This is a genomic window from Bacillus thuringiensis (genome assembly GCF_001182785.1).
Lineage (GTDB): Bacteria > Bacillota > Bacilli > Bacillales > Bacillaceae_G > Bacillus_A > Bacillus_A thuringiensis_S.
Map to the genome: position 1 here is coordinate 4,373,609 of NZ_CP012099.1, position 57,671 is coordinate 4,431,279.

Here is a 57,671-nt window from a genome sequence, read left to right on the forward strand (position 1 = left end):
TCAAAATCAGCTTTTTCTAAAATATCTACAATGTTCACCATATGTGAGGAGAACGTACTTAAGCTTTGTTCAATCGACTGCTCATCACCAATATCAGCAAAGATATTTTTAAATACACAAATCTCTGACTCATCCATTACTGGAATGTGAAGGCCAGATTGCGCCATTAATACACAAATACCAACCGTTTTCAGCGTAACTGTTTTACCACCTGTATTCGGTCCTGTAATAACAATTGTTGTGAAATCTTTACCTAGCATAATGTTATTTGGCACAATAATTTCTGGATCGATTAGGGGGTGACGAGCTTGTCTTAAATCCATATAACGCTCGTTATTTACGATTGGTTTCGTTGCTTTAATTCGTTTCGCATAAAAAGCTTTCGCAAAGATGAAATCAAGATTTGCAACTACTTCTACGTTTGATAAAACGATATCGGCTTCTACTGCCACTTCTTCTGTTAACATTAATAAGATGCGTTCAATTTCTTGTTTTTCTTTCACTCGTGCTTCTTGTAGTGCATTATTTAATTCTACAATTACTTGTGGTTCAATAAATAATGTTTGTCCAGAAGCAGATTGGTCGTGAACAATACCGCCATATACGCCGCGGTATTCTTGCTTTACTGGGATTACGTAACGTTCGTTACGAATCGTTACAATCGAGTCAGACAGCATCTTTTGTGCGTTTGAAGAACGCGTCATATTTTCTAACTTTTCACGAATACGGCTTTCCGCAGTACGAATTTGAGTACGAATACCACGCAGTTTATCACTCGCGCTATCGACTACTTCACCGCCATCACCGATGCAATTTGTAATTTTCTTTTCTAAATCATATAAAGATACAATTTGAGCGACATGAGTTTCTAAAATCGGAAGCTCGACACCGTTATCAGCCATATCTTCAATGAAACGTTTCATATTACGACTACCATACATCGTATTCGCAATATCAAGTAGTTCATTCGGGCTTAACATACTTCCAATCTTTGCACGCTTCACATTTGAGCGAATATCCGTAATGCCACCTAATGGTGCACTACCTTTTAAACGAATGACTTTCGCTGCTTCATCCGTTGTATCTTGCATTTCTACAATTTCTTCAAAATCAGTGCTCGGCACTAAATTCTTCACTTTATCACGGCCAAGTGAAGAGGCTGTATGTTCAAGTAATTGTTCTTTTACTTTATTGTATTCTAATACACGCAACGTTCTTTCTAACATGTTGCAGGTCCCCCTTGTGTTACTTATTACGTTTAATATAGTCTAATAAACGTTCAATATCCCATGTGTTAATCACGTTATCTTTTTGAATCCAACCTTTACGTGCTGCAGCTACACCTGTTTCCATATCTTCTAACATTTCAAGTGTATGAGCATCCGTATTAATCGCTACTTTTACACCAGCATCTTGTGCTTGTTTTAATAATTTCGCGCTTAAATCTAGACGGTTCGGATTCGCATTTAATTCTAAAACTGTATTTGTCTCTTTTGCGAGTTCAATTAATAAATCTGTATCTACATCATAACCCTCACGGCGCCCGAGAAGACGTCCTGTCGGATGGGCAATCATTGTGACATGTTTATTCTCAAGTGCAGTACGCAGACGCTTCATAATCGTTTCACGGTCTTGTGAGAAGCTAGAGTGAATCGCTCCAATGACATAGTCTAATTCTTCTAATACTTCATCATCAAAATCAAGAGAGGCATCTGGTAAAATGTCCATTTCAATTCCGCGTAAAATTGTAATGTCTGGATACTTTTCATTCATACGTTCAATTTCTTTCGCTTGCTCACGAAGACGCTCTTTCGTTAAACCATTCGCTACTTTCAAATATTGCGAGTGATCAGTAATCGCCATAAACTTGTATCCACGAGCACGGCACGCTTGTACCATTTCTTCAATAGAAAAAGCACCGTCACTCCAAGTTGTATGCATATGTAAATCACCTTGTATATCGGAAAACTGAATTAAGTTCGGATACTCTTTAATTAATTCAATTTCTTTTCCATCTTCACGCACTTCTGGCGGAATAAATGGCAGACCGAAATGAGCGAAGAAGTCTTCTTCAGTCTCAAATGTTTTCACTTCACCTGTTTCCAAGTTCTCTACACCGTACTCACTAATTTTCTCGCCTTTATCTTTTGCGATTTGACGCATTTTTACGTTATGGTCCTTTGATCCTGTGAAATGGTGAAGAGTTGTAATAAACTCTTCTGGTTTTACTAAACGAAAATCGATTGAAATATCATATTCATATTGAAGACGGACAGAAACTTTTGTATCTCCACTTGCGATTACTTCAATCATATTATCGAATTGTAGTAAATGCTCACGTACCGCTTCTGGTTCTGTCGTTGCAATGATAAAATCTAAATCTTTCACTGTTTCACGAACACGGCGCAAGCTACCAGCGCGAGAGAAACGAATTACTTCAGCAATATTCGACAATTTCTCCTCTATTTCCCCGGCAATAGGCAATACCATCGCAATTGGTAAACGCTCTGGACGAGAGCCTACTTGATCGATTGCTTCTAATATTTTCTCTTCTGTCTTCTTACCGAAACCTGCTAAAGCCTGTACTTTATTTTCCTCACAAACAGCTTTTAGCGATTCCATATCAACAACACCAAGTTCTTTATATAACTTAGCCACCTTTTTACCACCAAGTCCTGGTAGTTTTAATAACGGCAATAAGCTACTTGGTACTTCTTTCTCAAGTTCTTGCAATACTTCAGATGTTCCCGATTCTATATATTCTTGAATAACGGCTGCTGTTCCTTTTCCGATTCCTGGAATCTTTGTGAAATCTTCAATTTCAGAAAGACTACGATCGTCACTTTCTAATGCTGCTGCCGCTTTACGAAATGCAGATATTTTAAATGGATTCGCACCCTTTAGTTCCATAAAAAGCCCGATTGTCTCTAATAATTTGATAACTTGTTTTTTATTTACTTTCATCATTGCCCCGCCTTTCTTTCATAGAAAAAAACTTCTCTTTCCGAAAAAAGAGAAGTTATACTCTGCTACCTGTCTGCCATAGTTCCTTCACCTTTTCAGATAGAATCGGTGTATCGTCTACAATTATTTTGCTAATTGATGATTTTTGTAATGGTGTTTGTACTTGTTCAATCGGAAGTATGTTTCCAATGATAATTAAGACAAACAAAATAATATATACTTCTAAAAACCCGAGGATTGCCCCCGCAAACGCATTTACTTGCTTTAAAACCGGTATTTCTGCAAACATATTTAACAAATTACCAAGTAATGAAAGTGCAATTTTTGTGATAATAAACAATATGATAAACGCAAGCGCTTGATAAAATACTGTCTCAATATTATTTGCATCAATCCATTCTGGAACAGATACGTTTTTATCAAATGGATACGGAATAAATTTCGCAAGTGCTGGCGCTAAATCTTTACAGTACCAGTATGCAACAAGGTATGCGATAATAAAGCTTGTTAACTTTACAAGTTGCAGAATAAACCCTCTGCGTAAGCCGAGGAAAAATCCCATAACAAGCAGTAAAATGATAATAATATCAATCATGTTATTCCATTCCTTTTTTTGTCATACTTTCTTTCAATTTCTCATGTTCTTCTTTTAATTTTATGTAATCGTGTATGACGTTTACCGCCGTCAATACCGCTAGTCTACTCGTGTCAAGCGAAGGATTCTTGGCATTGAGTTCGCGCATTTTATCATCCACAATCGCTGCTACCATGCGGATATGACTTGTACTTTCATCGCCAACAACTGAATATTGTTGACCATAGATTTCTACATTAATTCGACTTTTCTTTCCCTTTTGTTGTGACAACTCACCGGCCTCCAATCACGTACAGAATCCTAAAGTTTATCATACCATGAACCTTCATAATATGGAAACAGAAAGAACAATCCGATATGATAAAAATAACAATATAAAAAAAGGGGCGACCATTATGTCAAATTCTATCGTAATTCAAACAAATTCTACAGTAATTGAAGACATGAAACAACAATATAAACATTCGCTTAGCCCGAAAACTCCGCAAGGCGGGATCTTCATGGCAAAGGTACCATCTTGCACGATTACAGCGTATAAATCTGGAAAAGTAATGTTCCAAGGAGGCCGCGCTGAAGCAGAAGCTTCTCGTTGGCAAACTGTCTCTCAAACACCCAAAACAGCTGTAAAAAAATCTGTTGATTCCCACCGTTATGCACCGCCTGCTTCCATCAGTACAATGTCTATTGTAGGGTCTGATGAAGTTGGTACGGGAGATTTCTTTGGACCGATGACAGTCGTTGCTGTATATGTAGATGCAAAGCAAATTCCACTACTAAAAGAACTTGGTGTAAAAGACTCTAAGAACTTAAATGACGATCAAATTACTGCCATTGCGAAACAACTTCTACACGTTGTTCCTTACAGCTCCCTTGTCCTTCATAATGAAAAATATAACGAGCTATTTGATAAAGGAAACAACCAAGGTAAGTTAAAAGCTTTACTACACAATAAAGCTATTACAAACTTATTAGCTAAAATGGCACCTACAAAACCTGAAGGCGTCTTAATCGATCAATTCACACAACCTGATACATACTATAAATATTTAACAAAACAAAAACAGGTACAGCGTGAAAATGTTTATTTCGCTACGAAAGGTGAAAGCGTCCATTTAGCAGTAGCCGCTGCTTCTATTTTAGCTCGCTACTCATTCGTAAAACAGTTTGACGAACTAAGTAAAAAAGCTGGTATGCCACTTCCAAAAGGTGCTGGTAAACAAGTTGATATTGCTGCAGCTAAATTAATTCAAAAGCTTGGTAAAGAACGATTACCCGAGTTTGTGAAACTGCATTTCGCTAATACGGAGAAGGCGTTTCGCTTATTAAAATAGTATCGACAAAAACAGGAGCCTACAAACTCCTGTTTTTTGTTTCACCCTACTATTGTCCTTGTAATTATGTCACAACATAAATATACATATTATTAAAATTAAAGAAGATAATTCCTATTACTATTTCTATAAATGATTCTAAACATCTTACTAGGTGATCCCATGAAAGACAATTCAAAATTAGGGAGAATATCCAACTATTAAGTGAGCAACAGGAGTTCCAAAATTTAATCGAAAGATATGGTAGATCATTCCTATTAAATTTTCGGATTCGAAAATTTATCGTGAAACACGATGCACAACAAGCTACAACACTTCTGTGAGGAATTTGAATTCATGATTAGAAGAAAAGGATTGTTTACATAAGGAGGGAATTCATATGGACGCTGTGAAAGTTAAAAAATTATTATATGTTTTCATACACCTCGTAGGTCCACTTTCTTACTTCATTATTTCTACTGTTTGGGGCACTTTCTTCACTACTAAATCCACATTCGAAAACATATCTGATAGCCTTAGCGTTATGGCCATCTATTACGTGTTCATAAGTTTACTGTGGTTTTTCTATTTCGATCGATTAGACAAAGACATAAATAAGATTACAAAAGAAATTAACGATAATATGATGTAACACATAACAAAGGAGAGCCCTTAAGACTCTCCTTTGTTATGTTAGCTTCGTTTCTGCTTCTTATTTGATGAAGGTACTTTATGTGAACCTGTTTCATGTGTCGTCGTTCCTTGTCCTTCTACTTCTGGAGAACCAAGGCTTGACCTTGAATGATCTTTTTTCACTTTTTTACTCATTTATATTCACCCCTTCGCGTTACTTTTTGCTACGAGATAATAAACTATGCAAAATAAAAAGCGAGAGGAAACCCTCTCGCTTTTTCATATCTTAAAACTCAGAAGAACCTGGAGTTCTTGGGAATGGAATTACGTCACGGATGTTAGCCATACCAGTGATGTACATTAGGAAGCGCTCGAAACCTAGACCGAATCCAGCGTGTTTTGTACCGCCGTATTTTCTAAGTTCTAAGTACCACCAGTAGTCCTCTTCGTTCATACCTAATTCTTTAATTCTGTCTACTAAAACGTCCATTCTTTCTTCACGTTGACTTCCGCCGATTAATTCGCCGATGCCAGGAACTAGAAGGTCAGTAGCAGCTACTGTTTTTCCATCTTCATTCATACGCATGTAGAACGCTTTAATGTCTTTCGGGTAGTCAGTTACGAATACAGGGCGTTTGAAGATCTCTTCTGATAAGTATCTTTCATGCTCTGTTTGTAAGTCAATACCCCATTCTACTGGGTATTTGAAGTCAGCACCTGATTCTTGAAGTACTTTAATTGCTTCTGTATATGTGATGCGACCGAAGTCAGAGTTAATCACGTTGTTCATACGCTCTAGAACTGTTTTATCAACGAAGCTGTTGAAGAAGTCCATTTCTTCTGGTGCATGCTCTAATACATATTTCATTGCATATTTCAGCATATCTTCTGTAAGATCCATTACATCGCCTAACTCAGCGAATGCAATCTCAGGCTCAACCATCCAGAACTCAGCAGCGTGGCGAGTTGTGTTTGAGTTTTCCGCACGGAATGTAGGTCCGAATGTATATACATCACGGAATGCTAATGCATACGCTTCAGCGTTCAGCTGTCCACTTACTGTTAAGTTTGTTTCTTTACCGAAGAAGTCTTTTGATTCATCAACTTGTCCGTCTTCACCTTTTGGTACGTTGTTTAAATCTTGTGTTGTTACGCGGAACATTTCGCCAGCACCTTCTGTATCACTACCAGTGATGATTGGTGTGTGAACATGTACAAATCCACGCTCTTGGAAGAACTGGTGAATCGCAAATGCTGCGATAGAACGTACGCGGAACGTTGCAGAGAATGCATTTGTTCTTGGACGTAAGTGAGCGATTGTACGTAAGTATTCAAACGTATGACGCTTCTTTTGAAGTGGGTAATCAGAATCTGATAAGCCCTCGATATCAATTTTTTCTGCTTTAATTTCAAATGGTTGCTTCGCTCCAGGCGTTGCAATTACTTTACCTTCTACTTTCACTGAAGAGCTAAGTGGAAGCTTTGCAATTTCTTTAAAGTTCTCTAATTCTGTATCGAAAACGATTTGAACGCTTTTGAAGAAGCTACCGTCGTTTAATTCGATGAAACCAAATGCTTTTGAATCACGTAAGTTACGAATCCACCCTGATACTTGTACTGTTTGACCTGCATACTTTTCTGTATCTCTATACAGACTTTTTACTAATGTGTTTTCCATAGTGAAATTCTCCTTTGCTGATATATTTAAATACAAAAAAACCTTTCATCCATAAAGGGACGAAAGGTTAAACTTCGCGGTACCACCCAATTTGTCATAAAGACCAACTTTAACTCGTATGTAATACATACTTCCCGGTTTGTAACAGGCCGGATTCCCGTCTAAGTCTACTCTTGAATACAAGATTCAATTTCGGTTAGCAACTCCAAGGTGTTCTTCACATATACCGCCTCATCAGGCTCTCACCGCCCCTGACTCGCTTTGGATTATAGTATATACTACTTTTCCTTATCATCGTCTTTCATTTTGTTAAACTAAAATTAATGTACTACATTCGAGAGAAAGATGCAAGATGCCAGAAAATATATAAGCGATTTTTGTAATATATCGACTTACCGACATCTGTCGACGATTGTGCAATAAAAAAATTGCCGGAATGAATCCGGCAATTTTCTAATTACTTACGTAACTCCGCACCAAATTTCTCTTCTACCGTTGTTAATACACGGTTATGCGCTTCTGTTACTTCTTCATCTGTTAACGTACGTTCTGCATCGAAGTAAGTCATAGAGAATGCAAGTGATTTCTTGCCTTCTTCCATTTTTTCACCTTCGTATAAGTCGAATAGTGTTACGTCTTTCAGAAGTTCTCCGCCAGCTTCAGAAATGACTTGCTTCATTTCACCAGCTTTTGTTTCTTTTGTTACCACAACAGCCATGTCACGTGTCATAGATGGGAAACGCGGAATTGCTGAGTAGTAAGTTTCTTCAGCGTCTGCACCGAATACTTTTACAAGAGATAGTTCAAATACGAATGTATTTTTCACATCTAATTGTTTTTCTGCTTCTGGGTGCAATTGACCGATGAAACCAATTACTTCGCCATCTAATACGATATCAGCTGTACGGCCTGGATGCATACCTTCACGTTTTGCTGGTGCATATGTGATTTGGTTTGAAACGCCAAGTACGTCGAATAGTCCTTCTAGTACACCTTTCATAACGAAGAAGTCTACTACTTTCTTCTCACCTTGCCATGCATGGTGAAGAGCAAGACCTGTCATAACACCTGCAAGGTGTTGTTCTTCTTTCGGAAGTTCTCCTGCTTCTGTTGGTAAGAAGATAGAACCTACTTCGTATAAAGCAACGCTGTCGTTTTTACGAGCAACATTGTATGAAACTGCTTCTAGCAATTGTGGCACTAAGCTTAAACGAAGTTGGCTACGCTCTTCGCTCATTGGAAGCGCAAGGTTTACAGGTGCTTTTTCGTTTGGCTCAACCATGTATTGTTTCGCTTTGTCAGCGCTTGTTAATGAATACGTAATTGCTTCATATAAACCAGCACCCTCTAAGAAGCGACGTACTTTACGACGTTTCGTTTGTGCTGATGTTAATTTACCACGAGTCATCGTTCCAGAAGGTAATGTAACTGGAATGTGGTCATAACCGTATAGACGGCCCACTTCTTCTACTAAGTCTTCTGAAATTGTAATATCAGGACGACGTGCTGGTACATTTACATGGAATGTTCCTTCTACTTCTGTGAATGGGAATTTCAAGTTTGTGAACATTGTACCCATTTCACTCGCAGAAATGTTTGTACCTAATACACGGTTTACTTTTTCAGCAGTAACAGATACTGTACGCTCTTGTACTTGTAAGTTGTCAGATTCTACTACACCTTCAAGTGCTTCTCCGCCAGCGTATTTCGCCATTAAAGCAGCTGCGTGTTGAATTGCTTCAAATGTACGTGTTGGGTCGATTCCTTTTTCGAAACGTGCACTTGATTCACTACGAAGACCTAAGTCTTTTGATGTGCGACGCACTGTTTGACCTGCAAAGTATGCAGACTCAATTAGAACGTTTACTGTCTCATTTGTAACTTCAGAATCCGCTCCGCCCATTACACCAGCAACAGCTAAAGCTTTTGTTCCGTTTGTAATTACAAGGTGGTGGCTTTGTAATGTACGCTCTTGATCATCTAAAGTTTCAATTTTTTCGCCTTCTTTTGCAAGACGAACAACGATTTCTTTTGAACCTAATTTATCGTAATCGAATGCATGTAACGGTTGACCGTATTCCATTAAAATGTAGTTTGTAATATCAACTACGTTGCTAATTGGACGAATGCCAGCTGCCATAAGACGAGTTTGCATCCACATTGGTGATGGACCAATCTTTACGTTTTTAACCATTTTTGCAATGTATAATGGGTTTTCTTCTTTCGCTTCTACACTTACAGAAATATAATCAGAAGTTTTTTCTGCTGTTTCTTGTAATTCGATAGCTGGAAGTTTTACTTCGCGACCGTAAATAGCAGCCACTTCATATGCAACACCTAACATGTTTAAGCAATCTGCACGGTTTGGTGTTAAACCAAGCTCAAGTACTTCATCGTGTAAGTTTAAAATTTCAAGTGCATCCGCACCAACTTCAGCGTCACTTGGGAAGATGAAGATACCATCTGCATAGTCTTTTGAAACTAACTTTCCATCAATGCCAAGCTCTTGAAGAGCACAAACCATACCGTGAGAAGCTTCACCACGTAGTTTTGCTTTTTTAATTTTGAAGTTACCAGGAAGTACAGCACCAACTTTTGCAACTGGTACTTTTAAACCTTTTGCAATATTAGCAGCTCCACAAATAATTTGAACTGGTTCTTCTTCACCGATATCGATTAAGCATTTGCTTAATTTATCAGCTTCTGGGTGTTTTTCACATTCTAATACGTGACCAACTACAACACCTTTTACACCTTTATTTAATACTTCAACGCCTTCTACTTCAATACCACTTTTCGTGATTTTGTCTGCTAGTTCTTGTGCTGTTACATCTTTAATATCTACATACTCTTGTAACCAACGATATGATACGAACATATTTATCCTCTCCTTCCCTTACGCTCGTTTGAATTGTTGTAAGAAACGTACATCATTTGTATAGAAATGACGAATGTCATCTACGCCGTATTTCAACATTGCGATACGCTCTGCGCCCATACCGAATGCGAAACCTTGATATTCTTTTGAATCATAACCAGCCATTTCAAGTACGTTCGGGTGAACCATACCTGCGCCTAGAATTTCAATCCAGCCAGTTCCTTTACAAGTGCCGCAACCTTTACCGTGACACATCATACAAGAAATATCCATCTCTACAGATGGCTCTGTGAATGGGAAGAAACTTGGACGAAGACGGATTTCACGATCTTCACCGAACATCTTTTTCACGAATACTTGCAGTGTACCTTTTAAGTCACTCATACGAATGTTTTTATCAATTACAAGACCTTCAATTTGCATGAACTGATGTGAATGCGTCGCATCATCATCATCGCGGCGATACACTTTACCAGGACAGATAATTTTGATTGGGCCTTTTTCTTTATTATTTTCCATCGTACGTGCTTGCACAGAAGATGTATGTGTACGTAGTAACGTTTCTTCTGTAATGTAGAATGTATCTTGCATGTCACGTGCTGGGTGATCTTTCGGTAAGTTTAGTGCTTCGAAGTTGTAGTAGTCTTTTTCTACTTCTGTTCCTTCAGCTACTTCATAACCCATACCGATGAATACATCTTCAATTTGTTCAACAACAGCTGTTAACGGATGGTGACAACCTGTTTCAACAGGACGACCTGGTAGTGTAACATCAATTGTTTCCGTAGCTAATTTCGCTTCAATTACTGCTTTTTCTAAGTTACCAATTTTGTCTTCTAGACGCGTTTGAATTGCTTCACGTACTTCATTTACTAATGCTCCCATACGTGGACGCTCTTCTGCTGATAATTTTCCCATGCCGCGTAATACTTCTGTAATTGGACCTTTTTTTCCTAAATACGCTACGCGTACGTCGTTTAAGCCCTTTAGCTCTTTCGCTTCTTCAATAAGCTCTAACGCTTTTTGCTTTAGCTCTTTTAAACGTGCTTCCATTTTGGAACCCTCCTAATTTTAAAAATAAAAAAACCTCGCTCCCAAAAAGGGACGAGGTAAATTCGCGGTACCACCCTAAATTGACAGAACAAGTCTGCCCACTCATTAGTTATAACGATCAATTCTGACCGGAACGCCTTTACATATATATGGTCCTGGCGTCAACTCCAGAGGTGAATTCACTTCCGTCTACCATAAGAATGCTTTCAGTCTAAGGCATTCTCTCCCTATATGGCGATTTTGTAAGTTACTCTTCTCTATCAACGTTTTTCGTTATTTAACTTTTAATATAATATACTTCAACTTATTATAAGAAGTTTTTTATTTGTTCGCAACTGGGCTTTGCAAATAATACGTTAAAATCCCTGCTGCAACCGCAACATTTAATGATTCTGCCCCACCGTAAATCGGAATATACAAGTTTTGATCCGTTTTTGCAAGAATTTCTTGGCGTACGCCATTTCCTTCATTTCCAACAATTAATGCAAAACTTCCGGCCGGAGTTACTTCACCATACGGAACTCCATTTTCAAGAGCTGTTCCATATACAGGAACGTTATTTTCTTTTAACTTGTCTACCCATTCTTCTAAGTCCCCTTTTACAATTGGTAAGTGGAAAATAGAACCTTGTGTAGAGCGGAGTACTTTACTATTGTAAACATCAACACAACCTTCTCCAAGCACAACGGCGTGAATACCAGCTGCATCAGCTGTACGAATAATTGTTCCTAAATTACCTGGGTCTTGCAGGCCATCTAATAAAAGGAATTTCCCATCAGTAAGAGCTACTTTTTTCTCATGCTTCTCACAAACAGCAAATACACCTTGTGTCGTTTCTGTTTCACGAAGTACTTTTACAATCGCCTCAGGTACGATATACATTTCCACATCATTAACTGTCCAATCTTTCGGAAGGTCTGTCTGATCTGAAACGATAAGTTCTGTTACAATTCCTGCCTTCAAAGCTTCCTCGACTAAGTGGAATCCTTCTACAAAAAATAAACCTTTTTTATCGCGTTCTTTTTTCGTTTGCAGCTTTTTCCACTGCTTTACACGCGGATTTTGTACTGAATCAATGTTTTTCATAATATGTATTTCCCTCTCTTCTTGTCTTATCATTATAGCCTATTTTTCATACATATTTACATAAAAAAGAACAAAAACTAACGTCAGTTTCAATTCTGAAGAAGAGGTGAAAGCAATGAGTTTTAATTTACGCGGTGCCGTATTAGCGAATGTATCTGGTAATTCACAAGATCAATTACAAGAAACAATTGTCGATGCAATTCAAAGCGGTGAAGAAAAAATGCTTCCAGGTCTTGGCGTTTTATTTGAAGTTATTTGGAAAAACGCTGATGAAAATGAAAAGCACGAAATGTTAGAAACACTAGAGCAAGGATTAAAAAAATAAGCAATTTGAAAATCACCTTCGCATAAGCAAAGGTGATTTTTTTTACGGAAAAATTTTTCTTCTCCTAAACATTTCTACTTTACTAACGAACTATGATGGAGTACAATGTTCAAAATACATTTAAACCGATCGATTTTTCTTCGTATACATCATTAGATAAAAGGAGTGAATGTTTTATGCACCGTATTACGCTTGAACAAGTTTTTAAACATCACATTACACAAAAATACGTAAACCGTTCTGGAATGGTCCACGCGATCGCTGTCGCTTACCATGCGTTTCACCTAGCCAAAAAGCATCACGCCTCAGTCGATGCTGCGACAAAGGCCGGTTTCCTTCATGATATCGGACATCATACGTGGTACACAGGCGGCGAATGGGACTATGACTTATATAAAAAGAATGATATCCATGCAATTAAAGGCGCAGAAAGAGCACATAAATTGCTTATTAGATTGGGAGAGCATCCAAAACTAGCAAAAGAAATTTCTATCGCAATCCTTCTGCATACAGATTCTTTCTTAGTGGAACAAGAAATTGAAAGAACATCTCTTCAAAGCATTATTAAATGGGCAGACGAAGCAGATGAAGAACCAGGCGGAGCTCATCATTATAGAACGATTTCTTATGAAAAAGCACTTAAAGCTATTCAGCAATTAGATCGATTGGTAGAGCGTGAATTGCAAATAGAGCAAGCCAAATTGAATAACAAGGCAGAACATAGTTATCAATGAGAAAGAGGCATCACTACAGGGTGATACCTCTTTTATTATTTTATGGAAAATAAACCTTTATCCCGCATTAACGGGCAGTAAGACCCCCACCTCGAAATTCAGCAAAGACGAGGAAGTTAGGTGGGGAATCAACTGCCCGTAAAAGCCCGATTGGTGAGGGCTGATAATCAGTGGGGGATGAACCTCCCCAATGATTAAAGTTTCACTTTATATGTAATATTTAAATGTTACATTCAAAAACAAATTACTTTATAATTAAATATATAAATATAAAAGAGGTGATTTTACAAATGCAACCCGCTACACAGCTTTCTAATGAACAGAAATACTCTATGTCATGGGGACAATTTATTAGCTCCGTTTTATTCGCTTTTTTCGGAACCGGACTTATTACTGTGTTCCTCGCAATGCCATTAACAATTTATACAGCAGGTCTTACAGATAAAAAACAAGTTGCCCTATATGAATCTATTGCAAATACTGCAAGTACCGTATTACAACTAGCTGTATTGTTATTCTTCATTTTTAAATTCGAACCCGCAAAAAAATTACTACTAAAATCTTTTAACTTTAAAACACTGAAAGAATGGCGCACATACGTATACTTACTTCTTTTCTTCGTTATCAACATCATACTCAATTACATCTTGTTAAATTATGTGTTCCAAGACGCAACAAAGCAGCAATCTTCCGCACTAAGCTTAGACGTCTTTAAGCAATATCAAATATTATTACTTCTCAGCTTTGCAATACTCACACCCATTTTTGAAGAACTTATTTTCCGTGGTTTTATACTTCGCTTCTTCTCAGAACGCTTTCCATTTTGGATTGCAGCCATCGTAACAAGTTTCTTCTTCGGTATCGCTCATACATACTCACTTGGGGTAATGGTAATTACTTTCTTTATGGGATTATTAATGGCCATTTTATGTAAAAAAACAAAGTCCATTATTCCAGCTATGTTATTTCATATTATGAATAACATGTTGGCATTCTTGAGTTGAAAAGAGGTATCATCGCGATACCTCTTTTTACTCTTTTCTCATAACTTCAAACTCTTCTGCGGTTAGCGTTTTTGATAATCCATATCGTTATTACCCATTTCCTTCAATTTATATATATCCATTAATAATATCCAAAATAAACCTTACGTAGTAAAATATAGCTTATTACATAAAAGGAGATTATATATGTTTAGCTTCCTTTGGATTGTTTATATGCCCCTTCTTGTTTTATGCGGATTTTTCGGTGGTATTTTTTTAATTATTACTAGTATTAAACATCGGAAATTATTTATTGGTTTAATGGGGGTACTTAGCTTTTCCTTTGTAACGCTACCTTTTGTTTTTTGGAGCATGGGGGTGAATAGCGAGACAATCCTCCCTATTTCAACTACTTTATATTGGATATTGTTTTCTTTAACTGGATTATCGGCAGGAGTAAGTGGATTACAAGCAAAAATTAAAAGTATACGCAACATAGGATTTATTATTTTTATTGCGGGACTACTGGGGGTTATTTTCTGGGAACTCATGTCTGCAGGTGATTCATTCTACATCTAATTGAATCCTTTTATAGGAAAACAAAAAGCAGGGAAATTAATTCCCTGCTTTTCTATTTGGTTTATTGCCTGATTGTAAGAAGAACGATAACACCCAAGCAATACCTGCTAGTATCGTTGCAATTAAGAAGGCATCGTTAATACCGTTAATTGCAGATAGCTTTGAAATTTGTCCATATAATAGTTGTGTGCTCATCGCATCTCCTGCTTGAGCTGATCCAGCTAAAGCAGCTAAGCTTTGACCCATGCCGTGTACTTTATCAACTAATATTGGGTTTGAAGTTGTTAACATGTTGCCGTAATCTGCTACGTGAGCAGTTGTTTGTTGCGTCATAAGTGTGATTAAAATCGCTGTTCCGATTGAACCAGCTACTTGTCTTGACGTATTTTGCGTTGCTGTACCGTGAGAAATTAATTTCATCGGTAGCGCGTTCATACCAGCTGTCATAATTGGCATCATAATGAATGACATACCAATTGAACGTATAATATAATCCGTCATAATAACACTATACGGTGTATCCATCGATAATTTTGTAAATTCATATGTCGCATAGGTCGTAATTGCCAATCCAATTATCGCTAATGGACGAATGCCATATTTATCGAATAATTTACCCGCTACTGGTCCCATGATCCCCATAATTAATGATCCTGGAAGAAGTAGTAAACCTGATTCAATTGGCGTAAAGCCGCGAATATTTTGCAGATATACTGGAAGTAATAACATACCTCCGAATAATGCCATCGTAACGATTGCATTAATTACTAAAGTAAAAGTAAATACTGGGTATTTAAACACTTGTAAATCAAGCATTTTATTGTCCGTTGTTAACTCTCTCCAAATAAATAATGCTAAACCAATTACACCAATGATAAGTGAAATAACAACTTCTGCACTAGTCCAACTATTATTTCCAGCCTCACTAAATCCGTACAGTAAGCTACCTAGTCCAATACTTGAACTAATTACACCAAATACATCTAATTTCGTTTTAGACACTGGTTGAGCGAGTGTAAAGAATTTTAAAGATAGGAACGTAATAATTAAACCGATAATAAACATCGCATAGAACATTAAATTCCAGCTATAGTTTTCAATAACCCAGCCTGTTACAGTTGGTCCAATAGCTGGCGCTAAAATCATTGCAACACCTAGTAATCCCATCGCTGCTCCGCGCTTATGAGGCGGGAATAACGTCATAAAGATGTTCATACCAACTGGCATTAAAATACCTGCACCGACCGCTTGAATAATACGACCTGTCATCATCATTGTAAAGTTTCCTGATATAGCACAAATGATAGACCCTACAGTGAAGAATAACATTGCTGCTACAAATAATTTACGATACGTAAATCGTGAAACTAAAAAGGCACTAATCGGTACTAAAATACCATTTACAAGCATAAATCCTGTAATTAACCATTGCGCCGTTGAAGTTGATACGTTAAATTCATTCATTAACGGAGGCAATGCAACGTTAATGATTGTTTGGTTTAAAATAGAAACGAACATGCCGAGAATTAATACTGTTACAACTGCTTTTACATTCACATTCTCTATAGGCATAGACGTTTGTTTTTTCGGCATTTCTTTTTCTTGTTTTACTTCTTCTTGCTTGCCTGTTTCTAATTCAACTACATTAGAAATTTCTACTTCTTGCTTTTGTTCATTTTCTTTTTCTTCTGCTTCTAGCTTACTTACTTCTATTTTACTTACGGCTGGGACTTGTTCTTCTCCCACGTTCGTTTTTTTCTTTCGTAAAAGACGATTTACAAGGAAGAAGACGATTATACAAAATAGTGCATATCCTACAATTGTAATTGAGGACATCTCATCTCCCCCTTACTTATGAATACGAACTGACACATTCATTCCAGGAACAATATTTACTGATTTACTATGATCTAAAGAAATTTTAACTGGTACAACTTGCTTTACTTTCGTATAGTTCGCTGTTGCATTACTTGATGGTAACATTGAGAATGTATTTGCTGTTGTTAATCCAACTTGTTCTACTTTCCCTGTTAACGTTGTATCTGGGTATGCATCTACATATACATCTACTGTTTGACCTTTTTGAACATCATCAATCACTGTTTCTTCAATGTTTGCTGTTACCCATAAATTGTTCATATCGAATGCGTAAGCAATCGGGCTACCAGCTCCAACGAAAGCATTTGTTGTTGCGTTTGATTGTACAACCGTTGCATTTTGTGGAATTGTTACATCTACTGTTTGTTCTCCATTAGCTGCCGCTACAGTAACAGCACCTAATTTATCGTTCTCATTATAATTTTTTCCTACTTCAGCTTTCCAGTCAGTTAGTTTACCTGCTACTGGCGAAGCAACCGGAATTACCTTTCCATCAATCTTTGCATTGTCTGTTTTCAAGTAATTTTCCGTTTGGTTGTAATAGTAATAACCGCCAATACCGCCGCCAACTAGTACAATTAATGTGATAATGTTGATAATTACCATTCTTCGAAACTGATTCATTGCATTCCTCTCCTTATATCGCATATAATTTTTTTCTAAACTATTTATGTCCTTATTGTTTAGATTGTTTAATTGTTAATTATATTAACCTTTTAACAAAAAAATCACACCATCTGCAGCGTAAATCGAAACTTATCTACCTGCGAGCGGTGCTGATTTCTGAAGGACTATCGTTTATAATTATAAATAATTATTTTGAATCTACAACCGACAATTTACGTATGAAATGTTGCTTAAACAACAATATAATACCAATATGTTGTTTAAGTATAGAAAATTAAACGAGGAGAAGTAAAATGTCTATTAAAAATACAAATGATCCACGTGTAAAGCGAACGAGACAACTCATTCAGGATGCTTTTGTCGCTTTAGTAGGCGAAAAAGGCTTTGAAAATGTAACTGTGCAACATATCGCAGAACGCGCTCCAGTAAATCGTGCTACATTTTATAGCCATTACCATGATAAATATGACCTATTAGACAAAAGTATTGAAGAAATGTTAGAGAAGCTAGCAGAAGTAATTAAACCGAAAAATAGAAATAAAGAAGATTTTCAACTTACATTCGATTCACCTCATCCTACATTTTTGGCTTTATTCGAACATATCGCAGAAAACGCGAACTTCTATAACGTTATGCTTGGGGATAAGGCTGCCGGAAACTATTCTTATAAAATGATGAAAACGATACAAGTGCATTTAACATTAAGCTTGTCTATTTCACAACCAGATGACGAAGATCTTATGGTTCCTCGTGATATTTTGATTAGTTATGTGACAGGGGCTCACATCGGAATGATTATGTCATGGTTAAAAAGAGGAATGATATATACCCCGCATTTTATGGCGATGCAATTAACTCGTTTAATTATTTTAGGCGCTCATACTGCAGCGGGATTAGAGCGACCTTTTTAAAACACAAAAAAGCGAAGGAAAATCTCCTTCGCTTTTTCTATTAATTAAATGTAATGTTATGTACAGCATCCTTATCAAGACGTTTAATAACTTCTACAATTAACTTTACTGCATTTTCATAATCATCACGGTGTAACATTGCTGCATGTGAATGGATATAGCGTGTTGCAATTGTAATTGCCATAGAAGGAATACCGTTTACAGCAATGTGAATCGCACCCGCATCAGTTCCCCCGCCGGCTACTGAATCATATTGATACGGGATTTGTAATTCATCAGCAACATCAACTACGAAATCACGTAAACCTGTATGTCCAATAACAGAAGCATCATATAAAATGATTTGTGGTCCATCGCCCATTTTACTTTGCGCTTCTTTTGACGTTACACCCGGTGTATCTCCAGCGATACCAACATCTACTGCGAACGCGATATCTGGTTTAATATAATTCGCGGATGTTTTTGCGCCACGAAGACCAACTTCTTCTTGTACAGTTCCAACGCCGTATACAACGTTTGGATGCTTTTCATCTTTTAATTGTTTTAATACGTCAATTGCAATTGCACAACCGATTCGGTTATCCCATGCTTTTGCGAGCAACATTTTTTCATTTTTCATCACTTGGAATTCAAAATAAGGTACAACTTGATCTCCTGGTCGTACGCCCCACTCCATCGCTTCTTCTTGGCTAGAAGCACCAATATCGATGAACATGTCTTTAATTTCAACTGGCTTTTTACGTGCTTCTGGAGGTAAAATGTGCGGTGGTTTTGAACCAATTACACCTGTTACATCTCCTTTACGCGTTACAATCGTCACGCGCTGTGCAAGCATAACTTGTGACCACCAGCCACCAACCGTTTGGAAACGAAGGAAACCTTTGTCATCAATTTGCGTAATCATAAAGCCAACTTCATCTAAATGACCTGCAACCATAATTTTTGGGCCGTTTTCTTCCCCTACTTTTTTCGCAACTAAACTTCCTAAATTATCAGTAGAAAGTTCGTCCGCAAACGGCTCAATATATTTCTTCATTACTTCACGTGGCTCACGTTCATTACCAGCAATACCACGTGCATCCGTTAATTCTTTTAGCATTGTCAATGTCGCGTCTAATTTTGTCATTGCCAACACCCTCCTTTTTCTTCAGTCAATTCATTATACAATAATTAAATTGAAATATTCAAAAATTAAATTAGTATCCTTGTGTTTGACGCTGATGATTAACTTCATTTTTATCTAAATATGCTTTTTCAATCTCTTCTTGCTCAAATTCAAGTGCTTGTCCAAGTCGAAGATAGCTCGTAAATAATTCAATATAGTTTGTAATAGATGGTTGATCTGTAAAACGAATTACTTTCGCATATGTGTCTAAGAAAATTTCCACTTGTGTTTTATTCGTTTGTGCACATTTATAGAATAGGAAGTTTTTATCAATACCTAAATCAATTCCGATTGATAAAATAAAATGCAAACCATCTACGTATTCTTCTAATATTACTTCACGTTCCGAAGCTGGTTTGTTGCTCCAATATTTAAAACAACGTGTTTCATTTGCAAGTTCTCCAATTTCTACAAGAAGAGCTAACATTTTTTCTTTTAACAATTTTTTCGGTTGTAAGTCATGTTCTTTTGCAATACGGTCATCTAATTCTTTTTGTAATTTAAATAGTTGTAGTAAGTCCATTCTATTGTCCTCCTCCAACATCGCATGTTACGCAACAATGTTGTTTCATCTCAAAATTCATTATTATGTTTCAGTTCTTATGAATAAGTCAGCTATCTACCTCTTTATAAAATAGCTTGTCCTTAATTTGCAAATACGTTTCAGTCATCGCTCTTAAATTGTTCATCTGATGAAAGTTCCATATCATCTTTCCATTATAGCAGTGTCGTTTCGGCTAGGAAAGATACTCTTCTTTCCAAACGTGCATAATTAAAAAAAGCCAGGAGGATTCTCCTGACTTCATATATATATTCTTCTATATCACTATAGTTTTTATGTTGATTTTGTCATATCGATAACAACACATCCGTTAGTCTTTAGAACTTCAAACTTCTCTCTGAATACAAACAAAAAACCTTAGAAGAAAATTCTTCTAAGGTTTCAACTAATTAATTAGTTAATGTTGTTTTTTGCAACTGTTGCTAATTCAGCGAAAGCTTTTTCGTCATGAACAGCTAAGTCAGCAAGCATCTTGCGGTTAACTTCGATGCCAGCATTTTTTAAACCGTGCATTAAGCGGCTGTAAGAAAGACCATTCATACGAGCTGCTGCGTTGATACGTGTGATCCATAATTTACGGAAGTCACGTTTCTTTTGACGACGGTCACGGAATGCATACATTAGAGATTTCATAACCTGTTGGTTAGCAACCTTGAATAATGTATTTTTTGAACCGTAGTAACCTTTTGCTAATTTTATAACTTTTTTACGACGTTGACGAGTAACTGTACCACCTTTTACTCTTGGCATAATATTACCTCCTAATTGTTCTATATATCAGCCGAACTTATTTTAAGTTGTCAAGCATTTGACGAATGCGTTTGAAGTCACCAGCGCTTACTACACCAGCTTTACGTAGTTTACGTTTAGCTTTTGTAGATTTGTTAGCGAATAAATGGCTTGTGTAAGCGTGAGAACGTTTCAGTTTACCTGATCCAGTCTTTTTGAAACGCTTTGCAGCGCCGCGATGAGTTTTTTGTTTAGGCATAGGTATTTCCTCCTCTATCTATTACTTATCGTTTTTCGGTGCTAAAACTAAGAACATACTGCGTCCTTCCATTTTAGGCTTAGATTCAACTGTACTAACTTCAGCACAAGCTTCTGAGAAGCGATCTAAAACACGTTGACCGATTTCTTTATGAGTAATGGCACGTCCTTTAAAGCGAATTGACGCTTTAACCTTGTCGCCTTTCTCTAAAAACTTGATAGCATTACGAAGTTTTGTGTTAAAGTCGTGTTCATCAATTGTTGGACTTAAACGAACTTCTTTCATGCTAATTACTTTTTGATTTTTGCGCTGCTCTTTTTCTTTCTTCTGTTGCTCAAAGCGGAATTTACCGTAGTCCATAATGCGGCATACTGGCGGTTTCGCATTTGGAGCAACTAATACTAAATCAAGATTAAGATTTGCAGCTAAGTCTAAAGCGTCATTACGAGACTTGATTCCAAGTTGATCGCCATTTGCGCCAACTAAACGTACTTCACGTGCACGAATTTGCTCGTTAATCATCATATCCTTGCTAATAGTAAGCCACCTCCAAGGTTTTCTCAGAACATATTTTGTAGTCATAGAACCCGACAAAAAAAGTGCGGGCATACGACACCCACACTTGTAAAATCTTAAGTAAGAAATACATTTACCTGCTAACTGCGAATGCGTCCATCAGGTGAGAAGCGGGTGCTTCTACTTGTTCCACAAAACAATATTCTATTATCCTTGATGAGTTTATCATAGGACATGACGTCTGTCAAGAAGACGCGATGTGTTTTACTAACAACAAGAAATATTGTAACAAACAACTAACATACTTGCAATACTTTTTTATGATAAGTGGTACATGGTTATTTTTTCTAATTCTCCTCAAGTATATTACATAAAAAAGCCGCGGTATACCGCGGCTTTTTCTTATCGTTTTCCTTCTACTTTAATCATGTCAACAAAAGCATCTAATGCGATTGTTTCTGATTTTTGTTCACCATATTTACGTACGTTTACGCCGTTTTCAGTTACTTCATTGTCACCTACTACAAGCATGTACGGAATTTTTTGCATTTGTGCTTCACGGATTTTGTAACCGATCTTCTCTTCACGAGTGTCTAATTCAACACGGATACCCGCACGACGCAATTCGTCTTGTACTTTCTTCGCATAGTCTAAATGTACTTGCGGAGAAACTGGAATTACTTGTACTTGAACTGGAGCTAACCAAGTTGGGAATGCACCTTTGTATTCTTCAATTAAGAAGGCTACGAAGCGTTCCATAGTTGATACAACACCACGGTGAATTACAACTGGACGATGTTGCTTACCGTCTTCGCCAACATAAGTTAATTCAAAGCGTTCTGGAAGTAAGAAGTCTAATTGTACAGTTGAAAGTGTTTCGTCTTTTCCAAGAGCAGTACGGACTTGAACATCAAGTTTTGGACCGTAGAATGCCGCTTCACCTTCAGCTTCATAGTAATCAAGACCCATTTCATCCATAGCTTCTTTTAACATACCTTGTGCTTTTTCCCACATCTCATCATCCGCATAATACTTTTTAGTATCTGCTGGGTCGCGATAAGATAGACGGAATGAGTAGTTCTCTAAACCGAAATCTTTGTACACTTCTAGCGTTAAGTTTACAACACGTTTTAACTCTTCTTTAATTTGATCTGGACGAACGAAAATGTGCGCATCGTTTAAAGTCATTCCGCGTACACGTTGTAATCCAGATAACGCACCTGACATTTCATAACGGTGCATTGTTCCAAGTTCCGCAATACGGATTGGTAATTCACGGTAGCTGTGAATATCATTTTTATAAACCATCATATGGTGAGGACAGTTCATTGGACGAAGAACTAATTCTTCATTATCCATTTCCATTGATGGGAACATGCCATCACGGTAGTGATTCCAGTGACCAGAAGTTTCATATAACTCTCTACTTCCTAATACTGGAGTGTATACGTGATCATAGCCTAAGCTTGCTTCTTTATCAACGATGTAACGCTCGATAATACGACGAATTGTTGCACCCTTTGGTAACCAAAGTGGTAAACCTTGTCCTACTTTTTGGCTATTAGTAAATAGTTTTAATTCTTTACCTAATTTACGGTGATCGCGCTCTTTCGCTTCTTCAAGCATACGTAAGTGCTCATCTAATTCTGCTTTCTTAACGAATGCAGTACCGTAAATACGTTGTAACATTTTATTATTGCTATCGCCGCGCCAGTAAGCACCTGCAACGCTTAATAATTTAAACACTTTAATTTTCCCTGTAGATGGAAGGTGAACACCACGGCAAAGGTCGAAGAATTCGCCTTGCTCATAGATTGAAATAACTGCATCCTCTGGAAGATCGTTAATTAAATCTAATTTTAACTCATCACCAATTTCTTCAAAGCGACGAAGTGCTTCTGCACGTGGTACTTCGTGACGAACGATTTCTAAGTTCTCGTTCACGATTTTTTGCATTTCTTTTTCGATTTTCTTGAAGTCTTCAACTGTAATTGCTTCTTCCATATCAATATCGTAGTAGAAGCCATTTTCGATTACTGGACCAATACCAAGTTCAAGCTTAACATCTTTATATAAACGTTTTAACGCTTGTGCTAATAGGTGGGCTGTTGAATGGCGTAAAATGTATAAGCCATCTTCAGAATCTAATGTAATAATAGAAACTGCTCCATCTTCTTCGATTGGTGTAACAAGATCAATCATCTCATCGTTTAATTTTCCAGCCACAGCTTTTTTCTTTAAGCCTGGGCTAATAGAAGCTGCGATTTCTTCAGTTGTTACGCCTTTTGGAAACTCCTTCACAGCTCCATCAGGGAAAGTAATTTTAACTACATCTGCCATCACTGGTCACTCCTCTTTTTCTCAAAATAAAAAACACTCATCCCGTAAAAAGGGACGAGTGTTGAATTCGTGGTTCCACCCTTGTTCCAATTAACATAATCGTTAATTGCTCAAGTTCAACATAACGGTGTTGTCCGTTAGCAATTACTAAAAGAATCGTTCACTGCTAAAGTTTAGAGGTGGTAAGTAATAATCCCGTAATAGGAAGCTCACACCCTAAGGCTTCCCTCTCTGAAAATCGTAGAAAACTACTCATGTCCTCATCATGACATTTCAATATATTTCATTTATGTAGGTAATTATATGCTCAAAAACTTAGAAAATCAAGGGCGTTACCTTTATTTTTTAAATTTTTCACATTGCGCTCAAAATCATGTAATCCATGTAATTGGACCCGTTCTTGAAACACATTTCGCAAAGTAATAATCATATTATGGTCTTGTTCTTTCGTATATAAATAAATCTTTTTTGGCGAAATAGAAAGAAGCGGCGCAATTACTTTCGTATCAATATATACATCATTTTGTTTTAATAATTCCTCATCTATATATTGGACCAACTTCTCCTGTTTTAAACGTCTACCTTTATCATCATAAAAGATAAAGCTTTCATCAAAAACAAGATGCACACAGGACAATCGTGATTTACGGCTACTCACTTGTTGCCGAAGCGTCTCAATAAACATTTGGTATTCTTGTTCCATCTTATACTCATCAATTGCCACTTCCGCAAGTTTAGCCACCATTTCCCTATATGTACGAAGACGAAAACGGATATATGATGAAAACGAGAATGAGAGCGGATCACAAAGCCAATTATTTAAAGAAGACTTAATATATGACTCAAATGCGTTACGCGTTAAATCCTGAGCTACCCCTTTTCTTCTTCCCTTTAAAATCTCATGTGCCATGTGCAATATTTGATGACACTCTTCTTGTTCTTCATAAAAAAACTTTTCTTTTAAGATCGTATAAATCCACTCATTTTGTTTCACATTCACAATGAAATACACCATTACTGGCAATAAGATCTTTTCAATATAATTCGATTCACGTACTGGTATGTGAATCACCACTTTTTGTTCCTGTAAATACACACTCGTTTCCTTATATAATACTTCCGCTCTTTTCAGCAATTGTCTATATACGTGCATAGCATCATTTTTTTCTTCGAAGCAAATTTCAATCACTTTTGTCCCCCCTTTTATCCCTGCTCTAAAGGACTGTATCTATACGTTACAAATCCTATAAGAGTCCGTCCCGCGTGAAGTTCACTCTTAGTAGAATTACATTTCCTATCGTTAGAAAATCCACTCAATATGGCTTGCTAATTTTATATATATTAAGGGAGGGAGAAAAAAATGATACAAGCTACTATGAATTTTTTTATTGTATACTTTACTCATTACTAAAGGGAGGTATCTGAATGTTTGAATATAAATTCGTAAAAGTCGAATTTCATTGGGGGCTCACTCGCTCAAAACTAGCTGAAGACTACCAAGAAATTATTCAAGAACATGCTAGAGATGACTGGAGGTTCGTACAGATTGTTGCCCCTACGATTGGCAGTTCTAGACAACCTGAATATTTCGATCTCATATTTGAAAAGAAAATATCACTATAATACAAAAGAGCAAGCTTCTCAGCTTGCTCTTTTACTTATGACGACGGTTTTTCCCACCAATTGGAATTGGTTTCGCTAAATATTTAATTCGTTCCATAATACGTGCTGCCTTCATTTCTTCAGCCTCACCACGCTGTGTATACGTTAAATGATGTTCCAGTTGTTTAAAATCAAAATTAGACGTAAAGAACGTCGGTAAGTTTTCTAACATACGGAATTGCAAGATTGCACCAAGCACATCGTCACGCACAAAGCTCGACATCGCTTCTGCCCCGATATCATCTAACATTAGAACTTGTACGCGTTTAACCGCATCAATTTTTTCGCCAATCGAATTATCTTGAATCGAACTTTTAATTTCACGTAAAAATTCCGGGAAGTATACGAGCATCGAACTTATTTTCTTTCGAGCAAGCTCGTTCGCAATTGCTCCTAAAAGGTAAGTTTTCCCTACACCAAATTTACCGTACAAATATAAACCTTGTGCTTTTTTTCCTGGTTCATATGTACTTAAAAATTCATTCGCTGCACCAATCGCATCGATACGTGCATTTAAATCAGAAGGGTCTAAGTTTTCCATAGTTGCCTGTAAAATATCCGTTGGCATATATACACTTTGAACGAGTTTTTCATATTTCTTTCTCTCGTCATATGCTACTTTTCTAACGCAGCGATCGTATTGAATATCAATCATTTTCCCTTGAATAACAAGCTTTGGCTCATACCCTTGCAGCATATTTTTACATGCACCCAAATCCGGACAATCTACGCAACCTACACTTTGTCCAATATATTCATATAACTTCACAAGACTGCGCTCAATCATAGAAGTCGTTACTTCACCTTTATGTTCGTCTATAAATTCTTTCACACGCGGATGCGCCATTACTTCTGCCTTTAATACTTCATATCTATTTTTAAAGTTTTCATTTTCCATTAATTTTGTAAATGAATTTTGAATATGCTCCATTTTCTCACCTCAAAGAGCGTTCATTCTCTTCTATTAATCACGCTTATATTTTTTTAACACTTCTTCTAATCGTTTTCGTTCATCTTCTAGCGTACTTGCATCTTTTTCTACACTTACATCTTTCTTCGCTGTTTCTTTCTCTTGTTCTTTCGGCTCTTCTTCCTTAAGCCAATCTGGCACCATTTCTTTTCGTACCGTTTTCTTCGCCGTACGGCCTTTTTTCTTCGTCTCAGCCCACTCTTGATATTGACGATTCTCTTCTTTCGCTAACGCCATCGCTTCCGCTACTGTGCCGACCTTTTTACGTGCCCAATGCCCAGCAATCTTCTCAACATACGTTTTCGCAAGTTTCATATCTGAGCGTAGCATAACGTAATAAATAAGTACATTCACAACTCCTGGTGTCAATTTTTGATTAATCATGACATCTTCAACAATTTGCAAGTCCGCTTTCGTTGCCTCTGCACCACCAGAAATCTCTTTCAATAGTTGTTTTGGCGAGATTTCCTCTAGCTGCTTTATTAGCATCTCCTCTTGTGATGAAGGCTCTTTCTCTTTCATCGTACGTGCAGCATGAGGCTGTACTCTTTCACTTAGTACCGGTAATGCTTGACCATTTTCAAATTGATACCAATCGCGCGCTCCTTTTCTAAGCCTTTCCATATCAATTGTTTGCATCTCTGTCACCGCACCAAGAACGATATTTTGCATCGATAACACATCTACACCATACACGTAAGCAAGTGTTATAACGCAGTCTCTTACTTGATCTGTAATCGCCTTTTTAGGAACAAGAGCGGACAATCCATCTACAAATAAAGAGAAATCAAAGAAATCATTCCAAACTTTCGGAGCGTCTCCCTTCTCGTTACTTGGCATAGTTGTCGTTTTTGGAATACGAAGGTCTTCTTGCGCATGCTCAAGCTGTCCTGGATTAAACGAACCAAACACATCATTGAAAGAGCGCGTAACATTTTCATAAGAAGCAAAATCAAATTCTTCTTCTAAGAAATATTGCTTTACTTGATTATATTTTGTCCGACTCAATCGATTGTATAAAAAGATACTTAAAACAATATCATCAAAAAACTGCTTCGGAGATAAAGGTGGTTGCAATTCATATATGAACATTCGAATATCTTTTTCTTTCTTAATATATACCTTCAAAAGCCCAATTGCCTCTAACTTTACTCGTTCCTCATATATTTCAGGAAGTTGCATTTGCATAGTCACCATAAGGGAATGATGTGTATTCTCTTTTCCAAATACACGATCTTGCTCTAGCTCCCCCCATAGTGTCATGTATAAGCTAAAAGCTCTACTACCTATTAACGGCTGATACAACATCGTTAATACTTTTCGGTCGTAATTATGCAGTAGCCCTTTCGCACTTACTTTATAACGATCAATCGGCAATAGCTCCATCCATGATTGTTTTTCCATTCTTGCTTTTCCTTTCTCTCATCCAATCTATCCTCTACTTCATTCGCTCTATCTTCATTATATAAATTCTTAGTGAAAAAGAGCTATTAGCTTACGCTTCTAGCTCTTTTATCCTATTACTTACGGTATGTAAAGAGAATAAAATACAACTTCTACTCTCTTTCTTTTTGCAGTATATCTTTTAATTCTTCAATAAATACATTTAAATCTTTAAATTGACGATATACAGAAGCAAAGCGTACGTAAGCAACATCATCAATATCGCGAAGTTCTTCCATAACAATTTCACCAATCATATCACTTTTCACTTCTGATATACCTAAATTACGCAGTTCACGTTCCACGCTTTGTGTTACTTCTTCTAATTGTCTTAAAGATACTGGTCTTTTTTCACACGCTTTAATTAAACCGCGTAAAATCTTTTCTTTATTAAACTCTTCTCTTGTGCCTTCTTTTTTAACAACGATAAGAGGTGACTCTTCTACCCTTTCAAAGGTCGTAAAGCGACTTAAACAACTTTCACACTCTCTTCTTCTTCGAATAGAGCGCCCCTCGTCTACCGGACGCGAATCTAACACTCTTGTACCATTATGAGAACAGGATGGACAACGCAATTCATTCACTCCTTTACACTATACTCTTTATTTTTCTCTACTCAATTCACCTAAAATATATATACAATATTATATAACTCATTCTAACTCTCTTACCACTTTAAGTTTCAGCGCATCACTTTATCATCTCATACTTAAAAATAAGATGGTATATAGGGCACTACCTCATTTGCAAGAGTCCAATTTATTCAACTAACAAGTACGTTATATTTTCCCTTTTTTATAAACTAAAAAAGAGGTGCATTATACACCTCTTTACATTTTAAATCAATTATGTTCTTTTTTAAAGAGCTTTTGTTTCTCTCTGCTTAATTTCGAAGCTACCAGTGCCTCGAGGAAGCTCGATGCTCTCACGCGTTTTCGCGTTTAAACCTTCTGCAATATATTCTGCAGCAACATTTGGATCAATACGATCCCCACAAGTATAAACATCAATACTTGCGTAACCGTGCTCCGGAAAGCTATGAATTGTTAAATGTGATTCTGAGATAATTACTACTCCACTTACACCTTGTGGTGCAAATTTATGGAAAGCAACCTCACGCACTTCAGCACCAGCTCTTAGTGCTGCATCCACAAATAATTGTTCAATATACGGCATGTCATTAAGCTTGTCGAAATCGCAATCCCAAAGTTCAGCGATCACGTGACGACCCATCGTATCCATAGTATCCATTCTACAGTTCCCCCTTGTAAATTTATTCTAACTGTTCGAATTGAAAACTAATTTGCAATTTGGCTTGCTCCACTACCACGGGGGAAAGTTAGTCCAGAGAGGTCCTAACCCTTTAAGTAGTGACTACGTACCTCAGCTCTTAAGTTTACGAGTGTTAGTATACTTTGTTTATTTTCATTTTGCAACAACAGTTTTTTCGATTTTCTGTCATATTTTCCTCTTTACTTTTCCCTAAAAAAAATAAACGATTCACAAATGCAGTAATCACAACGTTTCGTGGTATGTCCACTTTTTAAAATATACTTATATAATTTTTTTCCTTTTCAGAAAAAAATAAAAAAAGAGGGCAAATATTGCCTTGCCCTCTCCCTCATTCACTTAAATGTGTTGCACATTTTCTTGTTTCGCTAACTCTTCAACAACTAACGTTACAAGATCTACAACACGACGAGAGTAGCCCCACTCGTTATCATACCAAGCAAGTACTTTCACTTTACGATCACCCATTACCATTGTAGATAAACCATCAATAATAGCTGAGTGTGTATTTGTATTAAAGTCGATAGATACTAAAGGCTCTTCGCTGAATTCTACAATACCTTTTAACGCACCGTTTGCAACAGTTTTGAATGCATCGTTAATAGCTTCAACTGTTACATCACGTTTTACGTCTACTACTAAGTCAACAAGAGACACGTTTGGCGTTGGTACACGAAGTGCCATACCATGAAGTTTTCCGTTTAAATGCGGAAGAACTTTTGCTAGCGCTTTCGCAGCACCTGTCGTTGTCGGAATAATTGATTGTCCGCAAGCACGTGCTCTTCTTAAATCTTTATGTGGGTTATCAATATTTTTTTGGTCATTTGTATAAGCGTGAACTGTCGTCATTAAACCGTTTTCAATTCCGAACTGCTCATCTAACACCTTAACAACAGGCGCTAAACAGTTTGTTGTACAAGATGCATTTGAAATAACAGTATGTTTTGTAATATCTAATTGGTCTTCGTTCACACCAACTACAATTGTTACATCTTCATTTTTACCAGGCGCTGTTAAAATAACTTTTTTCGCTCCAGCTTCAACGTGAAGAATTGCTTTTTCTTTCGAATTAAATTTACCAGTTGCTTCAATTACAACTTCAACACCTAAATCTGTCCAAGGCAATTCCTTTGGATCGCGGTTGTTTAAAAGGCGAATCATTTTTCCATCAACTAATAAGTGATCTTCAAATGCTTCTACTGTTCCGTCAAACTTGCCATGAACTGTATCATATTTAATTAAGTGTGCTAACGTTTCAGATGGATAGCTTGCATTGATTGCTACAATTTCGAATGCGCTTTCTTTTATTGCTTGACGAAATACCATTCTCCCAATACGTCCAAATCCATTAATTGCCACACGAGTCATAATATGTTATCCCCCTTGAATGCGTTATACTATTTATCTCCAATCCCAATAATAGTATAACACAAAAAGGGGATATGTCACTAAGCATTTTCATTAATTTCACAATTTTTTAGTCAATAATGTTCCACTTCTTTAAAATTACCTGCAATTGTGTTTTCGTTCCCATAATTGTGCCATCATTATTTATCACTTCATCTGCATTTTTCACTTTTTCTGCTAACGGCATTTGAGATTGAATACGAGCTGTCGCTTCTTCTTCCGAAAAACCATTTCGTTTCATCAAACGTTCTAATTGTGTATCAGGCGTAACTGCTACAACTAAAATGCGGTCAACGAGACTTGTTAATTTGCTTTCAAATAAGAGAGGAATATCTAACACAATCGCTTGCATACCTTCTTTTATGTACATTTCCTTTTGTCTATTCATTTCCTCACGCACTGCAGGATGCACAATTTTATTTAACTGCAATCGTTTTTCTTCATTATAGAAAACGATGCTTCCCAATTTTGGACGATCCAGTTCCCCATCTTGTTGTATCACTTCCGCTCCAAACACTTCTACTATTTTGTTATATGCTGGTTTTCCTTGCTCTACAACTTCTCTTGCAATAATATCTGCATCAATAACTGGTATGCTCAGTTCACGAAACATTTCTGATACCGTACTTTTTCCGCTTGCAATGCCTCCCGTTAATCCAATTACTACTGTCATAATAATCCTCCTCATAATAAAAGGCGCGAAACTAATGTTCCACGCCCATACTTACATTTTCCAAATTCCAATAATGATGAGTAATACTCCAGGCAGGAATGTGAATTTTTGTAACCACTTCATATTTGATAAAACCGTTCCAAGTTTCATTCCAATAAATAAAAACAAAGAACTCATAACTGCAACTAATATCGCCATCATAGCGGGTGCATACCCTAATAAAGATGCACCAATTCCGGCACCAAATGAATCTACAGAAAGAGCTATACCAAGAAGTAATGCTTCTCCTGCAGAAATGGTGCCTGATTTATCAAAATCTGCAACAGTCGGTTTCCGTAAAATTTGAATCACTAGCCCTAGCGAGGCAATCTCTAATTTCCAGACCTTCTCCTCTTGCTTCGATTCTTCTTTTTTCTCACTTCGAAAAAATTGATATAATACCCAAATCCCTATTCCAATAAGAACAAGCCCACCGATACGCGTTGCGATAACAGGTGAAAATACTTTCGCGATCATATGTCCAATTCCCATTGAAACAAGCATAACAGCCGCTGAACACATTCCGATAATTATAATTGATCTTAGTGGAATTCTTACGCTTCTTAAACCATATGTTAGCCCTACACTACAGCTATCTAAGCTTAATGTAAAAGCTAATAAAATAAGAGATAAATAAAGGTACATCGGTAAGCTCCTCCCTTATACATAGCTCTGCTGTATGTATATGACAAATGCCTATCCGATGTTATCTCTTTTCTATATTCTTGGCTGACAAATTGGGCAGTAATGCGTTCCTCTTCCGCCAACAACTGTTTTTTCTAATATCGTACCGCAAGTTACACACGGTTCTCCTTTTTTTCCGTATACATTTAGGAGTTCTTGGAACGAACCAATTTGCCCTTGTGAGTTGATATACGTCCGAATTGTACTTCCGCCACGTTTTACTGCTTCGCCTAGCGTTGTAACGGTAGCCTCATAAATCCGCTCAATTTCTTCTACTGTTAAAGACGAAGCTTCTCGTTCCGGATGAATTCGAGAACGGAATAAGACTTCATCAACATATATATTTCCAAGCCCTACTAAAAGACGCTGGTCCAATAGCACAACTTTTATTTTACGATTTGTCTTTTTCAATCTTTCTTGTAAATACTGCGGTGTCAATTCAGCATCAAACGGCTCCGGACCTAAGTCAGCAAGAGGCATTTGGTTCATCTCTTCACCTTTCTTAAAGAGATGCATCGTACCAAACTTTCTCACATCTTTATAATGTAATTCAGTTCCATCTGTAAATAAGAAACGGACGTGCGTATGTTTATCAATCGGCTCATCCTCTTGATGTAGTAAAAACTTACCTTCCATACGCAAATGTGAAACAATAACATAATTTGTTACATATAGAAGCAAAAACTTTCCTCTTCGCTTTATATTTTCAATCTTCTCGCCTTTTAGCATTTCTTTAAAGATTTCTGCATCATCTGGTCGTTTCACTATTTTTGGATAAGTAACAATGACATCTTCAATCGTTTTTCCTGTTACAAGATTTTCAAGTGTCCGTCTGACGTTTTCAACCTCTGGTAATTCAGGCATTTCATCACTTCCTTATTTTGCGTCGTACCAAGTTGGACCGTAAGAATAATCAACTTTCAGCGGAACTGCGAGTTCAATTGCATGCTCCATTACTTCAGGTACAAGCTTCTCTAATTTTTCAATTTCTTCTTTTGGTGCTTCAAATATTAATTCATCGTGTACTTGCAGAAGAAGACGCGCTTGTAATCCTTCTTCTTCTAAACGATCTGCCATAATAATCATCGCTTTTTTAATAATATCTGCTGCAGTACCTTGAATTGGTGTATTCATCGCTGTACGCTCAGCGAAGCTACGTAAATTGAAATTACGACTCGTAATTTCTGGAATATAACGACGACGATTTAATAATGTAGCCACATATCCTTTTTGTTTCGCATCTTTTACGATGTCCTCCATGTATTCTTGTACACCAGGGAAACTTTCTAAATACTTTTCAATAAATTCCGCTGCTGCTTTTCTTGTAATTCCTAAGTTTTGTGAAAGACCATAATCACTAATACCATACACAATTCCGAAGTTAACAGCTTTCGCTTGTCGCCTCATATTTGAAGTTACTTCATCTTTTTCAACGCCAAATACATCCATAGCTGTTTTCGTATGAATATCCATGTCATGCTGGAATGCATCAACTAACCCTTTATCATTTGCAATATGAGCTAATACACGCAGTTCGATTTGTGAATAGTCAGCCGCATACATAATCCAACCTTCTTCTGATGGAACAAATGCCTGACGAATCTTTCTTCCTTCTTCTAATCGAATCGGGATATTTTGCAAGTTCGGATCCGTTGAACTTAATCGACCTGTTTGCGTTAATACTTGATTAAAGCGAGTATGAATTTTAGATGAATCTTCATGTACAACTTTCAGTAAACCTTCAATATAAGTTGAATTTAGTTTCCCTAATTGACGATAATGTAAAATGTTTGGAATAATCTCATGGCGATCCATAAGCTTTTCTAATACATCGGCTGACGTAGAATAACCTGTTTTCGTCTTTTTAATAACCGGTAAGTTTAAGTTCTCAAACAGAATTACACCAAGCTGCTTCGGTGAATTAATATTAAATTCTGTTCCCGCAAGCTTATAAATTTCCTGTTCCATTTCCTTTAATCTACCTGCAAGTTCTTCTCCCATATTACGAAGACGCTCCGTATCAACTTTTACACCTTTTACTTCCATATCAGCTAATACACGCGCAAGTGGCAATTCTAACTCTGTAAACAGTTCATATTGCTCATTCTTCTCTAACTCTTCAACGAATGTTTGCTTTACATCATATAATACATGCACTTTACGAGCTACATGCTCCGCTACTACATCTAACTCTGGAACAGCTCGTTTTGCACCTTTTCCGTAAACTTCTTCATCAGATTTCACAGCATGTGTTTCTTTCATTTTCGCTACAGTACGGAAATCTTTATCCGTATCGGCTGGATCAAGTAAATAAGCAGCGATTAATAAATCAAAATCAATCCCTTGAATATCTATCCCATTCCATTTAAGTGCAACGATCGCTCGCTTCGCATCAAATGTATGCTTTCTCATTTCTCCATTTGCAAGCCATGCTTTAAAAGCATCCGATGCAAGAGCAATATCCTTCTGAATAAAGTAGCAACCATTTTCATTTTGAATACCAAAGCCTTGAATGTCCGCCTTATGATAATTATCTTCTTGCACTTCAACAATAAGTGCACTATCTTGCTGAAGCATTTCTTCTGTAACTTCTTCCACAATATCAAATGTAATATCATCTAATTCAGCTGGAGCTGTTTCTTCTGGCGTAACGCCTAATTTATTTAAAAGAGATGTAAATCCTAAACTCTCGAACATTGGAATCACATCACTTGCTTCATATCCTTTATACGCCATATCATCCACATGAACTGTAATCGGTGCATCTGTAATAATAGTCGCAAGATCTTTACTCATAAGAGCTTGTTCTTTATTTTCTTCCAGTTTTTCTTTTAATTTCTTCCCGCTTACTTGATCTAGATTTTCATACACTTCTTCAACCGTTCCAAACTGTGTTAACAATTTAATCGCCGTTTTTTCACCAACTCCTGGTACACCCGGAATATTATCTGATTGGTCTCCCATTAAACCTTTCATATCGATAATTTGCTTTGGTGATAAGCTATATTTTTCAAATAAAGCTTCTTTCGTATATTCATCTACTTCCGTAATCCCTTTTCGCGGAATACATACAAGCGTGTTATCAGAAACAAGTTGAAGTAAATCTTTATCTCCTGAAATAACTTTTACACTTGCTCCTTGTTCACTCGCTTCTTTTGCTAGCGTTCCCATAATATCATCCGCTTCATAATTTTCTAATTCATAACGCGGTACGTTGAATGCATCCAGCATCTCACGAATAAACGGGAACTGCTCTGATAATTCAGGTGGAGTCTTTTGACGTCCTCCTTTATACTCACTATACGTTTTATGACGGAATGTCGTTTTACCCGCATCAAATGCTACTAACATATGCGTCGGTTTTTCTTCCTCTAATATTCTCATTAACATCATTGTAAAACCGTAAATTGCGTTCGTATGTATACCTTTGTCGTTATTTAAAAGCGGTAGTGCAAAGAAAGCACGATACGCGATATTATTACCATCTACTAATACGACCTTTTTTTCCAAATCAGAAACCTCCCCATACAAATTTGAAATGATTTTTCTCATAGAAAAAAACCGTTCCTTTCCTCTCTCTATATTAACATGACTAATAGAGAGAAGAAAAATAACGGTTATTTTCTTTCATATATAAAACAGACTTATATTGGCATAAAGGGAAGTGACGAGAACAGCTTAACTATTCTCGTCCAAAATTACTCCTTGGATGAAGGGGTTTTCATGTATTATATTAACAGAGCTTTATTAATATTTAATTAAGCCATTGTTAATATATTGTAAACATCCTTCATCCTATTTTTCAGTAGCTGATTTTGGTAAAACAACTGTAAATGTTGTCCCTTCCCCAACTTCACTATCCACTGTAATTGTACCGTGATGCGCCTCTACTAAATGCTTTACAATTGATAATCCAAGGCCTGTACCACCAGTATTTCTACTTCTCGCTTTATCCACTCGGTAAAAGCGTTCAAAAATACGCGGAATTTCCTCTTTACTAATACCAATTCCAGTATCCGATACTTTTATATAAGCATTATATTTATCTTCCGCTAACTCTACTGAAACAACGCCTCCAGCCGGTGTATATACAATCGCATTATTAATTAAATTAATAAAGATTTGTTTCAAACGACTTGGATCTCCAATAACAGAGGCACGTTTTAATACATTCACTTGTAAAGAGATTTCTTTTTCTCCTGCCTTATTATCAAGCACCATATGAATATCTTCAAGTAGCCCCTTCATGTCAACGGTTCCCATATTTAATTTAAATCCTTGTTGTTCGATTTTCGACAAATCTAATAAATCTTCAATTAACCCTTGCATACGCTCACTTTCTTTTAAAATAATGTGCAAGAAATGTTCGCAGAATTTTTTATTATCCATCGCTCCGTCTAAGAGTGTTTCTGAAAAACCTTTAATAGAAGTAATCGGTGTCTTTAATTCATGAGAAACATTCGCTAAAAAGTCTTTTCTCATTTGTTCTAATTTCTTTAACTCTGTTATGTCATGGAATACGAGAACAATCCCTTTCCATTCATGGTTTGTCCCGATAATCGGCGCTCCATATACTTCGAAATGCTTCCGCTCAATTCCAAGTGGCAATAACATTTGTTTACGCACTTTCACTTCTGTCATAAAGATTTCTTCTACAAGCTCAATAATTTCTGTATGATGAAACGATTCATAATATAAGCGATCTAAATATTCTTCATCTGTTACGTGGAAAGTTTCCTTATAAGAGCGGTTTACAAGGTTTATATATCCGCGGCTATCAATTAAAATCATTCCGCTTCCCATATTTTCAATTAACGTATGCAGACGATCTTGCTGCATTTCTTGTTCAAGTGTCATCTCTTGTAAGTTACGAGCTAAAATATTAATCGCTTTACTCAGCATTCCTGTTTCATCCGAATGACTTTCGTATGCACGCGCTTTATAATTCCCCTTTGCCAATTCAATTGCAACTTTCGTAACCGATTCAATTGGCCTAATATATTGCCCTGTAATTTTCATACCTAAAAATACAACTACAAGACAAGCAATGACAAATCCGATAATTAATAATCCCCACGTTTTTTGATGTACGTCTTTTAAAGGATCGATTGTACTTTTCACCAAAACGTATCCTTGTTTTCCTTCTACATCTTGAACGAACACCGCATGATAAAATTCATTCTTTCGATCTGTCTCTTTCGTAATCACTTTACTTCGTTGTTTTGCCAATTCCGAAGTAAGTTCTTTAATCGTCTCTGGACTAAATGCCAATTCTTGTCCTTTTCTATATTGAACTTTCTTTTTTTCATCCACAAATACGATAGAAGCTGGTATTTTTTCTTCTAACTTTTCAAATACGTATGGATTTTTTAAGACATTATCAAAACCTTGCTCTTCTGCTAACGCCGCAACATACTCCGTCTCTTTTACCATTCTCTCTTTAGCATGATCTATATAGTAGTTTTCAAACACAGTTTCTAGCAATAAACCTAGTCCAACTAAAATAAATACAATAAGAGAAACAAATGTAAAAAGAAGCCTGGAACGAAATTTATTCATTCCCTTTTGGCTCCTCTAATTTATATCCTAAACCACGTATCGTTTTAATGTACGTCGGTTTTTTCGTATTTTGTTCAATTTTATCGCGCAAATGGCTAATATGAACATCAACAATTCGCGTATCACCAGCAAAATCATAATTCCATACAGCACTTAATAATTGATCACGCGTCAACACGCGACTTTTATTTTTCGCAAGATACACAAGTAGTTCAAATTCTTTTGGTGTTAATTCAAGCTTTCTTCCTTGGAAATAAGCCTCATAAAACTCCGGTAAAATTTTAAGTTCTGCAATTGTGATGCTATCTTCATCTGGCGCTTCTGCAACTTGTTCTTCTTGTTGTAATTTCATGCGGCGCAAAATCGCCTTCACACGAGCAACAACTTCCCTTGGACTAAATGGCTTCGTCATATAATCATCTGCCCCAAGTTCAAGGCCTAGCACCTTATCAAACTCATCATCTTTTGCCGTTAACATTAAAATCGGCGTCATAACGCGCTGCAATCGTAATTCTTTACACACTTCCATACCATCCATTTTCGGAAGCATTAAATCTAATATAATTAAATCTGGGCGTTCTGTTGTCGCTTTTTGAAGCGCCATTTCTCCATCCATCGCTGTTATAACTTCAAACCCAGCTTGTTGTAAATTAAATTCGATTAAAGTTAAGATAAATTCCTCATCATCAACTACTAAAATACGATTGTTCATTCTTTTCCTCCAAGTTATAGACTTGAAACCTTCTTCATCCTAGTATTTTCCCCGTTATTCTCATCATACTAGAAAACAGGGTCCCTCTCAATATAATTGTCTATTCATGGAGATCGTTTGTTTAGAATTGAGAAAATAGACGTAATTACACTTTACCTGCAACTACACAGGATTTTGCCAAACTTTATAGATTACTCTCTCTTCTTTAAAGCTCACTTCCGTATGAACTATAAAATCTTGATTTTGCGCTAGGAAAAACGCAAGCGCATACGCTATTTTATAATCTAGTGTTTCATATCCATCAAATACTCTTCCATACATTTCATTTGCAACGCCGTCTGCTCACACTTCAGCTTCTCGTATCGTTTCAAAGATAACTTCTTCTTTTTCCACCTCATCTTAAAGAATCATTCCTTCCATTGACTTAAATTATTAAATTATAATATAGTAAATATTGTTAATTTAATAATCTGAATATAAAAAAAGGAGGTTCTATTATGCGACTATTACTACCTATTTTAACTTTAGTAGTAACATGTTTCCTTACTTTTAACGTACCGAGCTGGGATACGATTAAAACGGGGTGCTCAGAATTTGCTGAAGGGTTCAAAGAAGGATTCTTCAACTAAAAATAGCGCTAGCATCCTTATTCACGGTATGCTAGCGCTATTCATATTTTCATCTTTTAAAAATTATCTAATGCTTTTTCCATAATGGAAACAGATTTATAAGGTGGCGTTACTGTTAATGAACCCTTTACAACAGTTTCTCCTTTTTCATCATGAGCAGATACAAGCATATCAATTGTATGTTCCTCCTCAGAAACAGCCACAACTTCAAAGTGGATTTGTAACGTTTCATAATGGTGAACATGCTTCACGAACGTAAGGTCCTTCCTAGTAATATGACTTCCTGGACCCGGTAAATATTTCGTAACTGCCGTTGTAATCATTCCCGTTAGCATAATGCTTGGTACAATCGGCTTTTCATACGGAGTTTGGGATGCGTAATCATGCTGAATATATAATGGATTGGCATCATTCGTTAACCCTAAGTACAATAACAAATCTTTATCCTCAATTTTTTCAGTGATAGATAATTTCTCTCCTACTGTAATCTCATCCATTTTACGACCAATTTGAACTTTTTTCTTTAACATGTTACAACCCCCTCCGATTTTTTCACCTTATTATCCTACTAAAAGCGATACCTTATCCGAAATTTACTATGATGAGGGCAATGTATAGTATAAATCTATAGTTTCATTATAGGATACTACAAATGATAGCGTTTTCATATTATTTCGAAAAAACAATTCGGTAAATAGTAGAAAAAGATTCGGAATCCCGAATCTTTTTCACTACTATTCAATTATTAAACAAGAACTTTCATTACGTTACGTACAGATTCTACAGAGCGATCTAACGCTTCTTTTTCATCTGCAAGAAGTTCTAATTCAATAATTTTTTCAATTCCGTTACCACCTAGAATTACTGGTACCCCTAAGTAAAGGTCACTATAACCATACTCACCTTCAAGGTACGCAATAGCTGGTAATACACGGCGTTGATCTTTTAAGATTGCTTCTGTCATTTCAACTAAAGAAGCTGCTGGTGCGTAATATGCACTACCGTTTCCTAATAAGCCTACAATCTCACCGCCACCTTTACGTGTACGTTCTACGATTGCTTCTAAACGCTCTTTCGGAATTAACGTTTCTAACGGAATACCGCCTGCATAAGAATAACGCACAAGAGGTACCATGTCGTCACCGTGTCCACCAAGAACAAATCCTGTAATGTCTTTCACAGAAAGATTTAATTCTTGTGCGATGAATGTACGGAAACGAGCTGTATCTAATACGCCCGATTGGCCGATAACACGCTCTTTCGGGAATCCTGCTTCTTTAAATACAGAATATGTCATTGCATCAACTGGATTTGTTAATACAACAATAATCGCATTTGGTGAATGTTTTGCAATGTCGCGCGTAATACTTTTCATAATTTTAGAGTTCGTTGCTACTAAGTCATCACGGCTCATACCAGGCTTACGTGCAATACCTGCTGTAATAACGACAACGTCAGAATCAGCAGTATCTGCGTAATCAGATGTTCCAATAATGTTAGCATCAAAACCTTGTACTGGGCTCGCTTCTAACATATCTAACGCTTTCCCTTTTGTTGGATTTTCCAGTTGTGGAATGTCCACTAATACAACATCTGCAAGTTCTTTTTGTGCTAATAAGAATGCCGTTGTTGCTCCTGTAAATCCTGCACCGATGACTGAAACCTTCTTGCGTTTGATTGTCATAATTTACCCCCCGCTTTAATTATGCGTTTTTGATTATCGCTACATCCATGTTTTTAATAAGCTCATTAGCAAACTCAGAACATTTCACTTCTGTTGCGCCTTCCATTAGGCGAGCAAAGTCATATGTTACTACTTTTGATGCAATTGTTTTCTCAACTGAATCTGTTACTAATTTCGCCGCTTCATTCCATCCTAAATGTTCTAGTAATAATACACCTGAAAGAAGAACAGAAGATGGGTTTACTTTATCTAAACCTGCATATTTTGGAGCTGTACCATGTGTAGCTTCAAAGATAGCATGTCCAGTCACATAGTTAATGTTTGCACCAGGTGCAATACCAATTCCACCTACTTGTGCAGCAAGTGCATCAGAGATATAGTCACCATTTAAGTTCATTGTTGCAACAACATCGAACTCACGTGGACGAGTTAAAATTTGTTGTAAGAAGATGTCTGCAATAGAATCTTTTACGATGATTTTTCCAGCCACTTCAGCGTCTGCCATCGCTTTATTTGCTGCATCTTTACCATCTTTTTCAACGATGCGATCATATTCAGCCCAAGTAAATACTTTGTCGCCGAATTCTTGTTCCGCTACTTCGTAACCCCAGTTTTTGAAAGCACCTTCTGTAAATTTCATAATGTTTCCTTTATGAACTAATGTAACAGAAGAGCGTTTTTCGTTAATTGCATATTGAATTGCAGCACGAACAAGACGCTTTGTCCCTTCTTCTGAGATTGGTTTAATACCAATACCAGATGTTTCTGGGAAGCGGATTTTATTAACACCCATTGCTTCTTTTAAGAAAGCAAGAACTTTTTCTGCTTCTGGAGATCCTTGTGCATATTCAATTCCAGCATAAATGTCTTCTGTATTTTCACGGAAAATAACCATATCAGTATCTTCCGGACGTTTTACAGGTGAAGGAACACCTTCAAAATAACGAACTGGACGTAGACATACATATAGATCTAATTCTTGACGAAGTGCTACGTTTAGAGAACGAATACCACCGCCAACTGGAGTTGTAAGTGGACCTTTAATTGCGATTAAATATTCGCGAATTAAATTTAAAGTTTCTTCTGGTAACCACTCGCCTGTTTGGTTGAATGCTTTTTCCCCTGCAAGCACTTCTTTCCAAACGATTTTCTTCTCACCATCATAAGCTTTTTCAACTGCTGCTTCTATTACGCGAGATGCAGCTGCCCAAATATCAGGACCAATTCCATCTCCTTCAATAAATGGAATAATCGGATTGTTTGGTACATTCATAACACCATTAGTTACAGTAATTTTTTCACCTGTCGTCAATGTGATAACCCCCATGTTTGAAATTTCATATGTATGAAACTGAGGGAATAACCCCTCAGTTCAAACCGTTAGTCAAATTAAAATATTCTAATCATTACATCTTTCCGAAAAAATCAGACTTTTGAAAGCGTATTTTCACTATCGAAATAGTGTTTTTTGCTTATCTTTGTGCGATTGGAACATACACTTGATGCGTTGGTCCATTATAATCAGCACGCGGACGGATTAAACGGTTATTTTCATATTGTTCTAGAATATGAGCTAACCAGCCTGACATACGGCTAATTGCAAAAATAGGTGTAAATAAGTCATGGTCAATTCCTAAACAATGGTATACAGAAGCTGAATAGAAATCAACATTTGGTGGAAGACCTTTTTCTTTTGTTACAATGTCTTCAATTTTGATAGACATATTATACCATTTGTCTTCTCCTAAAAGCACGCATAATCTCTTAGACATTTCACGTAAGTGTTTTGCACGCGGATCACCTTGCTCATACACACGGTGACCAAAGCCCATGATTTTCACTTTATTTTGAAGAGCATTATGAATATATGATTCTACATTTTCTTCTTCGCCAATTTCAGTTAACATCTTCATTACATTTTCATTCGCCCCACCGTGAAGAGGACCTTTCAATGCACCGATTGCTGCTGTAATACCAGAATATACATCTGAAAGTGTAGCTACGCAAACACGTGCAGTAAATGTAGAAGCGTTTAACTCATGATCCGCATGAAGTACAAGCGCCTTATCAAAAGCTTCAATTTCAACTTCATTTGGCTCGCGATCATTTAACATGTACAAGAAGTTTGCAGCTAATGATAAATCTTTTCTTGGCTCAACAATATCTAAACCTTTACGGATTCTCGCGTAAGCAGCAACTAAAGTTCCCACTTGAGCCTGTAATTTAACCGCTTTCAAATAATTAGACTTTTCATCCATAATTTCAGCGCTCTCATCGTATAATGATAGCATGGAAATTGCAGTTCGTAAAACAGACATCGGATGTGCAATTTTTAAATCTACTTGTTTCAAATATGTTAAAATCTCACCTGGAACTTTATAGTATTCAGATACAATTTCATTAAATTCCGCTAGTTCTTTTTCATTAGGAAGCTTGCGGTGCCATAATAAGTACACTACTTCTTCAAACGTAGCATTCTCAGCTAAATCATCAATATTATACCCAACATAAGTTAATGTATCATCAATAATAGAGCTCACAGATGATGTTGTTGCTACTACCCCTTCTAAACCTCGAATAACAGTCATGACATTCTCTCCTTTTCCTGAAAATTCTCCCAACCTTGCTCCTTATATCTATTTGCTCCCCTTATGAATTATGAACGCCCGTTCACTCTTTAGGCAAGCAAAATGCACGATCATGCAAATTTGTTGCGATGTTCCCCTCTTATTGTCCATTGTTTACATGGAAAGCATGAGCGTGAATGTCTCCCCGAATCCTCACGCTCAAAACAACAAGTTAGTGAGGAAAATAAATTCCGAAGAGTTTTATGATAAAAACAACATAAAACAATATCATTATAAAATTGTTTTATGTTGTTTTTATTTTATCTGGTGTAAAGTCTCTGCTGTTATGTAACTTTTCAAAGTTTCTAATCCTATTATAAACAATTATCTGACTTTTGTGAACAGAAAGAATTCAAAAATTTTATATTACTATAAAATTTCTTATTTAAACATCTGTATAATACTCATAACCGCATAGGCAATTCCAGCCCCAATTAAAGGCCCTACAGCAACCCCATTAAATAACGCGACCGCTATAATTGTCCCAAAAACAAGCGCAGTTGTAATATGAGGATCCGTCGTCAATAATTGTACGCCGCCTTTTGCTAACAAAGCGACTGCTACACCTGAAGCTAAAGCAATCCACGCATAATACGATTTCGCTGCTTCTCCAAGTTGTTTAAAACCTATTTCCCCCGTCGCAATCGGTACTAGCACCGCTATTGTAATGACCGTTACACCTAGGTTAATTCCTTTCGTTTGTAAATAAGGAAAGACCTTATCTCCTAAAAACGTAAACTTCAATAAAAATAACACACCAATGGCTACAGTAAGCGATTGGTTTTTAGCAATAAGTCCTATAATAAGTAGTATGAATAAAAATAAAGTTGACTGACTAATCATGTTTGCACTTCCTTTCTGAAAATAATGAACTCATTTCCAAACAAAAATACCTTTAAACCTATCGTTATACATGCTATACAGATGCCTATTTATCGATAACACCTTCAATTTTTTATGCATTTTACAATTAAAAAAAGAGACTTTCTCCAAAAAAATTTAAGCATGTATACATTTTTGAAAACAGTCGTCTCTTCTTTCTTTTCTAATAAGAAACAGGTAAAATAAAAAGAAGAGAAAATGAAGTTTTTACCATATAGTAGTAGCATCACCAACAGGCTTTCACAGCCATTCATATACCGAAAAAAGCAGGCTAAATCCATCATTCCACTATAACATAAAGTAAAACTTTAATCAGTTGGGCATCTTCCGCTGATTATTGACCTTCACCAATTGGGCTTTGGCGGGAGATTTACTGCCGATAAAGTGAGACTTTAATCAGCAGAGCACGCTAGTTATAAGTTGAACGAATTAGGATAATCCAAATCGGAATGGGAGGTATACATCTTTGAACCGAAACTTACTATATATGATATTGCGACTCATATTTGTCATTGTAGCAACGGTAGCTGGGTTTTATGTCTTACTATACATGTCAGGGCTTATCTATCCTTTTATTATCGCTTTTGCATTTGCTTATTTGATTAATCCTGTCGTCAATTTCCTTAATCAAAAACTACAATTTCCTCGTGCACTAGCAGTACTCGTTAGCTTAATTCTCGTATTTGGAGCTATCGTTGGACTTGTTACATATCTTGTAACTGAAGCAATATCTGCCACAACATACTTACTACAACTTGTTACAGTAAAGTTTCCAGATATCGTTACATTCGCTCAGCAATTTGCACTTAATCATATTATGCCTCTCTACGATGATTTAATCTCTAAATTTAATCATCTTGGAGAACCCCAGCGCTATACAATTACACAAAACATTCAAAACTTAGGAACAGAAGCAACGACACAAATGAAAGAACTTTTAACCGCCATTATAAGCGGGTTAACGAATTTCATTAGTGCACTGCCGACAACTTTAACTGTCCTTGTATTCATTTTATTAGCCACTTTCTTCATTAGTTACGATTGGCACCGTCTTGCTCAGAAAGCAAGAAAGTTACTACCAAATCGTGTACATGGATACGGAAAAACTATTTTTGTCGACTTAAAAAAAGCTTTGTTTGGTTTTGTGAAAGCACAACTTACACTCGTATCTATGACAACCGTCATTGTACTGATCGGACTTTTAATATTACGCGTACCATACGCCATTACTATTGCGATTATTACAGGAGTTGTAGATTTACTACCCTATTTAGGCACAGGCGCAGTCTTCGTTCCATGGGTTATATACGTATTTTTCACTGGCGATACCGCATTCGCCATTGGTCTTCTCATTTTATACATCGTCGTGATTGTCCAAAGACAAATTATGGAGCCGAAAGTACTTTCATCTAACATCGGTCTCGATCCATTAGCAACACTCGTCGCTCTATTTGTCGGCTTTAAGCTTTTTGGCTTTTTAGGATTAATCATCGGTCCAGTCACCTTAGTACTACTTAATACATTACACAAAGCTAATGTCTTCCATGACTTGTGGAAATATATTAAAGGTTCACCTTCAAAATAACAGTTTCTAATCCATACAAAAAACCAAGTTGTAATCAGTGGGAATTTTCCACTGATTATTCCTTTCACTTATTTTTCACACTACTCACACGCAACAAGAGCATTACCCAGAAAAAGGATAATTCTCTTGTTTTTTTGCATAAAAAACACATTTCCTAACTGAAAATACATTTTTATTCTATTTTATCTATAATTATTACTTACATTTATTACTTTTTATGTAAATGAATAAATATACAAAACTGCATAAAATAAGACTCCAACTAACAATTCCCACCTTTTACATGAATTCTTTACACCAATCGCTCCTTTATATACGAAAGCAAAACTTTAATTTAGCTGCATTTCGCACCATCTTATTCATCCAAATTAATAGCATTAAAAAATCACATGTTTAATCGAAGCACAACAAGAGTTCAAACGAAAATTATATAGCAAATATAATAAGCAGACGTTTTGTTCATCCCCCCACATCAAACACTTACGAGCATCCCAGCTTTGAGATAGAAATTCCACACCCTACAAATAACGCGGTAAAGCAAAGCGGCCCTCTCCTCTTACAAGACAAAAAAATAGCACTTAGATCGTTATAATCTAAGTGCTACTTCTGAATGATAATAGTAGAGTTCTTTCTAAACTTCCATTCCATCCACTTCATAACAAGCGGCTTCAATAAAGCTCTCGTAACAGGGATCACGCAGATAAACCCTAGCACATCTGTCACATAACCAGGAAGCACTAAGAGAATACCTCCTACAAATACAAAAATGCCATCTAGCACTGCCTCACCTGGCATTTCCCCTCTATTCAACTTAGATTGAATCTCTCCAAGCACTTTAAATCCTTGTCTTTTCGCCAAATACACACCTACAACACCTGTAAATACAATCATAGCGAACGTAGACCATAAACCTATTACATGACTTGATCCGATTAAGACCGTAATCTCAATCGCCGGTATTAAAATAAACAAGAATAGTAACCACTTCATAGTTCTACACCTCTCTCACAACTCACTTTTAACGCCCTCACAACGCCTATATACATCATATGAAATATAATACCCTTTCATATTAAAACCCATAACAAACAGCTTTTAAAAGCAATTCTAGGCGTTTTAAGCTAATTCTATCTCGTTTTTGTGTAAAAAAAAGAGAAGGACTCCGATCCTTCTCTCCGTATTACTTATAGCACTTCCGCATGTCCATTATAAACAATTCCGCGTGCTGCATCAACTGTTACTTCTTGGCCATTTTTTAAAGTTGCTGTTACGCCGTTTACACCAACGATAACAGGAATACCGATTGATACGCCTACAACAGCAGCATGGCTTGTTAAGCCACCTTCTTCTACAACTAAAGCAGCAGCTTTTTCGATTGCAGGAATCATATCTTTATCAGTACTTGTTGTAACAAGGATATCACCTTCGTTTACGTTCGCTACAGCTTCAGCAGCTGTTTTTGCTACAACTACTTTACCTTTCGCAGCTTTACGACCGATTCCTTGTCCTTTAGCAACTTCTTCACCAACAACGTGGATTTTCATTAAGTTTGTTGTACCAGTTTCAGCAACTGGAACACCAGCAGTAATTACTACAGTATCTCCAAGGCCGATTAGACCTGCATCCATACCTGTTTGAATTGCTGTATCTAACATTTCGTCAGTTGAAGCTGCGCGCTTCTCAGCCATAAATGCTTGTACACCCCAAACAAGTGCAAGACGACGCCCTACTTGCTCGTCAGATGTTACAGCTACGATTGGAGATTTTGGACGGTATTTAGAGATCATTTTCGCAGTATGTCCACTTTCTGTTGGAGCTACGATTGCAGCTACATCAAGAGCAAGTGCTGTATGCGCAACAGATTGGCTAATTGCATCTGTAATTGTTGGAGTGAACTCTTTAATACGTTTTTTGAACATATCTTCGTATTGTAATGATTTTTCAACACGTACTGCAATGTTAGCCATCATTGTTACTGCTTCTACTGGGTATTGACCAGCAGCTGTTTCACCTGAAAGCATGATTGCATCTGTACCATCGAAGATTGCGTTAGCTACGTCACTTGCTTCCGCACGAGTTGGACGTGGGTTACGTTGCATAGAATCTAACATTTGTGTCGCAGTAATAACTGGTTTACCTAACACGTTACATTTTTTGATTAGACGTTTTTGTACTAATGGTACTTCTTCTGGTGGAATTTCTACACCCATATCACCACGAGCTACCATTAAACCGTCAGAAACTTCTAAGATTGAATCGATATTGTCGATACCTTCTTGGTTTTCGATTTTCGGTACGATTTGGATGTATTGAGCGCCATGCTCTTCTAATAATTCACGGATTTCTAATACGTCAGACGCTTTACGTACGAATGAAGCTGCGATGAAATCAACTTTTTGCTCGATACCGAAGATGATATCTTTTACGTCTTTTTCAGTGATACCAGGAAGCTTAATGCTTACGTTTGGTACGTTAACACCTTTTTTATTTTTTACAGTTCCACTGTTAAGAACTTTTGTACGGATATTTCCGTCAGCTTTTTCGATTACTTCTAGTTCGATAAGACCGTCATCGATTAGAATGCGAGAACCTGGGTCCACATCATCATAAAGACCAGCATAAGATACAGAGAACTTCTCTGCAGTACCTAATACTTGCTCAGTAGAAAGAACTACTTCTGCACCTGTTACAAGCTCAGCTTGTCCGTCTACGAAGTCGTGAGTACGGATTTCTGGACCTTTTGTATCAAGTAAGATACCAACTGTTTTACCAGTTTTCTTTGAAGCTTCACGAATGTTTTTAATACGAGCGCCGTGCTCTTCATGGCTACCATGAGAGAAGTTTAAACGAGCAACGTTCATACCCGCTTCCATTAATTGTTCTAATTTCTCAATACTTTCACTAGCAGGACCTATAGTACATACAATTTTAGTTTTACGCATATTGCACCTCCGAAAATTATGAAACCGTTCCCAAATATCCGACATTACGCCGATTAGATGGATAATTCTTTAGATAATTGATACATATCTTTATCGATTGTATGCTTTTGAGCTAACGCCTCGATAATGTCATGATCAACAAGTTTATTATCTTGAATACCTACACAACGTCCACCTTTACCAGCAATTAACAACTCAACTGCTCTTGCACCAAGACGACTTGCTAATACACGGTCTTGTGCACTTGGTGATCCACCACGTTGTACGTGACCTAATACAGTTACACGAGTATCAAAGTTTGTTGCTTCTTCAATGTGCTTACCGATGTCAATTGCACTTCCAACACCTTCAGCTACAATGATAATACTGTGTTTTTTACCACGTTCGCTACCACGTTTTAGACGAGCGATTACATCATCCATGTCATACTCTTCTTCTGGAATTAAAATCGTTTCTGCACCATCAGCTAAACCAGCCCATAATGCGATATCTCCAGCATGACGTCCCATTACTTCAATAACATATGTACGTTCATGAGATGTAGCTGTGTCACGGATTTTATCAATTGCATCAATAACAGTATTTAGAGCTGTATCGAAACCAATTGTGAAGTCTGTTCCAGGAATATCATTGTCGATTGTACCTGGTACACCAACACATGGGAATCCTTGTTCAGTTAATTTTTTAGCACCTTGGTAAGAGCCATCTCCACCAATAACAACAAGTCCTTCGATACCATGTTTCTTCAATTGCTCGATACCTTTTAGTCGTACTTCTGGGTCTTTAAACTCAGGACATCTTGCTGTATATAATTTCGTACCACCGCGGTGGATAATATCGCCAACAGAACCAAGTTCTAATTTTTCAATGTGACCAGAAATTAATCCAGCGTATCCATGGTAAATACCATATACTTCAATATCATGGAAAATCGCTTTACGAACAACTGCACGAATGGCAGCATTCATACCAGGTGAATCTCCACCACTTGTTAATACACCAATACGTTTCATTTGTACTCACCTCATAAAGATTATTTGCCTTATAATAAAATAACACGAAAAAATATAAAAACACAATGGAGAAGATGTGTCTTTTCATAATAAAAACGTGCATTCGCGAAGAGGAACGCACGCTTTTCTTATTTTATCCCAATGGAAGCGTTTGAAAACGAAACTTGCCCAATTTTCATATATTTTTCATAACGTTTTTCGATTAATTCATCTTTCGAAATTCCGTTTAATTGTTCAAAAGTTTTTCTAATCATTAAGTCTATATTTTCTGACTGTTTCAAAAGATTACGGTGAGCTCCACCTTTTGCCTCTGGAATAATTTCATCAATTACACCTAATTCTTTCAAATCTGCTGCTGTAATTTTCATTGCTTCTGCAGCTTCCTTCGCTTTTCCTGCATCTTTCCAAAGAATTGCCGCTGCACCCTCTGGTGTAATAACAGAATAAGTGGAATTTTCTAGCATATGAATGTAATCTCCTACTCCAAGACCTAGCGCACCACCACTACCGCCTTCACCGATAACGATACAAATAACTGGTACCGTTAAACCTGCCATCTCAAATAGATTGCGGGCAATAGCTTCACTTTGTCCACGTTCTTCAGCTGCTTTACCAGGATAAGCTCCCTTCGTATCGATGAAACAGATAATAGGACGATTAAACTTTTCCGCTTGTTTCATGAGACGCAGTGCTTTTCGATATCCTTCCGGATGAGGCATTCCAAAGTTACGGCGAATATTTTCTTTCGTATCTTTTCCGCGCTGATGCCCAATTACAGTTACAGGCATCCCTTTATATTTCGCAATGCCGCCGACAATCGCTGCATCATCGCCAAATAGACGATCTCCATGACATTCGAAAAAATCAGTAAATAAGTGCTCAATATAATCGAGCGTTGTCGGTCGTTCTGCATGACGAGCAATTTGAACACGGTCCCATACTTTTAGATTGCCGTATATATCTTCCTCTAAATTTTCTAGCTTTTCTTCCAAAATACGAATCTCCTCACTGAAGTCCATCTGGCTGTTTTTCGTATAGTCTTTCAGTTCACGAATCTTATTTCTTAGCTCAACAACTGGTTTTTCAAATTCTAGCTCTGCCATACAGCCATTTCCCCTCCTTGATGAACTTCTAAAATCTTGCGAAGCGATTCTCTCATATCATCACGATGCACCACCGCATCTAATTGACCATGATCTAGTAAGAATTCTGCCGTTTGAAAATCTTCCGGTAGTTTCTCACGCACCGTTTGTTCAATTACACGTCTACCAGCAAATCCGATAAGTGCACCTGGTTCTGCAAGATTATAATCACCAAGTGAAGCGAAACTCGCTGAAACCCCGCCCGTCGTTGGGTGAGTCATAACAGAAATAAATAATCCTCCTGCATTACTATGCTTTTTCAAAGCTACGCTTGTTTTTGCCATTTGCATTAAACTTAATATACCTTCTTGCATACGGGCACCACCCGAAGCAGTAAAGATAATAAATGGAACTTGTAAGTCGTACGCCTTTTCAACCGCACGGGCGATTTTTTCTCCTACTACAGAGCCCATGCTCCCCATTCGAAAACGAGAATCCATTACTGCAACAACAACAAGCATGTCATCAATTGTTCCTTCACCAGTTACAACCGCTTCGTTCAATTCAGTCTTCTTACGATCGCTCTCTAGTTTCTCTTCATAACCCGGAAACTCGAGTGGATTTAATGAAACCATTTCTTTGTCATACTCACGGAATGACCCTTCGTCCAATATACTATCAAGACGTTCCCATGCATTCATAGGATGATGATATCCACAATTCACACATACTTTTAAATTTTTTAGAAGTTCTTTCGTATACATGATTTTTTTACATTCCGGACATTTTGTCATAACGCCATCTGGCACATCTTTTCGTACTTGTTCTGAAGGTATTGCAGCGTACTTTTTCTTTTTCACGAATAAATCTCTTAGCACAATTTGACCCCCTTCGTTGAGAGCTAAGGTTAGCGTAAGAAGAAAATGGGGCTAACACCAAAGTTTGATGTTAGCCTTATCTTCTCAATCTGTCTAATAACCTCACTCTTTACGTTTAACTTTAACCGCTACGCGGTAGAATGTTTGTCATAACGTGTCATGGTCATTTCGACAAATTTTATACATTACGAGTGAAACTGTATATTCTCTACTAATTCATCGTAAATTTTTAGTGCATCATTTTCTTGTTTTTCTTCCAAAGTAGCATAAAGCTTTCTATACATATCGATAGTATCTCTTGAAACTTTACAAGAAAGAGTTGCTACGTAATCATTTACGATCATCCAAATGCGATATAGTAAATAATTATCGACTTGTTCAATAAGTGTTTTAAAGAACGTTTGATGAAGCGTTGGGATTGAGCTTTCATTTTCTTCAAGTACTTGGTGTAATCTACTTAGTACTTTAGAAAACGTTTCTTTCGGTAAATTACATACAATTCGAATCATATCTTTCTCAAGTAATCGTTTTGTTTGTAATAAATCACGAATTGTTTTCTCATCTTGCAATAAGAACGGAGCAATTAATTGTACAAGACCGTTATCATAAAAGTTTCGAATAAACGTCCCTTCACCACGTCTCGTTTCAATCAATCCTACCAGTTCTAAAGCACGCAATGCTTCTCTTACAGAGGAACGTCCTACGTTTAAGCGTGAACTTAACTCACGCTCAGACGGCAAACGATCCCCCGCTACCAATCCATCCTCTTCCATAATGGAACGGATTTTTTTTACAATTTCGAGATATACTTTTGTATTTGATGATGTCAATGGAAATTCCTCGCTTATTCTTTACCAATCAGCGCTAATTGTTTTGTTTTTTCAGCGATCTCATTTGGATCTACTTGACGGCGAGCTACTCCTGTCTCCATTGCTGCTTTTGCAACGTAAGACGCTACTTGAGGCGCTACACGCGCGTCAAATGGTGCCGGAATGATATAGTCTGCATTTAACTCATCTTCTGCTACAAGCTCAGCAATAGCCTGTACAGCTGCCATCTTCATTTCTTCGTTAATTTGTGTCGCATGTACGTCAAGTGCACCGCGGAAAATACCAGGGAACGCCAGTACATTATTTACTTGATTCGGGAAGTCAGAACGACCTGTTCCAACAACAGCTGCGCCCGCTGCTTTTGCCAATTCTGGCATAATTTCTGGAACTGGATTCGCCATTGCAAAAATAATCGCATCGTCATTCATTGTACGAACCATCTCTTCTGTTAATGCACCTTCTGCAGATACACCAATGAATACGTCCGCACCTTGTACAACATCAGCTAAAGAACCTTCTATACGATTCTTATTTGTATATTTTGCAACTTCATCCTTCACCGGATTCATACCTGTAGGACGACCATCATAGATTGCCCCTTTACGGTCACACATAATAATGTCGCGTACACCATAGCGATATAAAAGTTTAATAATTGCAATACCTGCTGCACCTGCGCCATTTGCGACAACTTTAATGTCAGACATTTTCTTTCCAACTAATTTCAGTGCATTTACAAGACCTGCTACTGTTACGATAGCTGTTCCGTGTTGATCATCATGGAAGATAGGAATATTTGTTTCTTTTTTCAAACGCTCTTCAATAATGAAGCAGTTTGGTGCTGCGATATCTTCTAAGTTAACGCCGCCAAAAGTTGGCTCCATTAATTTTACAGTTTCAACAATTTTATCTACATCGTTTGTATTTAAGGCAATTGGGAATGCATCTACACCAGCAAAGCTCTTGAATAATACAGCTTTACCTTCCATTACTGGAAGAGATGCTTCAGGTCCAATGTTACCAAGACCAAGTACAGCTGTTCCATCTGTAACAACTGCTACCATATTTCCCTTCATCGTATATTCATATACCTTACTTTTATCGTCATAAATTTCTTTACAAGGTTCTGCAACCCCTGGAGAATATGCAAGACTTAAATCTTTTGCATTTTCTACTTTTACTTTTGATACAGTTTCTAATTTTCCTTGATGCACTTTATGCATGTGAAGTGCTTCTTCACGAAGTGTTGACAAACTATCCACTCTCCTCAAATTATTCTTGCTGATATCAATTTCTCCAAGTGGTCTGACCACGAACACTACTACTATAATAATCGAAGTGTAGGGAAATTGTCCATTATATTTTCACAACTACATTTTCTTCCCCGACAATTTCACGAAGTGCTCCTAAACATTCTTCACTTGGATGAATCGATAAACTTCGAGATAATTGTACCATTTTATGTTCCTTTTCATAATAAATTAGTACTTTCGCAAAACCTGAATAGTCGAACAATATTTTCGTAACCTGATTTAAAAGCTTTTTCTCATACTGAGACGGCAATTTCACGTAAACAGATGCATCTTTCTTTTCTTCATACACATCCATTTCCTCTAGCGGATATAGTCCATTTACAATCCACTGCAGCTTATGATTTCTTAGCTCAATCGTACCGTCAACTAAAACAATTGCTCCTTCTTGTAACTTATCCGAGAAATGTATATACGTTTCCGGGAAGAGGACCGCTTCCATTTCATCATTTTGATCACAGAATGTAATAAATGCCATCTTTTGAAACTTTTTCGTACGAATCACTCTCACACTTGTTATATACACAATGGCTCTTTGTACTTTTTTCTTATGTCGCATCGCCTGAGCGAGAGATGGAATTTCTAATTCTTTTGCTAACTTTACATACTGCGCAGTCGGATAACTTGATAAATAAAAGCCAAGTGCTTCTTTCTCTTTATTTAGTTGTTCAATAAAAGATAGCTCTTCTCCTTGTACGTATTTTGATTTTGGAACAGCATCTCCTAAATCACGCGCGAGATTTGCGTACTCCAACGCCCCTTTAAGACTTTTCCATAAATTTGTTCTCGAAACACCAAAATCATCAAAACATCCCGACCAGACGAAAGCTTCTAAATTGCGCTCTGTTACAAACTTTGATGGCATACGGAGACAAAATTCAAATAAATCTTCGAACATTCTTTTCTCTCGTTCTTCTAATAATGCCGTCACTGTAGCCATTCCAATATTTCGAATCGAAAGTAAACTGTAACGTATCGCATTCCCCTCTATTTGGAAGTTGTAACCACTTTTTTGAAGAGACGGCGGCAAAACATGAAAACCTTTTCGCTTCGTTTCTCGTATATACTGTACAATTTTATCTTCATTTCCAATTGCACTTGATAATAGTGCCGTCATAAATTCCAGCGTATAGTTCGCTTTTAAGTAGGCAAGCTGATATCCGATCATACTGTAAGCTACAGCGTGACTTCGGTTAAAACCGTAATTCGCAAATCTTACAATTAAATCGTAAATTTTCTCAGCAGACGTCTCATCGTAACCATTTTGCAAACAACCTTGGACAAAATGCTTACGTTCCTGATCTAAAATATCACGATTTTTTTTACTCACTGCACGGCGCAGTAAATCTGCTTCACCGAGCGAAAACCCTGCTAACTTCGATGCAATTTGCATAATTTGTTCTTGGTATACAATGACGCCGTATGTTCTTTCTAAAATTGGCTTTAAATCCGGATGTAAATATTCAATTTTTCTTTTTCCATGTTTCGATTCAATAAAGGTCGGTATCTGTTCCATCGGTCCCGGTCTGTATAATGAGTTAACAGCTACGATATCTTCAAACTCATTCGGTTTTAACCCGCGAAGTACATTTCGCATACCACCTGATTCAAGCTGGAATACACCTGTTGTATCCCCTCTCCCTAATAATTGGAACGTCTTTTCATCTTGAAGAGGTAAGTTTCTTATATCAATTTCTTTCCCTGTTTTATTCGCGATAAATTTTATAATATTTTCAAGTAACGTTAAATTACGCAGTCCTAAAAAGTCCATCTTAAGCAACCCAAGTTCTTCTAGTGCATCGGCTGGATATTGCGTAACATAAACATCGTTATGTCCTTCTTGAATTGCTACACTGCCTGTTAGCGGTTCTTGACTCATAATAACGCCAGCCGCATGAATAGACGTATGACGTGGTAAACCTTCTACACGTTTTGCGATTTCAAACACACGCTCATGCAGAAGATTCCCTTGTATAAACTCACGAAGTGATTGTGATTCTTCATATGCATCTTTTAACGTTATACCAAGCTTTGATGGGATAAGTTTTGAAAATATATCAATATCTCGCGGCGGAAGCCCCATTACGCGGGCAATGTCTCTAATTGCCGCTTTTGCTGCAAGCGTACCAAACGTTACAATTTGCGCAACACGGATCTGACCGTATTTATCTTTCACATAGCGAATCATCTCATCACGTCTTACGTCTGGAAAATCAATATCAATATCGGGAAGCGTCACACGTTCAGGATTTAAAAACCTTTCAAATAATAGATCGTATTCAATCGGATCAATATCTGTAATTTCTAATACGTATGAGACGAGTGAACCAGCTGCCGATCCACGACCTGGTCCTGTTAAAATATGATTTTCATGTGCATACTTCATAAAATCCCATACGATGAGGAAATAATCACTAAATCCCATACGAGAAATAACATTTAATTCATGATTTAAACGCTTTATATGCACTTCTTTCGGCGCACCATATCGTTTCCGCAAACCTTCTTCACAAACACGACGCAAGTATATATCACTCGTTTCATTAGACGAAACAGGAAACTTCGGAAGTTGATTTACATGGAACGGTATTTCTACTTGGCAACGCTCTGCAATTTTCATTGTATTTTGGATTGCTTCCGGCGCATGGGAAAATAGTGCTTCCATTTCATCCGATGACTTTAAATAATATTGATCTGTTTTCAGCCTCGGCCTATCTGGATCAGTCATTTTCGTTCCACTTTCAACAGATAGTAAACATTCGTGAACAAGTGCGTCACTTTGATTGATATAGCGCACATCGTTTGTTGCAACGACTGGAATATTAACCCTACTAATAAATTCAGGTAGTTTCTCTTGTAAAAGCAACTCATCTTGAATCGCATGATGCTGCAAACTCATATAAAAATGGCCGAACATATTTTGATATGTGCGAGCTACTTCTTCAGCCTGACTCTCATTGTCTTCTAGTAATAATTGCTCAATTTCGCCATCTTTACCTGGTGAAATAGCAATTAATCCTTTCGCATAATGCGCAAGCCACTTCTTAGGAATACCTTCTTTGGACTTTGTCATAATACTGCTAGAAATCTTTAATAAATTTTGGTAGCCTATTTCATTCTCAGCAAGTAATACAAGCGGATAAGACCTTTCTTCTTCTTCACTAAAAATAGAAGCGGTTAATCCAATAACAGGCTGTATACCATGTTTCTTACATGCTTTATAAAACGGAATAACGCCATACATAACATTTTCATCCGTAATAGCCAGCGATGAAAAACCAAGTTCTTTCGCCCTGACTACAAGCTCATCAATTTTACAAGCACTTTTTAATAAACTAAAAACGGTTTGACATTGTAAATGCACAAACTTCACTGTTGTACCCTCTCTTTACCTATTTGACTACTTTTATTATAGGTGATGAGGAAAGCGGAAATCAAAACATACTTCTTATACTTTGTCCATATATATGAAGAAGAAAGGGGAATGACGATGGATGTAAGAGAACATACTTTTTTCTCTCTGCTTATTATTAGTTATTTTATTGCCTTTGGGGTTATACTTGGCGGTTCATTAATTGGTGGATTTGGTGCGTTTCTTATCGGAAAACCGGCTCTAACTTACATTAATCAATTCGCCCAAAATTTAAGAATTTGGGCACTCGTTGCAGCAATCGGCGGAACATTCGATACCTTTTATAGCTTTGAAAGAAGTTTCTTTGGCGGAGATATGAAAGATATCGTAAAACAAATTCTCCTTATTTTTTTCGCAACTGGTGGTATGCAAACAGGTCTCATTATTATTAAATGGCTAACGCAGGAACATGTATGAGAGTACCAAGTGCCAATACAGCAAAAAGATGGTACTTAGTATTAGCTGGTGCTGCTGTTGGAGGCGTGTTGAGCTGGTTTATTTTTTTGTACATATACGGTGTTTTTCAAGAAGAACAAGCTAGTAAAATAGCAGA

Annotated in this window: 55 protein-coding genes, 1 pseudogene and 4 other annotated features (2 of these 60 running past the window's edge); of the genes and pseudogenes, 13 read left to right on the forward strand and 43 right to left on the reverse strand. The window is 37.0% G+C overall.

The genetic code is table 11. The annotated features are described in order from the left end of the window. The 4 genes in view from AC241_RS22540 to zapA are tightly spaced (at most 55 nt apart) and all read right to left on the reverse strand, a layout consistent with a single transcriptional unit that may run on beyond the window. Nucleotides 1-1,226: the 5' portion of an endonuclease MutS2 gene (locus AC241_RS22540; RefSeq protein WP_016080118.1), read on the reverse strand. Its footprint begins 1,135 nt before the window's first position; only the first 1,226 of its 2,361 coding nucleotides appear in the window; its start codon is at nucleotides 1,224-1,226; its stop codon lies beyond the left edge, outside the window. Between the two features lie 19 nt (nucleotides 1,227-1,245). Further along, entirely contained in the window at nucleotides 1,246-2,964 is a 1,719-nt protein-coding gene (polX, locus tag AC241_RS22545) for a DNA polymerase/3'-5' exonuclease PolX (protein ID WP_050844567.1), read from the reverse strand. Between the two features lie 55 nt (nucleotides 2,965-3,019). Further along, nucleotides 3,020-3,559 carry a CvpA family protein gene (locus AC241_RS22550; RefSeq protein WP_000565409.1) on the reverse strand — a complete coding sequence of 180 codons (540 nt, stop codon included), beginning with the start codon at nucleotides 3,557-3,559 and terminating at the stop codon, nucleotides 3,020-3,022. A 1-nt stretch (nucleotide 3,560) separates the two neighbouring features. Further along, nucleotides 3,561-3,830, reverse strand: a complete 270-nt coding sequence (gene zapA / locus AC241_RS22555; RefSeq protein WP_000082701.1) for a cell division protein ZapA — start codon at nucleotides 3,828-3,830, stop codon at nucleotides 3,561-3,563. Between the two features lie 124 nt (nucleotides 3,831-3,954). Between zapA and rnhC the strand changes: the two genes are divergently transcribed. From rnhC to AC241_RS22570, 3 genes and pseudogenes are all read left to right on the forward strand, one after another. Beyond that, a complete protein-coding gene (gene rnhC / locus AC241_RS22560) occupies nucleotides 3,955-4,890 on the forward strand; it encodes a ribonuclease HIII (protein ID WP_048563970.1) in 936 nt (311 codons plus the stop codon). Nucleotides 4,891-5,022: 132 nt separating this feature from the next. Further along, nucleotides 5,023-5,256, forward strand: a pseudogene (locus tag AC241_RS22565) (hypothetical protein). A 13-nt stretch (nucleotides 5,257-5,269) separates the two neighbouring features. Beyond that, on the forward strand, nucleotides 5,270-5,521 hold the full coding sequence (locus AC241_RS22570; RefSeq protein WP_000340262.1) for a hypothetical protein: 252 nt from the start codon (nucleotides 5,270-5,272) through the stop codon (nucleotides 5,519-5,521). Between the two features lie 41 nt (nucleotides 5,522-5,562). Here AC241_RS22570 and AC241_RS22575 read toward each other — a convergent pair whose 3' ends face one another. The 5 genes from AC241_RS22575 to AC241_RS22595 all read right to left on the reverse strand — a co-directional run bounded on the left by AC241_RS22575 (nucleotide 5,563) and on the right by AC241_RS22595 (nucleotide 12,230). Continuing rightward, nucleotides 5,563-5,697 carry a YuzL family protein gene (locus tag AC241_RS22575; RefSeq protein WP_000039592.1) on the reverse strand — a complete coding sequence of 45 codons (135 nt, stop codon included), beginning with the start codon at nucleotides 5,695-5,697 and terminating at the stop codon, nucleotides 5,563-5,565. Nucleotides 5,698-5,788: 91 nt separating this feature from the next. Further along, nucleotides 5,789-7,180: an asparagine--tRNA ligase gene (gene asnS / locus AC241_RS22580; RefSeq protein ID WP_000432189.1), complete on the reverse strand. Its 1,392-nt coding sequence runs from the start codon at nucleotides 7,178-7,180 to the stop codon at nucleotides 5,789-5,791. A gap of 52 nt (nucleotides 7,181-7,232) precedes the next feature. Further along, nucleotides 7,233-7,484 (reverse strand) — a binding site (T-box leader). A gap of 153 nt (nucleotides 7,485-7,637) precedes the next feature. Next, nucleotides 7,638-10,058 carry a phenylalanine--tRNA ligase subunit beta gene (pheT, locus tag AC241_RS22585; protein ID WP_050844568.1) on the reverse strand — a complete coding sequence of 807 codons (2,421 nt, stop codon included), beginning with the start codon at nucleotides 10,056-10,058 and terminating at the stop codon, nucleotides 7,638-7,640. A gap of 18 nt (nucleotides 10,059-10,076) precedes the next feature. Further along, complete coding sequence (pheS, locus tag AC241_RS22590; RefSeq protein ID WP_000388220.1) at nucleotides 10,077-11,111, reverse strand: phenylalanine--tRNA ligase subunit alpha; 1,035 nt, start codon at nucleotides 11,109-11,111, stop codon at nucleotides 10,077-10,079. A 44-nt stretch (nucleotides 11,112-11,155) separates the two neighbouring features. Next, nucleotides 11,156-11,384, reverse strand: a binding site (T-box leader). 48 nt (nucleotides 11,385-11,432) lie between these two features. Beyond that, entirely contained in the window at nucleotides 11,433-12,230 is a 798-nt protein-coding gene (locus AC241_RS22595; protein ID WP_050844569.1) for a TrmH family RNA methyltransferase, read from the reverse strand. An 82-nt stretch (nucleotides 12,231-12,312) separates the two neighbouring features. Between AC241_RS22595 and sspI the strand changes: the two genes are divergently transcribed. The 4 genes from sspI to AC241_RS22615 all read left to right on the forward strand — a co-directional run bounded on the left by sspI (nucleotide 12,313) and on the right by AC241_RS22615 (nucleotide 14,818). Continuing rightward, nucleotides 12,313-12,522, forward strand: a complete 210-nt coding sequence (gene sspI / locus AC241_RS22600; protein WP_000009509.1) for a small acid-soluble spore protein SspI — start codon at nucleotides 12,313-12,315, stop codon at nucleotides 12,520-12,522. Between the two features lie 176 nt (nucleotides 12,523-12,698). Continuing rightward, nucleotides 12,699-13,256, forward strand: coding sequence for an HD domain-containing protein (locus tag AC241_RS22605; protein WP_000554805.1), 558 nt, complete (start codon nucleotides 12,699-12,701; stop codon nucleotides 13,254-13,256). A gap of 290 nt (nucleotides 13,257-13,546) precedes the next feature. After that, nucleotides 13,547-14,260, forward strand: a complete 714-nt coding sequence (locus AC241_RS22610) for a CPBP family intramembrane glutamic endopeptidase (protein ID WP_029443387.1) — start codon at nucleotides 13,547-13,549, stop codon at nucleotides 14,258-14,260. Nucleotides 14,261-14,446: 186 nt separating this feature from the next. Beyond that, nucleotides 14,447-14,818 (forward strand): hypothetical protein, encoded by a 372-nt coding sequence (locus AC241_RS22615; protein WP_016080110.1) that lies wholly within the window; start codon nucleotides 14,447-14,449, stop codon nucleotides 14,816-14,818. A 36-nt stretch (nucleotides 14,819-14,854) separates the two neighbouring features. Here the strand turns inward: AC241_RS22615 and AC241_RS22620 are convergent, their stop codons facing one another. Both AC241_RS22620 and AC241_RS22625 read right to left on the reverse strand, forming a co-directional pair. After that, nucleotides 14,855-16,654, reverse strand: coding sequence for a DHA2 family efflux MFS transporter permease subunit (locus tag AC241_RS22620; RefSeq protein WP_016080109.1), 1,800 nt, complete (start codon nucleotides 16,652-16,654; stop codon nucleotides 14,855-14,857). A gap of 12 nt (nucleotides 16,655-16,666) precedes the next feature. Further along, a complete protein-coding gene (locus AC241_RS22625; RefSeq protein ID WP_016080108.1) occupies nucleotides 16,667-17,320 on the reverse strand; it encodes an HlyD family secretion protein in 654 nt (217 codons plus the stop codon). A 296-nt stretch (nucleotides 17,321-17,616) separates the two neighbouring features. Here AC241_RS22625 and AC241_RS22630 point away from each other — a divergent pair, with 296 nt between their 5' ends. Next, on the forward strand, nucleotides 17,617-18,234 hold the full coding sequence (locus AC241_RS22630; protein WP_050844570.1) for a TetR/AcrR family transcriptional regulator: 618 nt from the start codon (nucleotides 17,617-17,619) through the stop codon (nucleotides 18,232-18,234). Nucleotides 18,235-18,274: 40 nt separating this feature from the next. Here AC241_RS22630 and AC241_RS22635 read toward each other — a convergent pair whose 3' ends face one another. The 7 genes from AC241_RS22635 to ytxC all read right to left on the reverse strand — a co-directional run bounded on the left by AC241_RS22635 (nucleotide 18,275) and on the right by ytxC (nucleotide 24,994). Continuing rightward, entirely contained in the window at nucleotides 18,275-19,360 is a 1,086-nt protein-coding gene (locus tag AC241_RS22635) for a M42 family metallopeptidase (RefSeq protein WP_000163554.1), read from the reverse strand. 70 nt (nucleotides 19,361-19,430) lie between these two features. After that, nucleotides 19,431-19,922, reverse strand: a complete 492-nt coding sequence (locus AC241_RS22640) for a dUTP diphosphatase (protein WP_000365050.1) — start codon at nucleotides 19,920-19,922, stop codon at nucleotides 19,431-19,433. A 432-nt stretch (nucleotides 19,923-20,354) separates the two neighbouring features. Beyond that, nucleotides 20,355-20,711 carry a 50S ribosomal protein L20 gene (gene rplT, locus AC241_RS22645; protein WP_001138362.1) on the reverse strand — a complete coding sequence of 119 codons (357 nt, stop codon included), beginning with the start codon at nucleotides 20,709-20,711 and terminating at the stop codon, nucleotides 20,355-20,357. 37 nt (nucleotides 20,712-20,748) lie between these two features. Continuing rightward, a complete protein-coding gene (gene rpmI / locus AC241_RS22650; protein ID WP_001125945.1) occupies nucleotides 20,749-20,949 on the reverse strand; it encodes a 50S ribosomal protein L35 in 201 nt (66 codons plus the stop codon). Nucleotides 20,950-20,970: 21 nt separating this feature from the next. Then, nucleotides 20,971-21,474, reverse strand: coding sequence for a translation initiation factor IF-3 (gene infC / locus AC241_RS22655; RefSeq protein WP_000973215.1), 504 nt, complete (start codon nucleotides 21,472-21,474; stop codon nucleotides 20,971-20,973). Between the two features lie 62 nt (nucleotides 21,475-21,536). Further along, nucleotides 21,537-21,657 (reverse strand) — a sequence feature (ribosomal protein L20 leader region). 210 nt (nucleotides 21,658-21,867) lie between these two features. Further along, nucleotides 21,868-23,805 carry a threonine--tRNA ligase gene (thrS, locus tag AC241_RS22660; protein WP_000786077.1) on the reverse strand — a complete coding sequence of 646 codons (1,938 nt, stop codon included), beginning with the start codon at nucleotides 23,803-23,805 and terminating at the stop codon, nucleotides 21,868-21,870. A 47-nt stretch (nucleotides 23,806-23,852) separates the two neighbouring features. Next, nucleotides 23,853-24,081, reverse strand: a binding site (T-box leader). Between the two features lie 31 nt (nucleotides 24,082-24,112). Next, a complete protein-coding gene (gene ytxC / locus AC241_RS22665) occupies nucleotides 24,113-24,994 on the reverse strand; it encodes a putative sporulation protein YtxC (RefSeq protein ID WP_016080107.1) in 882 nt (293 codons plus the stop codon). A 236-nt stretch (nucleotides 24,995-25,230) separates the two neighbouring features. Here ytxC and AC241_RS22670 point away from each other — a divergent pair, with 236 nt between their 5' ends. Further along, on the forward strand, nucleotides 25,231-25,428 hold the full coding sequence (locus AC241_RS22670) for a DUF4177 domain-containing protein (protein ID WP_050844571.1): 198 nt from the start codon (nucleotides 25,231-25,233) through the stop codon (nucleotides 25,426-25,428). Between the two features lie 31 nt (nucleotides 25,429-25,459). On the opposite strand, the gene dnaI is transcribed toward AC241_RS22670, so the two are convergent. From dnaI to AC241_RS22730, 12 genes are all read right to left on the reverse strand, one after another. Beyond that, entirely contained in the window at nucleotides 25,460-26,398 is a 939-nt protein-coding gene (dnaI, locus tag AC241_RS22675; RefSeq protein ID WP_000400120.1) for a primosomal protein DnaI, read from the reverse strand. A 33-nt stretch (nucleotides 26,399-26,431) separates the two neighbouring features. Continuing rightward, a complete protein-coding gene (locus tag AC241_RS22680) occupies nucleotides 26,432-27,841 on the reverse strand; it encodes a replication initiation and membrane attachment family protein (protein WP_050844572.1) in 1,410 nt (469 codons plus the stop codon). Nucleotides 27,842-27,993: 152 nt separating this feature from the next. Beyond that, nucleotides 27,994-28,455, reverse strand: a complete 462-nt coding sequence (gene nrdR, locus AC241_RS22685) for a transcriptional regulator NrdR (RefSeq protein WP_001203687.1) — start codon at nucleotides 28,453-28,455, stop codon at nucleotides 27,994-27,996. A gap of 283 nt (nucleotides 28,456-28,738) precedes the next feature. After that, nucleotides 28,739-29,122: an adenosylmethionine decarboxylase gene (speD, locus tag AC241_RS22690; RefSeq protein WP_002003660.1), complete on the reverse strand. Its 384-nt coding sequence runs from the start codon at nucleotides 29,120-29,122 to the stop codon at nucleotides 28,739-28,741. A 387-nt stretch (nucleotides 29,123-29,509) separates the two neighbouring features. Further along, nucleotides 29,510-30,538 carry a glyceraldehyde-3-phosphate dehydrogenase gene (locus tag AC241_RS22695; protein ID WP_000198974.1) on the reverse strand — a complete coding sequence of 343 codons (1,029 nt, stop codon included), beginning with the start codon at nucleotides 30,536-30,538 and terminating at the stop codon, nucleotides 29,510-29,512. Nucleotides 30,539-30,647: 109 nt separating this feature from the next. Next, nucleotides 30,648-31,250 carry a dephospho-CoA kinase gene (coaE, locus tag AC241_RS22700; protein ID WP_029443389.1) on the reverse strand — a complete coding sequence of 201 codons (603 nt, stop codon included), beginning with the start codon at nucleotides 31,248-31,250 and terminating at the stop codon, nucleotides 30,648-30,650. A 51-nt stretch (nucleotides 31,251-31,301) separates the two neighbouring features. Next, entirely contained in the window at nucleotides 31,302-31,934 is a 633-nt protein-coding gene (gene ytaF / locus AC241_RS22705; protein WP_029443390.1) for a sporulation membrane protein YtaF, read from the reverse strand. Between the two features lie 72 nt (nucleotides 31,935-32,006). After that, nucleotides 32,007-32,837 (reverse strand): DNA-formamidopyrimidine glycosylase, encoded by an 831-nt coding sequence (mutM, locus tag AC241_RS22710; RefSeq protein ID WP_016080104.1) that lies wholly within the window; start codon nucleotides 32,835-32,837, stop codon nucleotides 32,007-32,009. A gap of 12 nt (nucleotides 32,838-32,849) precedes the next feature. Then, entirely contained in the window at nucleotides 32,850-35,483 is a 2,634-nt protein-coding gene (polA, locus tag AC241_RS22715; RefSeq protein WP_016080103.1) for a DNA polymerase I, read from the reverse strand. Between the two features lie 285 nt (nucleotides 35,484-35,768). After that, the gene (phoR, locus tag AC241_RS22720; protein ID WP_001032099.1) at nucleotides 35,769-37,532 is read right to left on the reverse strand and encodes a sensory box histidine kinase PhoR; all 1,764 of its coding nucleotides are present in this window, start codon (nucleotides 37,530-37,532) and stop codon (nucleotides 35,769-35,771) included. Further along, a complete protein-coding gene (gene phoP, locus AC241_RS22725; RefSeq protein ID WP_050844573.1) occupies nucleotides 37,525-38,244 on the reverse strand; it encodes a two-component system response regulator PhoP in 720 nt (239 codons plus the stop codon). The genes phoR and phoP overlap by 8 nt, the downstream gene beginning before the upstream one ends. A gap of 162 nt (nucleotides 38,245-38,406) precedes the next feature. Further along, nucleotides 38,407-38,565 (reverse strand): hypothetical protein, encoded by a 159-nt coding sequence (locus AC241_RS22730; RefSeq protein ID WP_050844574.1) that lies wholly within the window; start codon nucleotides 38,563-38,565, stop codon nucleotides 38,407-38,409. Between the two features lie 176 nt (nucleotides 38,566-38,741). Here AC241_RS22730 and AC241_RS35725 point away from each other — a divergent pair, with 176 nt between their 5' ends. After that, on the forward strand, nucleotides 38,742-38,873 hold the full coding sequence (locus AC241_RS35725; RefSeq protein WP_001238014.1) for a hypothetical protein: 132 nt from the start codon (nucleotides 38,742-38,744) through the stop codon (nucleotides 38,871-38,873). Nucleotides 38,874-38,929: 56 nt separating this feature from the next. Here AC241_RS35725 and AC241_RS22735 read toward each other — a convergent pair whose 3' ends face one another. From AC241_RS22735 to AC241_RS22760, 5 genes are all read right to left on the reverse strand, one after another. Further along, nucleotides 38,930-39,403 carry a MaoC family dehydratase gene (locus AC241_RS22735; protein WP_000914181.1) on the reverse strand — a complete coding sequence of 158 codons (474 nt, stop codon included), beginning with the start codon at nucleotides 39,401-39,403 and terminating at the stop codon, nucleotides 38,930-38,932. Between the two features lie 215 nt (nucleotides 39,404-39,618). After that, complete coding sequence (gene mdh, locus AC241_RS22740) at nucleotides 39,619-40,557, reverse strand: malate dehydrogenase (RefSeq protein ID WP_000153232.1); 939 nt, start codon at nucleotides 40,555-40,557, stop codon at nucleotides 39,619-39,621. Between the two features lie 19 nt (nucleotides 40,558-40,576). After that, nucleotides 40,577-41,869: an NADP-dependent isocitrate dehydrogenase gene (gene icd / locus AC241_RS22745; protein WP_000206893.1), complete on the reverse strand. Its 1,293-nt coding sequence runs from the start codon at nucleotides 41,867-41,869 to the stop codon at nucleotides 40,577-40,579. Between the two features lie 160 nt (nucleotides 41,870-42,029). Then, nucleotides 42,030-43,178 carry a citrate synthase gene (gene citZ / locus AC241_RS22750; RefSeq protein ID WP_000503651.1) on the reverse strand — a complete coding sequence of 383 codons (1,149 nt, stop codon included), beginning with the start codon at nucleotides 43,176-43,178 and terminating at the stop codon, nucleotides 42,030-42,032. A 387-nt stretch (nucleotides 43,179-43,565) separates the two neighbouring features. After that, a complete protein-coding gene (locus AC241_RS22760) occupies nucleotides 43,566-44,027 on the reverse strand; it encodes a DUF441 domain-containing protein (protein ID WP_000625507.1) in 462 nt (153 codons plus the stop codon). Nucleotides 44,028-44,532: 505 nt separating this feature from the next. On the opposite strand from AC241_RS22760, the gene ytvI reads away from it, so the two are divergent. Beyond that, nucleotides 44,533-45,651, forward strand: a complete 1,119-nt coding sequence (gene ytvI, locus AC241_RS22765) for a sporulation integral membrane protein YtvI (protein WP_006926492.1) — start codon at nucleotides 44,533-44,535, stop codon at nucleotides 45,649-45,651. 600 nt (nucleotides 45,652-46,251) lie between these two features. Here ytvI and AC241_RS22770 read toward each other — a convergent pair. From AC241_RS22770 to dnaE, 8 genes are all read right to left on the reverse strand, one after another. Then, nucleotides 46,252-46,641, reverse strand: a complete 390-nt coding sequence (locus AC241_RS22770; protein WP_029443393.1) for an FxsA family protein — start codon at nucleotides 46,639-46,641, stop codon at nucleotides 46,252-46,254. Between the two features lie 194 nt (nucleotides 46,642-46,835). Next, nucleotides 46,836-48,593 (reverse strand): pyruvate kinase, encoded by a 1,758-nt coding sequence (gene pyk / locus AC241_RS22775; RefSeq protein ID WP_029443394.1) that lies wholly within the window; start codon nucleotides 48,591-48,593, stop codon nucleotides 46,836-46,838. A gap of 53 nt (nucleotides 48,594-48,646) precedes the next feature. Continuing rightward, nucleotides 48,647-49,606 (reverse strand): 6-phosphofructokinase, encoded by a 960-nt coding sequence (gene pfkA, locus AC241_RS22780; protein WP_000821156.1) that lies wholly within the window; start codon nucleotides 49,604-49,606, stop codon nucleotides 48,647-48,649. A gap of 128 nt (nucleotides 49,607-49,734) precedes the next feature. After that, nucleotides 49,735-50,709 carry an acetyl-CoA carboxylase carboxyl transferase subunit alpha gene (gene accA / locus AC241_RS22785; protein WP_000818801.1) on the reverse strand — a complete coding sequence of 325 codons (975 nt, stop codon included), beginning with the start codon at nucleotides 50,707-50,709 and terminating at the stop codon, nucleotides 49,735-49,737. Beyond that, a complete protein-coding gene (accD, locus tag AC241_RS22790; protein WP_000942856.1) occupies nucleotides 50,697-51,566 on the reverse strand; it encodes an acetyl-CoA carboxylase, carboxyltransferase subunit beta in 870 nt (289 codons plus the stop codon). Before accD ends, accA begins: the two co-directional genes overlap by 13 nt. A gap of 185 nt (nucleotides 51,567-51,751) precedes the next feature. Further along, nucleotides 51,752-52,396, reverse strand: coding sequence for a FadR/GntR family transcriptional regulator (locus AC241_RS22795; RefSeq protein ID WP_016080099.1), 645 nt, complete (start codon nucleotides 52,394-52,396; stop codon nucleotides 51,752-51,754). A gap of 14 nt (nucleotides 52,397-52,410) precedes the next feature. Next, complete coding sequence (ystJ, locus tag AC241_RS22800; protein WP_162200710.1) at nucleotides 52,411-53,619, reverse strand: NADP-dependent malic enzyme; 1,209 nt, start codon at nucleotides 53,617-53,619, stop codon at nucleotides 52,411-52,413. Between the two features lie 133 nt (nucleotides 53,620-53,752). Beyond that, complete coding sequence (gene dnaE / locus AC241_RS22805) at nucleotides 53,753-57,079, reverse strand: DNA polymerase III subunit alpha (RefSeq protein ID WP_050844575.1); 3,327 nt, start codon at nucleotides 57,077-57,079, stop codon at nucleotides 53,753-53,755. Nucleotides 57,080-57,121: 42 nt separating this feature from the next. Here dnaE and AC241_RS22810 point away from each other — a divergent pair, with 42 nt between their 5' ends. Both AC241_RS22810 and ytrI read left to right on the forward strand, forming a co-directional pair. Further along, a complete protein-coding gene (locus AC241_RS22810; RefSeq protein WP_002005839.1) occupies nucleotides 57,122-57,535 on the forward strand; it encodes a YtrH family sporulation protein in 414 nt (137 codons plus the stop codon). Beyond that, on the forward strand, nucleotides 57,532-57,671 hold the 5' portion of the coding sequence (gene ytrI, locus AC241_RS22815; RefSeq protein ID WP_001265736.1) for a sporulation membrane protein YtrI. The gene runs 364 nt beyond the window's last position; the window shows 140 of its 504 coding nt (coding positions 1-140); it begins with the start codon at nucleotides 57,532-57,534; its stop codon lies off the right edge, out of view. The genes AC241_RS22810 and ytrI overlap by 4 nt, the downstream gene beginning before the upstream one ends.

Excerpts from the sequence above, each read along its gene's own strand:
- polX (WP_050844567.1), bottom strand. The coding sequence starts at position 2,964 with ATGAAAGTAAATAAAAAACAAGTTATCAAATTATTAGAGACAATCGGG.
- AC241_RS22550 (WP_000565409.1), bottom strand. The coding sequence starts at position 3,559 with ATGATTGATATTATTATCATTTTACTGCTTGTTATGGGATTTTTCCTC.
- rnhC (WP_048563970.1), top strand. The coding sequence starts at position 3,955 with ATGTCAAATTCTATCGTAATTCAAACAAATTCTACAGTAATTGAAGAC.
- AC241_RS22570 (WP_000340262.1), top strand. The coding sequence starts at position 5,270 with ATGGACGCTGTGAAAGTTAAAAAATTATTATATGTTTTCATACACCTC.
- AC241_RS22575 (WP_000039592.1), bottom strand. The coding sequence starts at position 5,697 with ATGAGTAAAAAAGTGAAAAAAGATCATTCAAGGTCAAGCCTTGGTTCT.
- asnS (WP_000432189.1), bottom strand. The coding sequence starts at position 7,180 with ATGGAAAACACATTAGTAAAAAGTCTGTATAGAGATACAGAAAAGTAT.
- pheT (WP_050844568.1), bottom strand. The coding sequence starts at position 10,058 with ATGTTCGTATCATATCGTTGGTTACAAGAGTATGTAGATATTAAAGAT.
- pheS (WP_000388220.1), bottom strand. The coding sequence starts at position 11,111 with ATGGAAGCACGTTTAAAAGAGCTAAAGCAAAAAGCGTTAGAGCTTATT.
- AC241_RS22595 (WP_050844569.1), bottom strand. The coding sequence starts at position 12,230 with ATGATAAGACAAGAAGAGAGGGAAATACATATTATGAAAAACATTGAT.
- sspI (WP_000009509.1), top strand. The coding sequence starts at position 12,313 with ATGAGTTTTAATTTACGCGGTGCCGTATTAGCGAATGTATCTGGTAAT.
- AC241_RS22605 (WP_000554805.1), top strand. The coding sequence starts at position 12,699 with ATGCACCGTATTACGCTTGAACAAGTTTTTAAACATCACATTACACAA.
- AC241_RS22610 (WP_029443387.1), top strand. The coding sequence starts at position 13,547 with ATGCAACCCGCTACACAGCTTTCTAATGAACAGAAATACTCTATGTCA.
- AC241_RS22615 (WP_016080110.1), top strand. The coding sequence starts at position 14,447 with ATGTTTAGCTTCCTTTGGATTGTTTATATGCCCCTTCTTGTTTTATGC.
- AC241_RS22620 (WP_016080109.1), bottom strand. The coding sequence starts at position 16,654 with ATGTCCTCAATTACAATTGTAGGATATGCACTATTTTGTATAATCGTC.
- AC241_RS22625 (WP_016080108.1), bottom strand. The coding sequence starts at position 17,320 with ATGAATCAGTTTCGAAGAATGGTAATTATCAACATTATCACATTAATT.
- AC241_RS22630 (WP_050844570.1), top strand. The coding sequence starts at position 17,617 with ATGTCTATTAAAAATACAAATGATCCACGTGTAAAGCGAACGAGACAA.
- AC241_RS22635 (WP_000163554.1), bottom strand. The coding sequence starts at position 19,360 with ATGACAAAATTAGACGCGACATTGACAATGCTAAAAGAATTAACGGAT.
- AC241_RS22640 (WP_000365050.1), bottom strand. The coding sequence starts at position 19,922 with ATGGACTTACTACAACTATTTAAATTACAAAAAGAATTAGATGACCGT.
- rplT (WP_001138362.1), bottom strand. The coding sequence starts at position 20,711 with ATGCCAAGAGTAAAAGGTGGTACAGTTACTCGTCAACGTCGTAAAAAA.
- rpmI (WP_001125945.1), bottom strand. The coding sequence starts at position 20,949 with ATGCCTAAACAAAAAACTCATCGCGGCGCTGCAAAGCGTTTCAAAAAG.
- infC (WP_000973215.1), bottom strand. The coding sequence starts at position 21,474 with ATGATGATTAACGAGCAAATTCGTGCACGTGAAGTACGTTTAGTTGGC.
- thrS (WP_000786077.1), bottom strand. The coding sequence starts at position 23,805 with ATGGCAGATGTAGTTAAAATTACTTTCCCTGATGGAGCTGTGAAGGAG.
- AC241_RS22670 (WP_050844571.1), top strand. The coding sequence starts at position 25,231 with ATGTTTGAATATAAATTCGTAAAAGTCGAATTTCATTGGGGGCTCACT.
- dnaI (WP_000400120.1), bottom strand. The coding sequence starts at position 26,398 with ATGGAGCATATTCAAAATTCATTTACAAAATTAATGGAAAATGAAAAC.
- AC241_RS22680 (WP_050844572.1), bottom strand. The coding sequence starts at position 27,841 with ATGGAAAAACAATCATGGATGGAGCTATTGCCGATTGATCGTTATAAA.
- speD (WP_002003660.1), bottom strand. The coding sequence starts at position 29,122 with ATGGATACGATGGGTCGTCACGTGATCGCTGAACTTTGGGATTGCGAT.
- AC241_RS22695 (WP_000198974.1), bottom strand. The coding sequence starts at position 30,538 with ATGACTCGTGTGGCAATTAATGGATTTGGACGTATTGGGAGAATGGTA.
- coaE (WP_029443389.1), bottom strand. The coding sequence starts at position 31,250 with ATGACAGTAGTAATTGGATTAACGGGAGGCATTGCAAGCGGAAAAAGT.
- ytaF (WP_029443390.1), bottom strand. The coding sequence starts at position 31,934 with ATGTACCTTTATTTATCTCTTATTTTATTAGCTTTTACATTAAGCTTA.
- mutM (WP_016080104.1), bottom strand. The coding sequence starts at position 32,837 with ATGCCTGAATTACCAGAGGTTGAAAACGTCAGACGGACACTTGAAAAT.
- phoR (WP_001032099.1), bottom strand. The coding sequence starts at position 37,532 with ATGAATAAATTTCGTTCCAGGCTTCTTTTTACATTTGTTTCTCTTATT.
- phoP (WP_050844573.1), bottom strand. The coding sequence starts at position 38,244 with ATGAACAATCGTATTTTAGTAGTTGATGATGAGGAATTTATCTTAACT.
- AC241_RS22730 (WP_050844574.1), bottom strand. The coding sequence starts at position 38,565 with ATGTATGGAAGAGTATTTGATGGATATGAAACACTAGATTATAAAATA.
- AC241_RS35725 (WP_001238014.1), top strand. The coding sequence starts at position 38,742 with ATGCGACTATTACTACCTATTTTAACTTTAGTAGTAACATGTTTCCTT.
- AC241_RS22735 (WP_000914181.1), bottom strand. The coding sequence starts at position 39,403 with ATGTTAAAGAAAAAAGTTCAAATTGGTCGTAAAATGGATGAGATTACA.
- mdh (WP_000153232.1), bottom strand. The coding sequence starts at position 40,557 with ATGACAATCAAACGCAAGAAGGTTTCAGTCATCGGTGCAGGATTTACA.
- AC241_RS22760 (WP_000625507.1), bottom strand. The coding sequence starts at position 44,027 with ATGATTAGTCAGTCAACTTTATTTTTATTCATACTACTTATTATAGGA.
- AC241_RS22770 (WP_029443393.1), bottom strand. The coding sequence starts at position 46,641 with ATGAAGTGGTTACTATTCTTGTTTATTTTAATACCGGCGATTGAGATT.
- pyk (WP_029443394.1), bottom strand. The coding sequence starts at position 48,593 with ATGCGTAAAACTAAAATTGTATGTACTATAGGTCCTGCTAGTGAAAGT.
- pfkA (WP_000821156.1), bottom strand. The coding sequence starts at position 49,606 with ATGAAACGTATTGGTGTATTAACAAGTGGTGGAGATTCACCTGGTATG.
- accA (WP_000818801.1), bottom strand. The coding sequence starts at position 50,709 with ATGGCAGAGCTAGAATTTGAAAAACCAGTTGTTGAGCTAAGAAATAAG.
- ystJ (WP_162200710.1), bottom strand. The coding sequence starts at position 53,619 with ATGCATAAAGTGCATCAAGGAAAATTAGAAACTGTATCAAAAGTAAAA.